The sequence below is a fragment of the Fibrella aquatilis genome (genome assembly GCF_017353255.1).
GTDB classification, from domain to species: domain Bacteria; phylum Bacteroidota; class Bacteroidia; order Cytophagales; family Spirosomataceae; genus Fibrella; species Fibrella aquatilis.
In genome coordinates this window covers 1-56,951 of record NZ_JAFMYU010000031.1, presented here as the reverse complement: position 1 = coordinate 56,951, position 56,951 = coordinate 1, and the positions used below count along the sequence as shown (strand labels likewise).

The 56,951-nt window shown below is 56.0% G+C and carries 52 protein-coding genes (1 of these 52 running past the window's edge); 30 read left to right on the top strand and 22 right to left on the bottom strand.

Features of this window, described 5'->3' with window-relative positions; genetic code table 11:
- Positions 1-2,175: the 5' portion of a TonB-dependent receptor gene (locus tag J2I48_RS25715; protein WP_229376796.1), read on the bottom strand. 141 nt of this gene lie to the left of the window's left edge; the window shows 2,175 of its 2,316 coding nt (coding positions 1-2,175); the start codon lies at positions 2,173-2,175; its stop codon lies off the left edge, out of view.
- Positions 2,176-2,331: 156 nt separating this feature from the next.
- Positions 2,332-2,718 carry a hypothetical protein gene (locus J2I48_RS25710; protein WP_207338396.1) on the bottom strand — a complete coding sequence of 129 codons (387 nt, stop codon included), beginning with the start codon at positions 2,716-2,718 and terminating at the stop codon, positions 2,332-2,334.
- A gap of 228 nt (positions 2,719-2,946) precedes the next feature.
- Between J2I48_RS25710 and J2I48_RS25705 the strand changes: the two genes are divergently transcribed.
- From J2I48_RS25705 to J2I48_RS25690, 4 genes are all read left to right on the top strand, one after another.
- On the top strand, positions 2,947-4,032 hold the full coding sequence (locus tag J2I48_RS25705; protein ID WP_229376794.1) for an MBL fold metallo-hydrolase: 1,086 nt from the start codon (positions 2,947-2,949) through the stop codon (positions 4,030-4,032).
- Between the two features lie 144 nt (positions 4,033-4,176).
- On the top strand, positions 4,177-4,989 hold the full coding sequence (locus J2I48_RS25700) for an MbnP family protein (RefSeq protein ID WP_207338394.1): 813 nt from the start codon (positions 4,177-4,179) through the stop codon (positions 4,987-4,989).
- Positions 4,986-6,110 (top strand): cytochrome-c peroxidase, encoded by a 1,125-nt coding sequence (locus J2I48_RS25695; protein WP_207338393.1) that lies wholly within the window; start codon positions 4,986-4,988, stop codon positions 6,108-6,110. Before J2I48_RS25700 ends, J2I48_RS25695 begins: the two co-directional genes overlap by 4 nt.
- 95 nt (positions 6,111-6,205) lie before the next feature.
- The gene (locus tag J2I48_RS25690) at positions 6,206-7,012 is read left to right on the top strand and encodes a polyprenol monophosphomannose synthase (protein ID WP_207338392.1); all 807 of its coding nucleotides are present in this window, start codon (positions 6,206-6,208) and stop codon (positions 7,010-7,012) included.
- A 27-nt stretch (positions 7,013-7,039) separates the two neighbouring features.
- On the opposite strand, the gene J2I48_RS25685 is transcribed toward J2I48_RS25690, so the two are convergent.
- Entirely contained in the window at positions 7,040-7,336 is a 297-nt protein-coding gene (locus J2I48_RS25685) for a hypothetical protein (protein ID WP_207338391.1), read from the bottom strand.
- Positions 7,337-7,805: 469 nt separating this feature from the next.
- On the opposite strand from J2I48_RS25685, the gene J2I48_RS25680 reads away from it, so the two are divergent.
- The 4 genes from J2I48_RS25680 to J2I48_RS25665 all read left to right on the top strand — a co-directional run bounded on the left by J2I48_RS25680 (position 7,806) and on the right by J2I48_RS25665 (position 15,065).
- Positions 7,806-8,687, top strand: a complete 882-nt coding sequence (locus J2I48_RS25680) for a hypothetical protein (RefSeq protein WP_229376792.1) — start codon at positions 7,806-7,808, stop codon at positions 8,685-8,687.
- 55 nt (positions 8,688-8,742) lie between these two features.
- Positions 8,743-12,138 carry a SusC/RagA family TonB-linked outer membrane protein gene (locus J2I48_RS25675; protein WP_207338390.1) on the top strand — a complete coding sequence of 1,132 codons (3,396 nt, stop codon included), beginning with the start codon at positions 8,743-8,745 and terminating at the stop codon, positions 12,136-12,138.
- Positions 12,139-12,272: 134 nt separating this feature from the next.
- Positions 12,273-13,799 (top strand): RagB/SusD family nutrient uptake outer membrane protein, encoded by a 1,527-nt coding sequence (locus J2I48_RS25670; RefSeq protein WP_207338389.1) that lies wholly within the window; start codon positions 12,273-12,275, stop codon positions 13,797-13,799.
- A gap of 3 nt (positions 13,800-13,802) precedes the next feature.
- Positions 13,803-15,065 (top strand): YdcF family protein, encoded by a 1,263-nt coding sequence (locus J2I48_RS25665; protein WP_207338388.1) that lies wholly within the window; start codon positions 13,803-13,805, stop codon positions 15,063-15,065.
- Positions 15,066-15,163: 98 nt separating this feature from the next.
- On the opposite strand, the gene J2I48_RS25660 is transcribed toward J2I48_RS25665, so the two are convergent.
- Together J2I48_RS25660 and J2I48_RS25655 are read right to left on the bottom strand one after the other, a co-directional pair.
- Entirely contained in the window at positions 15,164-15,913 is a 750-nt protein-coding gene (locus J2I48_RS25660; protein ID WP_207338387.1) for a LytR/AlgR family response regulator transcription factor, read from the bottom strand.
- 9 nt (positions 15,914-15,922) lie between these two features.
- Complete coding sequence (locus J2I48_RS25655) at positions 15,923-18,010, bottom strand: tetratricopeptide repeat protein (protein ID WP_207338386.1); 2,088 nt, start codon at positions 18,008-18,010, stop codon at positions 15,923-15,925.
- Positions 18,011-18,187: 177 nt separating this feature from the next.
- Between J2I48_RS25655 and J2I48_RS25650 the strand changes: the two genes are divergently transcribed.
- From J2I48_RS25650 to J2I48_RS25640, 3 genes are read left to right on the top strand one after another with little or no spacing between them, the layout of a single operon-like run.
- Positions 18,188-18,625: a hypothetical protein gene (locus tag J2I48_RS25650; protein WP_207338385.1), complete on the top strand. Its 438-nt coding sequence runs from the start codon at positions 18,188-18,190 to the stop codon at positions 18,623-18,625.
- A 31-nt stretch (positions 18,626-18,656) separates the two neighbouring features.
- Entirely contained in the window at positions 18,657-19,703 is a 1,047-nt protein-coding gene (locus J2I48_RS25645) for a hypothetical protein (protein WP_207338384.1), read from the top strand.
- A 7-nt stretch (positions 19,704-19,710) separates the two neighbouring features.
- Positions 19,711-20,943, top strand: coding sequence for a T9SS type A sorting domain-containing protein (locus tag J2I48_RS25640; RefSeq protein WP_207338383.1), 1,233 nt, complete (start codon positions 19,711-19,713; stop codon positions 20,941-20,943).
- 61 nt (positions 20,944-21,004) lie between these two features.
- Here J2I48_RS25640 and J2I48_RS25635 read toward each other — a convergent pair whose 3' ends face one another.
- Positions 21,005-22,462, bottom strand: a complete 1,458-nt coding sequence (locus tag J2I48_RS25635) for a Gfo/Idh/MocA family protein (protein WP_207338382.1) — start codon at positions 22,460-22,462, stop codon at positions 21,005-21,007.
- A 122-nt stretch (positions 22,463-22,584) separates the two neighbouring features.
- Here J2I48_RS25635 and J2I48_RS25630 point away from each other — a divergent pair, with 122 nt between their 5' ends.
- From J2I48_RS25630 to J2I48_RS28520, 3 genes are read left to right on the top strand one after another with little or no spacing between them, the layout of a single operon-like run.
- Positions 22,585-25,059 (top strand): DUF2339 domain-containing protein, encoded by a 2,475-nt coding sequence (locus J2I48_RS25630; RefSeq protein WP_207338381.1) that lies wholly within the window; start codon positions 22,585-22,587, stop codon positions 25,057-25,059.
- A gap of 49 nt (positions 25,060-25,108) precedes the next feature.
- Positions 25,109-26,350, top strand: a complete 1,242-nt coding sequence (locus J2I48_RS25625; protein WP_207338380.1) for a hypothetical protein — start codon at positions 25,109-25,111, stop codon at positions 26,348-26,350.
- Positions 26,331-26,459, top strand: a complete 129-nt coding sequence (locus tag J2I48_RS28520; protein ID WP_262899110.1) for a hypothetical protein — start codon at positions 26,331-26,333, stop codon at positions 26,457-26,459. The genes J2I48_RS25625 and J2I48_RS28520 overlap by 20 nt, the downstream gene beginning before the upstream one ends.
- Positions 26,460-26,558: 99 nt before the next feature.
- On the opposite strand, the gene J2I48_RS25620 is transcribed toward J2I48_RS28520, so the two are convergent.
- Entirely contained in the window at positions 26,559-27,329 is a 771-nt protein-coding gene (locus J2I48_RS25620) for a class I SAM-dependent methyltransferase (RefSeq protein WP_207338379.1), read from the bottom strand.
- A gap of 100 nt (positions 27,330-27,429) precedes the next feature.
- Here J2I48_RS25620 and J2I48_RS25615 point away from each other — a divergent pair, with 100 nt between their 5' ends.
- The 3 genes from J2I48_RS25615 (at position 27,430) to J2I48_RS25605 (ending at position 31,331) form a co-directional block, all read left to right on the top strand.
- Positions 27,430-27,867 (top strand): acyl-CoA thioesterase, encoded by a 438-nt coding sequence (locus J2I48_RS25615; protein WP_207338378.1) that lies wholly within the window; start codon positions 27,430-27,432, stop codon positions 27,865-27,867.
- Positions 27,868-28,227: 360 nt separating this feature from the next.
- Positions 28,228-29,355: a zinc-dependent alcohol dehydrogenase family protein gene (locus tag J2I48_RS25610; RefSeq protein WP_207338377.1), complete on the top strand. Its 1,128-nt coding sequence runs from the start codon at positions 28,228-28,230 to the stop codon at positions 29,353-29,355.
- A 284-nt stretch (positions 29,356-29,639) separates the two neighbouring features.
- The gene (locus J2I48_RS25605; protein ID WP_207338376.1) at positions 29,640-31,331 is read left to right on the top strand and encodes an AMP-binding protein; all 1,692 of its coding nucleotides are present in this window, start codon (positions 29,640-29,642) and stop codon (positions 31,329-31,331) included.
- A gap of 91 nt (positions 31,332-31,422) precedes the next feature.
- On the opposite strand, the gene J2I48_RS25600 is transcribed toward J2I48_RS25605, so the two are convergent.
- The 7 genes from J2I48_RS25600 to J2I48_RS25570 form a co-directional block, all read right to left on the bottom strand.
- Positions 31,423-31,848 (bottom strand): LytTR family DNA-binding domain-containing protein, encoded by a 426-nt coding sequence (locus J2I48_RS25600; protein ID WP_207338375.1) that lies wholly within the window; start codon positions 31,846-31,848, stop codon positions 31,423-31,425.
- A gap of 323 nt (positions 31,849-32,171) precedes the next feature.
- On the bottom strand, positions 32,172-32,843 hold the full coding sequence (locus tag J2I48_RS25595) for an SCO family protein (RefSeq protein WP_207338374.1): 672 nt from the start codon (positions 32,841-32,843) through the stop codon (positions 32,172-32,174).
- Positions 32,812-33,411, bottom strand: a complete 600-nt coding sequence (locus J2I48_RS25590; protein ID WP_207338373.1) for a toxin-antitoxin system YwqK family antitoxin — start codon at positions 33,409-33,411, stop codon at positions 32,812-32,814. Before J2I48_RS25590 ends, J2I48_RS25595 begins: the two co-directional genes overlap by 32 nt.
- Positions 33,383-34,174, bottom strand: a complete 792-nt coding sequence (locus J2I48_RS25585; protein WP_207338372.1) for a YHYH protein — start codon at positions 34,172-34,174, stop codon at positions 33,383-33,385. Before J2I48_RS25585 ends, J2I48_RS25590 begins: the two co-directional genes overlap by 29 nt.
- Positions 34,175-34,224: 50 nt before the next feature.
- Positions 34,225-34,752 carry a Spy/CpxP family protein refolding chaperone gene (locus J2I48_RS25580; RefSeq protein ID WP_207338371.1) on the bottom strand — a complete coding sequence of 176 codons (528 nt, stop codon included), beginning with the start codon at positions 34,750-34,752 and terminating at the stop codon, positions 34,225-34,227.
- A 2-nt stretch (positions 34,753-34,754) separates the two neighbouring features.
- Positions 34,755-35,060: a hypothetical protein gene (locus J2I48_RS25575; protein ID WP_229376790.1), complete on the bottom strand. Its 306-nt coding sequence runs from the start codon at positions 35,058-35,060 to the stop codon at positions 34,755-34,757.
- 57 nt (positions 35,061-35,117) lie between these two features.
- Complete coding sequence (locus J2I48_RS25570) at positions 35,118-35,717, bottom strand: RNA polymerase sigma factor (RefSeq protein ID WP_207338370.1); 600 nt, start codon at positions 35,715-35,717, stop codon at positions 35,118-35,120.
- Between the two features lie 57 nt (positions 35,718-35,774).
- Here J2I48_RS25570 and J2I48_RS25565 point away from each other — a divergent pair, with 57 nt between their 5' ends.
- The 3 genes from J2I48_RS25565 to J2I48_RS28515 all read left to right on the top strand — a co-directional run bounded on the left by J2I48_RS25565 (position 35,775) and on the right by J2I48_RS28515 (position 37,307).
- Positions 35,775-36,011: a hypothetical protein gene (locus tag J2I48_RS25565; RefSeq protein WP_207338369.1), complete on the top strand. Its 237-nt coding sequence runs from the start codon at positions 35,775-35,777 to the stop codon at positions 36,009-36,011.
- A gap of 211 nt (positions 36,012-36,222) precedes the next feature.
- Positions 36,223-37,008, top strand: coding sequence for a hypothetical protein (locus J2I48_RS25560; protein WP_207338368.1), 786 nt, complete (start codon positions 36,223-36,225; stop codon positions 37,006-37,008).
- A gap of 164 nt (positions 37,009-37,172) precedes the next feature.
- Complete coding sequence (locus tag J2I48_RS28515; RefSeq protein ID WP_262899109.1) at positions 37,173-37,307, top strand: hypothetical protein; 135 nt, start codon at positions 37,173-37,175, stop codon at positions 37,305-37,307.
- A gap of 200 nt (positions 37,308-37,507) precedes the next feature.
- Here J2I48_RS28515 and J2I48_RS25555 read toward each other — a convergent pair whose 3' ends face one another.
- The 5 genes from J2I48_RS25555 to J2I48_RS25535 all read right to left on the bottom strand — a co-directional run bounded on the left by J2I48_RS25555 (position 37,508) and on the right by J2I48_RS25535 (position 42,839).
- Entirely contained in the window at positions 37,508-39,937 is a 2,430-nt protein-coding gene (locus J2I48_RS25555; protein ID WP_207338367.1) for a TonB-dependent receptor domain-containing protein, read from the bottom strand.
- 98 nt (positions 39,938-40,035) lie between these two features.
- The gene (locus J2I48_RS25550) at positions 40,036-40,731 is read right to left on the bottom strand and encodes a DUF4097 family beta strand repeat-containing protein (protein WP_207338366.1); all 696 of its coding nucleotides are present in this window, start codon (positions 40,729-40,731) and stop codon (positions 40,036-40,038) included.
- Between the two features lie 20 nt (positions 40,732-40,751).
- The gene (locus J2I48_RS25545; RefSeq protein WP_207338365.1) at positions 40,752-41,531 is read right to left on the bottom strand and encodes a DUF4097 family beta strand repeat-containing protein; all 780 of its coding nucleotides are present in this window, start codon (positions 41,529-41,531) and stop codon (positions 40,752-40,754) included.
- A gap of 35 nt (positions 41,532-41,566) precedes the next feature.
- Entirely contained in the window at positions 41,567-42,337 is a 771-nt protein-coding gene (locus tag J2I48_RS25540; protein ID WP_207338364.1) for a HEAT repeat domain-containing protein, read from the bottom strand.
- A complete protein-coding gene (locus J2I48_RS25535; protein WP_207338363.1) occupies positions 42,321-42,839 on the bottom strand; it encodes a GFO_1088 family ECF-type sigma factor in 519 nt (172 codons plus the stop codon). Before J2I48_RS25535 ends, J2I48_RS25540 begins: the two co-directional genes overlap by 17 nt.
- A 179-nt stretch (positions 42,840-43,018) precedes the next feature.
- Between J2I48_RS25535 and cysM the strand changes: the two genes are divergently transcribed.
- The 4 genes from cysM (at position 43,019) to J2I48_RS25515 (ending at position 46,494) form a co-directional block, all read left to right on the top strand.
- Positions 43,019-43,909, top strand: a complete 891-nt coding sequence (gene cysM, locus J2I48_RS25530; RefSeq protein WP_207338362.1) for a cysteine synthase CysM — start codon at positions 43,019-43,021, stop codon at positions 43,907-43,909.
- A 176-nt stretch (positions 43,910-44,085) separates the two neighbouring features.
- Positions 44,086-44,910 (top strand): glycosyltransferase family 2 protein, encoded by an 825-nt coding sequence (locus tag J2I48_RS25525; protein ID WP_207338361.1) that lies wholly within the window; start codon positions 44,086-44,088, stop codon positions 44,908-44,910.
- Positions 44,911-45,017: 107 nt separating this feature from the next.
- Complete coding sequence (locus J2I48_RS25520) at positions 45,018-45,383, top strand: DUF6713 family protein (RefSeq protein ID WP_207338360.1); 366 nt, start codon at positions 45,018-45,020, stop codon at positions 45,381-45,383.
- Positions 45,384-45,447: 64 nt separating this feature from the next.
- The gene (locus J2I48_RS25515; protein WP_207338359.1) at positions 45,448-46,494 is read left to right on the top strand and encodes a quinone-dependent dihydroorotate dehydrogenase; all 1,047 of its coding nucleotides are present in this window, start codon (positions 45,448-45,450) and stop codon (positions 46,492-46,494) included.
- Between the two features lie 48 nt (positions 46,495-46,542).
- Here J2I48_RS25515 and J2I48_RS25510 read toward each other — a convergent pair whose 3' ends face one another.
- Positions 46,543-47,256 carry an SH3 domain-containing protein gene (locus tag J2I48_RS25510; RefSeq protein WP_207338358.1) on the bottom strand — a complete coding sequence of 238 codons (714 nt, stop codon included), beginning with the start codon at positions 47,254-47,256 and terminating at the stop codon, positions 46,543-46,545.
- 276 nt (positions 47,257-47,532) lie between these two features.
- On the opposite strand from J2I48_RS25510, the gene J2I48_RS25505 reads away from it, so the two are divergent.
- Both J2I48_RS25505 and J2I48_RS25500 read left to right on the top strand, forming a co-directional pair.
- Positions 47,533-50,397, top strand: coding sequence for a sensor histidine kinase (locus tag J2I48_RS25505; protein WP_207338357.1), 2,865 nt, complete (start codon positions 47,533-47,535; stop codon positions 50,395-50,397).
- On the top strand, positions 50,394-51,140 hold the full coding sequence (locus J2I48_RS25500; protein ID WP_207338356.1) for a LytR/AlgR family response regulator transcription factor: 747 nt from the start codon (positions 50,394-50,396) through the stop codon (positions 51,138-51,140). The genes J2I48_RS25505 and J2I48_RS25500 overlap by 4 nt, the downstream gene beginning before the upstream one ends.
- 168 nt (positions 51,141-51,308) lie before the next feature.
- Here the strand turns inward: J2I48_RS25500 and J2I48_RS25495 are convergent, their stop codons facing one another.
- Positions 51,309-52,412 carry a vWA domain-containing protein gene (locus tag J2I48_RS25495; protein ID WP_207338355.1) on the bottom strand — a complete coding sequence of 368 codons (1,104 nt, stop codon included), beginning with the start codon at positions 52,410-52,412 and terminating at the stop codon, positions 51,309-51,311.
- Between the two features lie 221 nt (positions 52,413-52,633).
- Here J2I48_RS25495 and J2I48_RS25490 point away from each other — a divergent pair, with 221 nt between their 5' ends.
- From J2I48_RS25490 to rdgB, 4 genes are all read left to right on the top strand, one after another.
- On the top strand, positions 52,634-53,662 hold the full coding sequence (locus tag J2I48_RS25490; protein ID WP_207338354.1) for a DHH family phosphoesterase: 1,029 nt from the start codon (positions 52,634-52,636) through the stop codon (positions 53,660-53,662).
- A gap of 53 nt (positions 53,663-53,715) precedes the next feature.
- Complete coding sequence (locus J2I48_RS25485) at positions 53,716-54,678, top strand: FKBP-type peptidyl-prolyl cis-trans isomerase (RefSeq protein ID WP_207338353.1); 963 nt, start codon at positions 53,716-53,718, stop codon at positions 54,676-54,678.
- An 80-nt stretch (positions 54,679-54,758) separates the two neighbouring features.
- On the top strand, positions 54,759-55,694 hold the full coding sequence (locus J2I48_RS25480) for an FKBP-type peptidyl-prolyl cis-trans isomerase (RefSeq protein ID WP_207338352.1): 936 nt from the start codon (positions 54,759-54,761) through the stop codon (positions 55,692-55,694).
- A gap of 58 nt (positions 55,695-55,752) precedes the next feature.
- Positions 55,753-56,364, top strand: a complete 612-nt coding sequence (rdgB, locus tag J2I48_RS25475; RefSeq protein WP_207338351.1) for an RdgB/HAM1 family non-canonical purine NTP pyrophosphatase — start codon at positions 55,753-55,755, stop codon at positions 56,362-56,364.
- A gap of 200 nt (positions 56,365-56,564) precedes the next feature.
- On the opposite strand, the gene J2I48_RS25470 is transcribed toward rdgB, so the two are convergent.
- Entirely contained in the window at positions 56,565-56,921 is a 357-nt protein-coding gene (locus tag J2I48_RS25470; protein ID WP_207338350.1) for a YraN family protein, read from the bottom strand.
- Positions 56,922-56,951 lie beyond the last annotated feature (30 nt).

Sequence of the window (56,951 nt, the reverse complement as noted above, 5' to 3'; positions counted from 1 at the left end):
ATACAACTCAATACCGTGCCATTGGTACCCCACCCGGACGTTGGCAAAGTCATAGCCGCCGTAGCCAACGGTATTGGTTTGATTCTGGTACCAGTTTGCCACATGTTGCCACTCCACCGACGTGCGGAAGTTCTTGAGCCAGCCCGGATAGTAGCTGATCTCGGTGTTCCAGAGCGAACGCGGGGCCGACGGCATGTCCTTGCCGTTGACGTTCTGGATGGCATCGGTAGCTCGCTGACTGAGGGTAAATTCCACGAACTGATGTACCGCATAGGTGCCCCCAAACCGGAAGAACAGTTGCTTCGAGGGCCGGTAGGTCAGGCCCAGCTCTACCCCCCGGTGCAGCGTTTTTCCCGCCGACTGGTAGTCCGTCGAGTTGTCGGGCTGGCGGATGTTGAGCAACTCGTTGGTGCCGTTCATCTGATAAACTGCCGCGTCGATATAGACTTTGTTGTGCAGCAGCGACGTCCAGCCGCCAATCTCTACGTTGTCGAATTTGGCGGGCTGGAGGTTGTAATAGAACAGGTCGCCGGAAAGGGTTGGGGTGGTGCGCTTCAGAAAAATGGCCGTGAGAGCCGGGGGCGCAAATCCCCTGGCATAGTTGGCATATAATCCTTTGCCGCCCCCCAGGTCATACGTAGCCCCGATCTTGGGCGTCACCTGACTGTACTCTTTGCCACCCGACGTTTTGTCCAGCGCATTGGTGTAGTCAAACGCCATGCGGTCGTAACGTATTCCCGCCGACATGCGCAGGTTGGTGATCGGCTCGAAATCATACTGCACGTAGGCCGCCGTGTTGTGAATATCGGCCTGATAATTAGCCAGTTGTATATCGGGGCGTTCTTTCACCAGAGTGTACTTGACTACCGATTTTTTGTCGGCCCGGAGCGTGGTGGCCAGGTCGGTCTGGTAGGCATAGTAGCTGTTTGGCGACAGGTCGATGGTGGCCCCGACGATGAGTTTGCTGTTCAGGAAACGCAGCCGCTGGGTATGTTGGGCAATGGCGCCGTAGCTTTTGAAATCGCTACTGTTGATCTGCCCCGTGGCCGTAGCCGACCCCGTTGTCCACCGGATGTAATAGGCTGGATTCTGCCCCACGCTGTTGTTGCGCACAAACGCCGTGATGAACGACTGCGACCCGTCGGCCCAGTCGTGTTCCAGCGTCAGGCGGCTGCGGAGGGAGAACGTTTTGCGGTAGGTGAAATCGGTGGTGCTCACATACTGCCGGGCAAAAAAGGCCGTGCTGTCTACGCTGCCGCTGGTTTGGGAATTATAATCATTGTACGACAGAGTGCCGGTAAGGCGCGTCTTGGGCGTAAACGCGTATTCGAGCCGGGCGAAATACGACGACTTATCGTAGTCGGACCGGGCCATCCACGAGTCGCGCTGCCGCGACACGAGGCCACCCACATAAAGGCCGAATTTACCCTGCCGCGCCCCCGCCCCAAATTGAAGTCGCTTGTAGCCCCACTGATCCACCTGAATACCCACGCGGGCGGTGGGTATGGCCGTGGGGCGTTGGGTGATGAAATTGACGGCCCCGCCCACGGCCTCAGGCCCATAGATAGACGACACCGGGCCTTTCACCACTTCGATAGAACTAACCGTAAACTGGTTCATTTCGAGCAGGGCGTTGTGGTTGAACACCCCCATGGGCCGAATGGGCACGCCATCTTCCATGTACAGAAAATAGGCGTTGGTGGTCATGGGCTGCCGAATGGCCATCATGTGCTGCTCGTTGTTGAGGTTCACCATCAGCACGCCCGGCGTTTTGTTGATAACCTCATAAATACTGGTCGGCTTGGTTTCTTCGATCAGCCGGGGTGACAGTTTCGAGATGGCAATGGGCGTCTGGGTACGTAGCGCGGCCTCGCGGTTGCCCGTCACAACTACCGTTTGCAGGTCTTCAATGGCCGGTTCGAGCGCAATACGCAGGGGCTGGCCAAGCGTAACAGGTATGTCTTGCTGCCGGTAGCCCACGGCCGACACCGTGATGATGGTGATGTTGGTCGGGCTGGAAAAGCGGCCGTTGGCATCGGTAGTAACGCCTGCCGTACCGTTCGACCAGGATAGCGTCACGCCGGGGAGGGGTTCTTTGGTTTGGGCATCATAGACCTGACCTGTCAGGGCCGACTGCGCCATAGCTCCTATACAGGCCAACAGCCCGAGGAGCATTGAAAAAAACTTAGTCATGAATAACTGTCGAGCCTGTATGACCCGGATTGGGTAAGCTGAAAAATCAAGACCAGCAGAATACCTGTAAAAACCTGGTTTAGGCGTTACCGGAATTACCAGGCGAATTCAATCGCCAACTGCCAATAAGCGAGATACTTACCTGATACGGGGAGGCTGAAAGATGCCGTGCAGGGGCGCGGCATAGGACCACTGCTGACAGTACGACACTGGGAGGCAGGAGGTTGCGTCTCCAACAGGGTTAGCAAATGCAAACGAGAACAAATCGGTGCAAAACAGGGCGATCACGGGCAGATTCTGCACGCGCTCGGTGGTTTCCTGATCTTCGTGCGCCTGCCGGGCCTTCAGCCGTTTGGCCAGGTAGCACTTACCGTTGCAGCGCAGTGCCGGGCGGCTGCGGTTTTCGCAGAGGGTTTTGGCAATGTAGTCGCGGTTGAGCTGAAACGACATCACGATCACCTCACGGCTGAAGAGTTGCAGCAGCAGCGAAACGATGAGGGTGTATGTCAGCAATTGCCGGACCATGCCTGACGGATTGTTCGACTGCAAAAGTAGAGCATTAGCGCTGTCACAGATTAAACGAATAAAAAAATAGGGGCACGCGGACCGGTCGGGATGACAAAAAGAGCCGCCCAACCCGCGTGCCCCTATTCTGCCCTTATCAAGTGAAATCGACATAATCTCAAGGAATACAGCGGGTGCCCGCTCACATGGGTCCGTACCTTTGCGGTCATGAATCGCCTGAAACGCATTATGCTTATCGTTCTTGCTGTGTTGGTTTTGTTAGCCCTTGGGGTCTGGTTGTTTATGCAATCGGCCGTGTTTGGCTCGGCTCCCGCCGCCGGCCGCCTGCAACGGGTACAGGCTTCCAAAAACTTCCGCGACGGCTCGTTTGTCAACGTCGAACCAACCGACGTTATGCGCCGCGAGGCGTCTTACTGGGCCATGCTGGGCGACAACTTCAACAAACCCGCCGACGTGGAGCCGAAACAGCCACTGCCTGCGGTGAAAACGGATTTGGCACAACTGCCTGATGGTAAGACTAGTATTGTCTGGTTTGGCCATTCGTCGTACCTCATCAAGTCGGGCAAAACTACGGTGCTGGTCGATCCGGTGTTTTCGGGGCATGCCTCGCCAGTGTCGTTTTTTGGGAAAGCGTTTCCCGGCACTAACGTTTACAGCGCCGCCGACATGCCGCCCATCGACCTGCTCATCATCACCCACGATCACTACGACCACCTCGACTATGAAACCGTGTTGGCCCTGCGCGATAAGGTCAAACGCGTGGTAACCTCGCTGGGCGTGGGGGCGCACCTGGAGCGCTGGGGCTACGACCCTACCCGCATTACCGAACTCGACTGGGACGAATCGGTGGACTTGTCGGAGGGATTTTCGGCCACGGCGGTGCCGGCAAGGCACTTTTCAGGGCGGGGCATCAAACGCGGGCAAACCCTCTGGAGTGCCTTTGTGCTGGACCTCAATGGGCAGCGCCTGTTCCTCGGCGGCGATTCGGGCTATGGGCCGCACTTCGCCCAAATTGGTCAGGAGCATGGCCCGTTTGATCTTGCCCTCCTAGAATGCGGACAGTACGGCCGCGACTGGCCCAGTATCCATATGTTTCCCGAAGAGGTGCCACAGGCCGCCCGCGACCTGCGTACCCGTGTGCTGATGCCGGTACACTGGGCCAAATTTGCCCTGGCATTTCACCCCTGGCACGAACCCATTCAACGCCTGACAAAAGCCATGATCCCCGCCGACTCCATCCTGCTCACCACCCCAAAAATTGGTGAACCCGTGGTGCTGAGTAAAACGTTGCCAACGGGTAAGTGGTGGGAGTGAGGGGAAATGAATGAACAATGTATAATGTACAATGGCTTCGCGCTTAGACGTTCTGAGGCGAAGTCATTGTACATTATACATTGTTCATTGTACATTCATTTCCCCCTTTCAGCGTTAACGTAGTGGTATAAAACTCAACTCAGTATGCGTCGTTTTTTTCTGTTCCTGACCTCGCTTGGCCTGTTGGCTGCCTGCAAATCGAACACCATCGATCAGCGGGGGGGCGCGCTGGCTGTGACGTTTGCTAATCAGGTCAATGGCAGTCCGCTAGTGCTCAATACTGCAACTTATACCAACAAAGCAGGGGAGGCGTTTACAGTCTCGAAATTCGATTATTTCATCAGCAACATCCGGCTTATCCGCGCCGATGGGTCAGCCTATGTCGTGCCGCAGGACAACAGTTATTTTCTGCTCCGTGCCGCCGATCCCACCTCGCAGTCGTTTACGCTGACGGGCGTGCCGGCGGGCGATTATGCCCAGATTGAGTATATGGTGGGCATAGACAGCCTTCGCAACACCGCCGACATCAGTCAGCGCAAAGGTGTGCTCGACCCCGGCAGCAGCCATACCAGCGGCATGTACTGGGACTGGAACACGGGCTATATCCACCTGAAACTGGAAGGTACCTCGCCCGCTGCCCCCACCGACGTCGCCGGGGCGAGGACGTTCCGCTACCACATTGGCCTGTATGGCGGCTACCAGACGCGGACGATCAACAACCTCCGCACCGTACGTATTCCGCTGGGGTTGGATGCCGCCTCCAGCCGCCTCTCTGTGGGACCCAACCTGCAAACGTCGCTGCAACTCCTTGTCGACGCGGGCAAACTGTTCGACGGACCCAAACCGTTTAAAATTGCCCAGTATCCCGACGTGATGGTGTCGCCCTTTTCGGCAACCATTGCCAACAACTACGCCACCATGTTCTCGTTTGGGTTTTCGCTGGCTGTGTCGCAATGAAACAGGCTGCTTCTTTTTGGTCGAAACAAACCCCCTGGCGCAGGCCCCTGCTGGGACTATTACTAGGTGCTAGCCTGTGCATATGGGCGGTGGTTTCTTGCAAAAATTCGGGTAATAATGAACTCGTTACGCCCACGCCAACGGCCTTTACTACCACGCCCTACCCGTGGACAAAGCCCGCCAATTTTCCCGAACCAGTCTATGACCTGACCAAAAATCCGCTCACCGTGGAAGGCGTTGCGCTGGGGAAAGCCCTGTTCTACGACGCCAGCCTCTCGAAAGACGGCACTATCACCTGCGCTTTTTGCCACTCGCCCTTCACGGCCTTCGCCCACACCGACCACCCCGTGAGCCACGGCATCCGCGATCAGCGGGGCACCCGAAACGTGCCGGGCATTTTCAACGTGGCCTGGGGTAAATCCTTTTTCTGGGACGGCGGCGTCACCAGCCTCGATCTGCTGCCCATTGCGCCCATTCAGAACCCCGTCGAGATGGATGAGGCCATGCCCAGCGTGCTGGCTAAAGTGCAGAAAAGCAGCCGCTACCGGCCACTGTTTCAGGCTGCCTATGGCTCCGATACGGTGACGACAGAGCGCTTTCTGAAGTCGATCTCGCAGTTTTTGCTTACAATGGTCTCGGCCAATTCGCCCTACGACAAGTATGTTCGGAAGGAAGTGGGGGCCAGCCTCTCAGACGCCGCACAACGGGGGCTGGTGTTGTTCCAGGCCAACTGCGCCGGTTGCCATGCCGAGCCGCTCTTCACCGATGGGCAGTTCCGCAACAACGGCCTGCCGCGCCTGACCAACGCCAAAACCGACGACCGTGGCCGGGCCATCATTACGGCCCAGGATGCCGACGCCTATAAGTTTAAGGTGCCCAGCCTGCGCAACATTGAGCGCACATTTCCCTACATGCACGACGGTCGTTTCCAGACCCTGGAGCAGGTGGTGAACCACTACGCCACCGGTGTGCAGGACAACCCGCAGTTAGACCCGCTGCTGAAGAAAAACGGGCAGGTGGGCATACCGCTCACCCCCGCCCAACAGGCCGACCTGGTGCAGTTTCTGAAGTCGCTGACTGATATCCAGTTCATCACCAACGCCGAGTTTCAACCGCAGTAATTCTGCAGGCAGAAGGGGGCAACTTAACGTAATTTAACGGCACTACTGCACTATTTTTGGCTCATAGCCTGTTCTGGTGTAAACGCCTTACTGTTGTGACTGACCGCCTCGTCATCATCCCCACATTCAACGAAATCGAGAACATAGAAGCCATCATCCGGCGCGTGTTTTCGTTGACCACACCGTTCGACCTGCTCATCGTAGATGATGGCTCGCCAGATGGTACGGCCTTGGTGGTGAAGACGTTACAGGCCGAATTTCCCGATCAGCTGCACCTGCTCGAACGGCGTGGCAAGCTGGGGCTGGGCACGGCCTACATTGCCGGGTTCAACTGGGCGCTGGCGCGGGGCTACGAGTACCTGTTCGAGATGGACGCCGACTTTTCGCACAACCCCGACGACCTTATCCGCCTGTACCGGGCCTGCGCCGAGGGTACGCCCGACGCCCCCCGCGCCGACGTGGCCGTGGGGTCGCGCTACATCAAGGGCGTGAACGTGGTCAACTGGCCCATTGGCCGGGTGCTGATGTCGTATGGGGCGGGGGTGTACGTGCGGTTCATCACGGGTATGCCCATCATGGACCCTACGGCGGGCTTTGTCTGCTACCGCGCCCACGTGCTGCGGGTGCTGCTGCAAAACCCCATCAAGTTTGTGGGCTACGCCTTCCAGATCGAGATGAAGTTCACCTGCTGGAAATACGGTTTCCACCTGACCGAAGTGCCCATCATCTTCACCGACCGCACCCGTGGCGAGTCGAAAATGTCGTCGAAGATTTTCAAGGAAGCCATCCTGGGTGTGCTCCAGATGAAGCTGGGCAGCTTTTTTCGGCACTACATTCCCCTTCCCCAAAACGCTGCCCCGGTCACTGCTCCCGTTGGTGCTGCTGCCGCCGAGGCTGTGTAGGCTAGAATTGACAGTTGGTTTTACCGTTCAGTATGTTGGCGGGGGCAACGAACCCCCGACAGGCGGGTTGTAAGTGCGTTGTCTGGTGTTGACGCGGTGAGTTGTTTTATCGAACAGGACCGCTTTGAGCAGATACAACGAAGGAAACCACATCAACGAACCAGGAATGGCCAGCCAATAACCAGCGGCTAAGCCAAGCGTGATGGCCAACGCTGCCCAGCGCAGCAGATGCTGGTTGCCAATCCAGTACTGAGCCGCCACCAGGGCTATGCAAAGCAGATGTAGTTCAGCCAGTACCGATTGCCCACCTCCGAATGCACTCATAAACAGTAGCGGCTGCCAGAGGTACGAGGCTATCCAGACTACCAGCCAAACAGGCTGTAAGGATCGCCAAAACAAGCGATTAGCGGGTAACAGATGCGCCACCCCGCCTCCTACCAAATCACAGCTCAACACGACAACGACCGTCTGTTGCCATAGGGTAAGACCGCTTACCGAATGGCTAAACGTTAGAGTCAAGGCGCTGGATATCAGTGCGCTACCATGAATCAGTAGTTGATCGCGTCGGCTTGTTTGTTCACCGTAGATGAATTGTAGGGCTAAAGGCACCTGCTGTTTCGACATTGGGTTACGCTGATTAACAGTCGTCAAATAGTGGGCCGCGAAGGTAATGATTTGGCGACACTTAGGTCATACCCACGTAACAGTGCCGCCCGACTTTTGCTCTCAGAAATGAACGCCTAACCTGCGGGTTAGCCTGCCTGATCCGCCGTGGGCGTTCACCACTCGACGTATGAACGGTTTTGTTATTGCGGTGCTCCTTGGCTTGGGGCTGATTGCCCGGCTACCGGGCGTTATCTCGCTTGCCGTTACCCGCACCACTACCCTCGATTCGCTGGGGGCCTGTCAGGGTGTTAGTTATCAGAACGGTACGGCTTATCTCTACGGTGACCGTGAGGTGGGAGTCATTCGGGCTTATACCGTCAGCGCCGATTCGCTGGTATATAAGGGGCCAGAAATCAGGCTGACCGTGGCCGGGAAAGACGTCATCAATCACCCCACGGGCCTGGCCAGGCAGGGTACGCTACCCACCTTCATCGGCAACAGTATTCGCATTGGTGAGCCGGGAAAACCCTCTACCGCCGCCGACTGGCGGGCGGTGATTTACGCCATCGACTGGGCCGGTTTGCTACGCACCCACACGCTGGACGGCAACCTCCTCCGCACCATCGACGATGATGCCGCCGTGCAGGGCACCCGACCCGAATACGTTCAATACCAGAACAACTGGTACGTGGCTACCGCCGACTACGGCAACCACGCCAACGCGGTGCGCCTCTATGACCCCGCCCGGCTGGCCACCGCCCAAAAAACCAGTGAGCCGGGGGTGCTGGTCAAGCAGTTTGCCTGTTCGCCTTGGGTGCAAAACCTGCACTGGATACCCGAAAAAGGCATGTTGGTCCTGATTCAGAACCAGATCGAAGGGCGGCGGTGGCGGTTCACGTTTATGGACCTGGCCAAATCCATCGAGGCGGGCCGTGAGCAGGTGATCAACACCATCGACCTCGACAAGACCGACGAACTGGAAGGCTTTGCCTTGCTCAGTGCCACCAAAGGCGTGGCGGTGACGTCGGCCAGAACGGCGAATGTGCATACCGTTACCCTGGGCTGGTAGTCGGTTTTGCGGCGTGTTTTTTCATGTACAGATACAACCTATACAACGTGCTCCTATGAAAAACTACTCCATTTTCGGCCAGCGATTCTGGCCAATACCGCTTGCTATTTTGCTGTGTATCAGTATGGTATGCTCAGGTGTAAGCTACGCGACCAACGGGCCGTCCACCCGGCTATATACCCAGGCCGTGCCCATAACCGGCACCGTCACTGATGAGCAGGGGCAACCCATTCCGGGCGTGACCATCGTGGAAAAAGCCTCGAAAAAAGGGTCCGTCACCGACGCCAACGGTCGCTACACCATCGACGCTACCGTGGGGGCCACGCTCGTGTTTTCGTCGGTAGGGTTTGTGGCGCAGGAGGTCGTTGTAGGTTCTGCACCGACCTTGAACGTGACGCTGAGAGAAGACGTAAACCAACTGGCCGAAGTGGTGGCGGTGGGCTACCAGACCCTGCGCAAAAGCGACGTGACGGGGGCCGTGGCCAACGTGAAAGCCCGCGAACTGAACCTATCGGCCCCCACCATTGGGCAGGCGCTGGTGGGCAAACTGGCTGGCGTGCAGGTGGCGCAGGTAAGTGGTGCCCCCTACAGCAGCACCAAAATCAGGGTGCGGGGCATCGGCTCGGTCAATGCCAGTTCCGACCCGCTCTACGTGATCGACGGTTACCCGGCGGCCAACGACGTGTACGTGAATCCCAACGATATCGAGAGCATCGACGTGCTGAAGGATGCGGCGTCGGCGGCCATTTACGGCTCGCGGGCGTCGGGTGGGGTGGTGCTCATTACCACCAAGCGCGGCAAGGAGGGCAAGGGCAAGCTCGAATATGAATACCAGTTTGGGGTGAATCAGCTCGCCAATAAGATCAAACTGCTCAACGCGAGTCAGTTTGCCCAACTCGTCATCGACGGGCGCAACAACACCTACCGCGACCTGACCATTAACGCGGGTAAACCCTGGACCGACGCCCTATTCTCCGACGACAACGCCACGCGCATTGCCAAAGTGGGCAACGCCGGGTCGGTGAGCATTCCGACGGACATCTACGATTTCGCCAACCAGAAGCTGATTGCTCCCAAATACAACACCGACTGGCAGGACGAGCTGTACCGGTCGGCACCCATGCAGCGGCACACGCTCCAGTTTTCGGGGGGCAGCAACGGCGTGCGGTACCTACTCAGCGGGGGGTACCAGAATCAGCAGGGCATCATCACGGCCACCAACCAGCAGCGCATCAACCTCCGCGCCAACATCGACGCCGACATGTCGAAGAAGCTGCACGTGGGGGCCAATTTCTTTGTCACCTCCACCAATAGCCGCGAGGTGCAGGAGGGCCGCTTCAACCAGGGACCCATTTTGGGCGCGCTCATCTACCCGCCCTACTTCCGGGCCTACGACGATAAGGGCAACCTGATCAAAAACGAAGCCGCCTCACAGCAGCCTACGTTTGGCTACCAGACCGTAGAAAACCCGGTGGCCCTGGCGCGCGAAACCAATATCCGGCGGCAGGGGCTGCGCGGCACCTACAACGCCACCGCTACTTACGACATCATGCAGGGGCTGTCGGTGAAGGCCAACCTGGGGGCGCAGACGTACAACGAAAAGTACGATTTCTACCTGCCCACCAGCCTCAGCAGCGGCAACAACCCGCCCTATTCGCCCGCCGCTATTGCCGCTGCCCGGTCTGTAGCGCAAACGCTCACGCAACTGGATCTGCTGGGCGAATTTACCCTCAACTACAGCCGTCAGTTTGGCAAAAGCGGCCTGAACGCACTGGCGGGCTACACCACCCAGCGCACCACCAACGACGTCATCAGCGTCTCGGCGCAGGGGTTTCAGAATGATCGGGTGGAAGAGATCACCGCCAAAGGAGCCGACCCCAGTCTGTTCACGCTCAACACAGCCTCTAACGGCCTGGCGGGCATTTATGGCACGGGCAAATCGGCCTGGACGCTACTGTCCTACCTGGCGCGGGTGGCCTATAATTACGACAGCCGCTATTTCCTGACGGCTTCTATTCGTAGCGATGGGTCGTCGCGATTTGGGCCGCTGAATCGCTACGGCACCTTCCCGTCGGTGTCGGCGGGGTGGACGGTGTCGGAAGAGCCGTTTTACCGGAATGCGCTGGGGCAGGCGTCGTCGTTGAAACTGCGGGCAAGCTGGGGCCTCACGGGCAACAACAACATTGGTAATTACAACTACCAGCAGGTGTTCAACAGCCCTGGCGGGGCCGTTTTTGGTAACAACACCATCAGCACGGCCTTCTCGGCGGGCGACATCCGCGATCAGCGGCTGGGTTGGGAATCGACGGCGCAATACAACGTCGGCGTGGATGCCGGGCTGTTCAACAACCGCCTGTTTGTCATTGCCAACTACTACGTCAGCCAGTCGTACAACCTGCTGTTCCGCCAACCCATTTCGGCCATATCGGGCACCTCGTCCATCCTGACCAACCTCCGCGACTCGAAGGTGCAGAACAGCGGGTTTGAGCTGCAACTCGATGGCCGGGTCATTGCCCGGCGCGATCTGAAAGTAAACCTGAGCGGCAATCTGTCGGTCAACCGCAATAAGGTGCTGAACCTGGGCGGGGCCAGCACGATCATCACCAACGGGGCCGAACGGTCGTATTTAACACACATCACCCAGGAGGGGCAGCCCATCGGCATGTTCTACGGTTTTCAGGTGGTGGGGTTAGTGCGGCAGTCGGACGTAGACAATATTGCTGCCGATAATGCCAACTTCAACGCCGCCACGCAGTCGTACCCCAAAGGCTACGTGATCAAAGGCCCGCCGCGCTCCACGGCCTCCAGCAACCCCCTGAAACCCGGCGACCTGATTTTTGCCGACACCAACGGCGACGGCGTCATCACCGACGCCGACAAGGGCATCATTGGCAACCCGTACCCCAAGTTCACCTACGGCTTTTCGGCCTCGGCCAGCTACAAAGGGTTCGACCTGAACGCGGCCTTCAACGGCAGCTACGGCAATCAGGTGCTCGACGGGCAGGATTATTACCTCTACAACATGGAAGGGTCGGGTAACCAGTATGCTGTGGTGGCCGACCGCTACCGTTCCGAAACTGAGCCGGGCAACGGGGCGGTGTACCGGGCGTCGCGCGGGGGTACGCAGAGCAACAGCACCCGCTTGTCTACTTTCTATTTGCAGGACGGCTCGTTTCTGCGCCTGGCCAACGTCACGGTAGGCTATTCGTTCCCTGGTAACGATTTGTTCAATCGGTTGAAAGTGAGTGGGTTGCGGGTATACGCGTCGGCCAATAACGTGTTTACGATCACCAAATACCTGGGCTACAACCCGGAGGTCGATTACAACTATAACATCAATGGCAACACGGGCACCAACATCAACGGCGCCACCAACCTCACCCCCGGCGTAGACTACGGCGTGTATCCCCTGGCGAAGTCATACAACGTGGGGGTGCGGGTTAGCTTTTAAAACTAAAGTTGGCGTAGCCCCCCGCCCTAAAGGGAGCCTGCTTGCGCTAGCGTACCTCCAGCGTCAGCAATAGGCTAGCGCAAGCAGGCTCCCTTTAGGGCGGGGGGCTACGCCAATTTCCAACAGATAACATCATGAAACACCTACTTTCCTTTCTTCTGCTGTCCACCCTCTTCATATTGAGCGGTTGTTCGCAGGATTTTCTGATCGAAACCGACCCCAATGCCGTATCGGTGAACGACTATTACCAGTCTGAAAATGACGTGCTGCTGGCTGTAAATGGGGTGTACCAGTCACTACGCAACAACAACGCCCTGGCCGAAAACAGCGGGTTGTTTTCCGAAGAACGGTCGGACAATACGGGCCGGAATGACAACCAGTCGAACGCGGGCGAGCCGTTTCAGTTCAACGATTTTTCGGTATTGCCCAGCAACACGTACCTGAAGGCGCACTGGCTGGCCCTGTACCAGATCGTGACCCGCGCCAACCAGGTGCTGGCGGGCATAGAGGCTGTCACGTTTGCCAAACCAGAAACAAAAACGCAGTATCAGGCCGAGGTAAAATTCATCCGGGCGCTGGCTTGTTTCCACCTCGTGCGCAAGTGGGGCGACGTGCCGCTGGTGACCAAACCGCTGCTGAGCAATGAGGTGTCGGCCAGCACGTTTCGGGAAAAGAAAGAGGCCGTCTACGCCCAGATCGTGGCCGACCTGACCGACGTAGTGGCCAGCCCCCTGCCCGACATACAACCCTTGGCGCAGAAAGGACGGGTGTCGAAAGTGGCGGGTAATGCCCTGCTGGGGCAGGTTTACCTCACGATGGCCACCACCCTCGATGCCGCCAACCGGACCACCAACCTGAACCAGGCCAAGACGTACCTGACCGCCGCCTACACCAAGCGCACGTTCGGCTTGCTGAAAGAGATTCCCTACGCCGACGTGTTTGACGTGACCAAAAAATCGACCAACGCCGAGATCATTTTCCAGATCGTGTACCGGCAGGGCGACCCGGTGTATTCGTCGAGCATTGCGGTAAATAATCAGGCGCAGGGCGAAACCATTAACTCACTTAAGGTAACCACGGGGGCGGGTGGCAACGTGAAACCCGACTTGGTAAAAGACTACGAGGACGGTGATCTGCGGAAAGATTTTTCGATCAAATACGCCAACGCGGCCAACGTGAAAGATTACTTCATTACCAAGTTCCGCGATGCCAGCGCCGGGGCTACCACCAACGGCTATGGTGGCAACGACTGGATTCTGATCCGCTACGCCGACGTGATGCTCATGTTGGCCGAAACCAACCTGTACCTCGGCGACGAACCGTCGGCCATTGCCCTGCTCGATCAGGTGCGCGACCGGGCCAAACTGCCGCTCTATGCCGTGGCCAAAACCAACGCTACCTACGCCGCCAAATACCCTACGCTGAAGCTGGCGATCCTGCACGAACGGCGCGTGGAACTGGCCTTTGAAAACCACCGCTGGTTCGACCTCCTCCGCTTTTTCACCCCCGCCGACCTCGTTGCTTATTTCCAGGCCAAACCCCAGGCCGACTACGGCACGGCAAAAGTGACGAACTTTGGTACGAAAGATTATTACTTTCCCATCCCCGCCGACGAGGTGAAATTGAACCCCACCAAGATGTACCAGAATCCGGGGTATTGAGCCATGAAAAACGCGCTGTTGCTAGGCCTTTGGCTGGTTTGTTACACAGGTTACGCCCAAACGCCGACGGGTTATCAGCGTACCTACCGACCTCTCAGTTCGGGCGATATAGTGGCCGACAAGCAATTTTATCTGCTTACGGTTATTGGTCAATCTGCTGATATACAGCGATTTGTTGCGAAAGATACGGAGCTGCTGGCTATCTGGCGCGAACGGGTCGGGCTGATCAACGCCCACGTGGCCGACACCTGCCGGTCGCCGGTATCGCTGGTGACGGGCTTCCGCTGGGCACCGGCCGATTCGGTTCGGTTGCAGGTGGCCATGGGTCGGCTCTATGACCAGCACCGGCCCGCGTTTGACAAACTCGTGGATGGTCATCTGCGGCCATCGGGTGCGTATCAGCGGTTTGTGGGCCTGCCCAATCGGGAACTGCTGGCGCGGGCGTGGGGGCAGTATGTGGTGGGCATTAACTACATCATCGACCAGTATGGGCTGGGTAAAAAACTTCGCTATCCCCGTATCGATTCGGCCAATTACCCCGTCAACGGACGCACCTACCGGACAGTATTGAAAGATATGTTTGCCGTGCTGGCCGAACGCGCCGACAGCCTCACGCTTGCCTACCAGCCGTCGCTGGCCGTGGCGCGGCAACTCATGGACGCCAACGACCGCGACGAACCCGCCCGCCATGAACCCATGGCCCAGCGCGACAACCGGGCGGCGGCAAATAGCGTGGGCAAAACGGTTTGGAAAAACTACCGCTACGCCGCTATTATGGTGCCGGGCAGCGGCCCCGAACTGACCACTACGCCGCTGAGTCCGCTCAACAAAATGCGGCTCGATCTGGTGGCGGCACGGTACCGGGCGGGCTGGGCACCGTTTATTGTGGTCAGCGGTGGGTATTGCTATCCGTTCCGTGGGCCGTATGCCGAAGCCGTGGAGATGAAACGCTACCTGATGCAGCAGGGGCAACTGCCCGAAGCCGCCATCATCATCGACCCCCACGCCCGCCACACTACCACCAACTTCCGCAATGCCAACCGCCTGCTCATCCGCTACGGCGTGCCCATGGACAAAAAGTGCGTAATGGTGTCGACCAAAAGCCAGACCGATTACGTGGACAACGCGGCTTTCGATATGCGTAATCAGCGCGAACTGGGCTATTTACCCTACCGCGACAAGCACCGCATCTCACCCCACGACGTGGAATTTTACCCGACCCTGGAAAGCCTGCACCTGGACCCCTACGACCCGCTGGACCCCTAGCATGACTCCCGTTATTTTCCCATCCAGAAGCAGAAGCGGCTTTTACTGCCATAACGTTATCCGTAGCAGGCAGATATGAGCTAGGTCGAACCTTATCATTAACGACTCAGCATCCGTTTCAGGAAATCGTCTTTCCGGCGGGTCGATACGTCCAGTTCCGTATTGTCAATCATGGTGACAGAGCCGCCCGCGCCTTTCTGGTAGCTTTTCAGGTAGGCCAGGTTGATGAGGTGCGATTGGTGAATTCGGAAAAAATGGGCGTCGCTCAGCAATTTGTCGAACTCTTTAAGGGTTTTGGCCGCCACCAGTTTCTGGTTGTTTTTCAGAAAGATCGTGGTGTAGTTACCATCGCTCTGGCAGCGGATAATGTCGTTTACGGCCAGAAAGACAAACCCGCTGGATACGGGTACACAAATACGCCGGTGGGTTTCCTGTTGCTGCTGTAGGTTATGGAGCAGGGCATCGAGCTGGCCCGACAAATCGGGCGGGGGTTTGCTGGTCAGTTTAGCCACGGCCTGTTGCAGGTCGTCGGGGTCAATGGGCTTCAGCAGGTAATCCAGGGCACTAAATTTAAAAGCCTGCACGGCGTATCGATCAAAGGCCGTGGTGAAAATAACAGAAAACCGAACAGGTTCGATTTGCCGGAGCAGGTCGAATCCGGTCTGTTCGTGCAACTGCACATCTAGAAAAATCAGGCTGGGCCGCACCGTGTTAATGAGTTGAATACCTTCTTCTACAGACTGCGCCCTGCCCACCACCTGCACCGTTGCGGCACAATATTCGGCCAGCAACTGGCTCAACCGCTCAAGGCAATGCGGTTCATCGTCGATGAGAATGGCCCGGGTCATGGCGTGGGGCTAAAAACTGAGTTCAAGGGGCAGTTTCACGGCCACCCGCGTTCCTGCGGGCAGGTCAGACAGCACTACGGCGGCGTTGGCCTGTTTGCGCTGGTTCAGCATGGCAATGCGGGCGTTGGTGATGGTCATGCCCAGCGATTTTGTGTCTGGTTGACCCGCCGCGTTTTCCGCCGTCCGGTGGCGACCAACGCCGTTGTCTTCCACGATGCACGTCAGCATGTCGCCCTCTTTGCAGATATGTACCAGGATATGACCCTGCTCCGGTTTATGCGCCAGCCCATGCCAGATGCTGTTTTCAACGAAGGGCTGAAGCAGTAGCGGCGGCACCAGCGTGTCGGCGGGGTCGATGTCGTCATCAACCAGAATCTGATAGGTAAACCCGTCGCGCAGTCGCATGGCTTCCAGTTGCATATAGAGGTTAAGCGCCAGAAGATCGTCGGCCAGGGGTATCTCTCTTTTCTCCGAGTTTTCAAGAATCAGCCGCATCAGTTTGGCGAATTTAGCCAGGTAATAGTCGGCGGTTTTGGTGTCGTTTCTACCGATAAAATCGCTGATCGAATTGAGCGAATTAAAGATGAAATGTGGGTTCATCTGCGCCCGGAGTGCCTTCATCTCCGTGCTGGCAATCTCGGCTTTTAGTTCGGCTTCGTTGCGCTGTTGCTCCGCCTCACGCCGGCGTTTGAACGACAAAAACCCACCGGCCCCGGCCAATAACACTAACGCACCACCACCCAAAGCGGCATTGCGCTGCGTCTGCTGCTGTTTGATCTCGGCAGTGTGTTGGGCGTTGAGAACGGCTTGCTTTTTCTCGAAGGTATGGCGGACTTCCTGCCGGGTGATTTCTGCCCGTTTTTCGTCATTCATCACGCTGTCGCGAAGCGTAACGCTGCGTTGGTAAGCCATTAAAGCGCGGGCATACTGTTTGTTCATCTTATAGGTCTGGCTGATCCGCTCCCAGGCATCAGCCTGTAAGTCGAGCGCACCGATTTCTCGCGCCAGTTGTAACTCGCGCCGTTGGTAAGCAACCACCTGTTCGTACCGTTGGGCGGGCGAAATACCCTGCTGTCGCAACAAGTTGTCAGGGGCCTTAGCATACCAGTCGCCCAGGTAATCCAGTACAATTGATTCATTAGTCCTATCACCTAATTGCCTGAATAACGGTAACCCCTGCTGCAAATAAGGCAGTGCCTGGGCATATCGACCCTGGTCGTGATGCACGATACCGATATTGACGAGGTTGGAGGCAATACCCCGTTTGTTACCAATAGATTGGTTGATAGCCAGTGCCCGCGCATAATACGTAAGCGCTTTGTCCGGTTTTTCCTGAAAATCATACACAGTGGCTATGTTACCCAGCACGTTGGCAAGATGAGATCGGTTGTCTCCCTGTTCCAGCAGCTTCAGGGCCTTTGTGTGGTAGTCCAGTGCCTTGGCATAGTTTGCCATCCGCTTGTAGAGTAGCCCGATATTACCCAACGCCGTTGCCGTGCCCTCCCGGTCGCCGATCTGTTCTCTGATCGTCAGTACGGCCAAATAGCTTTCCAGTGCTTTCGGGTACTGGGTCGTATACATATAGTTAACTGCCAGGCTATTAAGCGCGCTACTCAAACGGTTCTGGTCGTTTACCTGCCGAAATATGTCCGCAGCCTGTTGGTGATAGTTTATTGCTTCGAGGTAGTTGGACTTATTGAAATAGAGTATCCCTATGTTGTGCAGGGATGCGGCAATATTCTGTCGGGATCCCATCTGTCGGTAGATGGTTAACGCCTCCTTATCCAGGATCAGGGCCAAACTGTCTTCGCCCTTTGACGAGTAATTAAGTCCTTTCTGAAGGTATGCCGTTGCCAGTTTAGTTTTATCGTTCAGTTTTTTGGCCAGCAGAATGGCCCGGTCTGCCATCGTTACTCCTTTACCAGGATCAATACCGCTATAGTCGAATGCGATGTCGATAAGCAGCGCAAGTTTGACCGTGTCATCCTGCGGGTGCTTCCCCAAAGCAATCAGCAGCGAATCTAATTCCCATTGTTGGGCATAGGCCGTTCCACAACAAAGCAAAATGGCCACCAAAAAGCTATATATATGTTTCATGGTGCATAGGATAAGAAGCTAATTCTATCAAAACTATAGGAAAACGGACTGACAATCAACGGATTATGCGTCAATCTCTTTAGCGGTTATCACCCGGTTTCTGGCAGATAATAAGTGATGTCCAGCGGTTAATCAATTGGGATTGACGGTGCCTAGCGCATCCGCTACGTTTAGGGCATGAAAACGCAACTGCTGCCTCTGCTACTGGCTGTGATGCTAACCGCAACGGCCTGCCAAAAGGCCGAACCCGCGCCCCTCGCCGACCGGATAAAGAAGGTCTGGACGGTGCAGAGTGCCACCGAAAACGGTACGCTGGTCTTCTTGAAAGGGGCTACCAGCAACGTCAGGAATTATGGCAGCTACCGACTCGACCTGAGCAAGCCGCCCACCGTAACGCTGACCGAAGTTGACGGCAACACCTTCACCGGACAATATACCCTGCAAAACGATAATCGGCTGATTTTAAGCGGCCTGACGCCGCAACCTACAGGATCGGGCGGGCGGTTGGAATATGTGCTCGGTGCCGTCTCCGACAATTCGATGGATCTATCACAGGCATCTGCGAACCTAAAAACGGGCAATACCCTGAACACTTACAAGCTGGCTACGCCGTAGCTGATGACCACACCATTAACCAACTTTTACTATGAAAACGATCTACTTTTTCCTGCTGACCGCGCTGGTGGGTACGTTTGCCACCCAACAAGCCGAAGCCAAAATTTGGCGGGTCAATAACAGGGGATTCTCGGCCACGTTCACTACCCTGCAAGCCGCCAACAACTCAAACCTAGTGGTGCCCGGCGACACGATTCATCTGGAAGGTTCGCCAGATTTATACGCGGGTGCTGTACTGAATAAACGACTGATTGTTATTGGACCGGGTTATTTTTTAGATGAAAATCCGGCTACGTCCACTACTGTGTTAGCGGCCATTATCGCTGGCTTTGATCTGAATAAAGGGTCGGAAGGATCACAATTAATTGGTTTGCACGTAGGGAAAAATTCGGCGGGCATCAGCATAAACACGAGCAACATTTTGATCAAACGATGCCGGATTGATTATGAGATTGGCGTGACGTATGGTATCTCGGACATCCGTATTGTCCAGAATTTTTTTGCTGGCTCAAACACCAGCAGTTTATTGCAAGCCAACAGTGCCAGCTTTCCAGCCAATGTGATTTTCAATAATAATATCTGCCAAAAAACACTCATCCTTCAGGATGGCTACACGATGCTGGAGTGCCGCAACAACGTATTCGACTGTCCTGCTATCGCTGGTAAGCCTTCTATCAAAATGAACGTGGGGTCGTTTCAGAACAACATTCTGAAGAACCCCAATGCCAACGTCAGCATCAACGGCGGCTCTAACCTCAACGTGTCCTACAACATTGGGGGTTCGCCCAACCAATTCGGCACAGCTAATAATAACATTGTCGTCACTGATTTTACTACGCTGTTTGTTGACCCCGCCACCAATACTACCGACGGCGATTATCAGCTTAAACCCAACTCGCCCGGCAGCAACAACGGCTCGGACGGGGCCGACCGGGGGGCGTTTGGGGGTTTATCCGTAACCAGCCGATATACGCTGTCGGGGGTGGCACCCATTCCGGTCATTTACGAAATAAGCTCGTCGGGGGTGGCTGGGCCAAACGGGATGAACGTCAGCATCAAAGCAAGAACCATCAAATAGCCCGTCTATGAAAACGGTTCTCGCAACAGCCTGTATGCTGTGTTTATCCCTGTTTGCTGCCGCGCAGACGGTGGTGCAGCTTGAGTACTTTTTAGACACCGACGCCGGTTTCGGGAAAAACACGCTCGTGGCCGTGACACCTTCGCCCGACGGTCCTTTTTCGTTTACGCTCGACGTGTCGGCGGCCTCAGCCGGGTATCACATCCTGTATATGCGCACCAGAGACAGCAACGGGTCGTGGAGCCACACAACCATGCGGAATGTGGAGGTGGTCAAAAACAACGGTGCAGCCAGCCTAACTTCGGCAGACTATTTCTTTGACACGGACCCCGGCGTTGGTAAGGCAACATCGACCACGCTGACCACGCGGGCCGACGGGTCGCTGGCGTTTGTTATTCCGAAAGACAAAACAACGCCCGGCAGTCACACGCTCTACCTGCGGGCGCAGGACAACAACCGCAACTGGTCGCTGACGCAACTGAAGGTCACGACGATCATCAACTGCACCCCACCCGATCAACCGACGACACTGGCCAGTCAGACTATTTGCAGTGGTAACACCCTGACATACAGTGTATCAGCTGTGCCGCTGGCAACGGGTTACCGCTGGACTGTACCTACTGACTGGACCGTTGTGAGCGGGCAGGGAACAGCCATCATTGCGTTGCGCCCCCCGTCGGTAACGACGGTGTCGGCCTTCAGCACGCTGGCTGTTGCCGCCTACAATGCCTGCGATACGGGGCAGGCAAGGCTGTTTTCGGCCACCATAAATCCGCTGCCCGTTCGTCCCGTCATCACTGTCAGTGGCGACGCCACTAGCCTGCTGTCGAACGTGGCTACCGGCAATCAATGGCTGCTAAATGGCGTACTGTTGCCGGGAGCAACGGGACAGGCGCAGCCGCTGGTAGCCGCAGGAACATACACTGTGCAGGTGGTTCAGAGCGGGTGTACCAGCCCCCCGTCTGCCGGATATCAGTACGTCATCACGGCCACGGAAGAGTCGCCTGGTTCAGAAGTGACGGTGTTTCCCAATCCGGCAACAACATTCATTACTGTGGTCAGTCCTGGCAACTACCCAACCCAGATTCATGTGTATTCCATAACGGGGCAACTGATGATGGTTAGCGAGCTGGCTTCTGGGAGGCAACAGATTGACGTACAGCGCTTTCCAGCTGGCATCTACTTGCTTCAGATTAGCCAAGACACAAAAGTGACGCGCAAACTGGTGCTGAAACAGTAAGGTGCCTAATTGGTTGTAGCACAGGCTGCTCGCCCCGGATTGAAGCCTGCGCTACAACCAATTAGGCGCGTTTCTTTTTGCTTTTCGTACCACCTGCCACGGCGGCACTCTGCCCTTTTTTGGTCATCGTGACGGGGTCCCACTCCACTACTTTCTGGTCGAAATAGCTTTCGTTGCAGGCTAGTACGGGCGCGGCGGCGCGGAAGCCGAACACGGGGTCTTCGATGGTGCCCTGACTGCCCAGCCGCACGTTTTTGAAGAAGTCGGTGAAGTGGGCCGTGTGGGCGTCTTCGTTCTTGGGGGCGTCGAAACGGACTTCTTTGACGGGTTCGGCGGTGCGGGTTTCCTGCGGATACTGCGCATCGTACTGCTCCTTAAACTGCTGCTTTACGGGTTCGGTAAAGGTGAAATAGCTGTCGTAGCCGCCGTAGCCGGGGGCGGCGGGGAGCTTCTTTTTGGTCAGGATGAGGTTGTCTTCCGAAAACTCGATCTGCCCTTCGTTGCCAATGATGCGCGTCACGTTGCTGATCTTGCCCGCGTTGGCGAAGTTCACCCGCAGCACCATCTGAAACGCCTCATGTTCAGGTGTTTTGGGGTAGTCCATCACGCTCGTCATTACGTCGGGCACGTCGCGGCCATCTTTCCAATAGGCCAGATTCCCCGATGAGAAAATGCGCGTTGGCCCCAGCGAATTGGTCACGAAATGCACGCCCGTGATGAGGTGCACGAACAGATCGCCCGCCACGCCGGTGCCGTAGTCTTTATAGTTGCGCCACCGGAAAAACCGCTTGGCGTCAAACGGCCGTTTGGGCGCATCGCCCAGGAACCTGTCCCAGTCCAGCGTGGTGAGCGAGGCATCAGGGGGCACCGAGTAGTTCCAGGCTCCGATGGCGTTGAACCGGTCGTTGTTCGACTCGATGTAGTTGATCTGCCCGATGTCGCCCGCCTGCACCATGCGCTTGGCCTCCTGAAACGAGGCGCTGCTGATGCGCTGACTGCCTACCTGCATGGTCTTGCCCGATTTCTTCCAGGCCTCAATCACGGGTTTGCCTTCGTTGATGTGCTGCACCATCGGCTTTTCGCAGTAGACGTGCTTACCGGCTTTCAGGGCTTCGATGGTGATGTGGTCGTGCCAGTGGTCGGGCACCACCACCAGCACCGCATCAACGTCGGGGCGGGTCAGGATTTCGCGGAAATCGCGGGTGGCGAACAGTTCCTTGTCTTTGCCGAATGCCGTTTTGGCGTGTTCCAGCCGACCGTCGTAGAGGTCTGCCACGGCCACCAGCTCTACGTCGGGGCTGCGGAGGGCGGCCATGGTGTCGTAGTTGCCCTGAATGCCCATGCCGATGGTGGCAATCCGGATTTTGTCGTTGGGGCTGTTGCCCACCAGATTGGGTATGTAGGCGGGTGCCCCCACCAGGCTGGGCGTGTTGCCCAAAACGGTGTGAATGCCCCCCGTTGTGGCCAGGGCCGTGGCGGTGGAGAGGGTCTTGATAAATGCCCTGCGAGAAGGTGTCATGGCGGTTTGTGGTTTCGGGAAAAAGCGGAACGTATGGGTGAATTACCCGCTGCTAAACATTGGGTTGCGCATGTGCATGAAATAGTCATCTTTGCTTTGTTGCTACCCCTCCTCTCACCACCATGGAAAGTCTCTACATCCTCATTCTGATTGGGCTGTTCCTGTTTATTCATCAGAAATTTGCCGCGCTGAAAATTCTTATCGAGCAGCAGCACCACGACCTATGGCAGTTGCGGAATGACTTGATTATTACTAGAAAGACACCTGACAAAGCCCCGCCCGCCGTGCAGACACCACCTTCGGCAGTGCCCTACGTCAGCGAATACACGCCGCCCAAGCCAGTGCCCCTGCCCGCCGCCGTGCCACCGCCCGTGAGGCCCGCACCGCCCATACCTGTATCTGAACCGGAGCCGGTGATGGCCATTTCCACGCCAGAAACGCCCCTTTTGCCTAAGGCCGACTTGCCTACCAACGTACCGCCCGGGCCGCCGCCGGTGGCCCCGCCGCCCGTAGCCGTGGAAGAAGGACCGGGCTGGTTTGCGCGGTTTCTGGCCGAAAACCCCGACATGGAGAAGTTCATCGGCGAGAACCTCATCAACAAAATCGGCATTGCCATTCTGGTGGCGGGCATCGGTTATTTCGTGCGCTACGCCATTGCCCAGGAATGGATCGGCGAAATAGGCCGGGTGCTCATTGGTGTGTTGGCGGGTGGTGGTCTGCTGGCCGTGGCGCACCGCCTCCGCAACCGGTTTGCCGCCTTTAGTTCGGTGCTGGTGGCGGGTGGTTTGTCGGTACTCTATTTCACCATCGCCATTGCCTTCTCCGACTACAAGATCTTGAGTCAGACGGCGGCCTTTGCCCTTATGGTGGTCATCACGGGCTTTGCCGTGGCCTTGTCTATAGCCTACAACCGCGTAGAACTGGCCGTGATGTCGCTTATCGGGGGTTTTGCTACGCCGTTTATGGTCAGCAGCGGGCAGGGCAATTACGTGGTACTGCTCACGTATATCCTCATCCTCGACGGGGGCATGCTGGTGCTGTCGGCATTCAAAAAATGGCCCCTGGTGCACTGGGTGGCCTATGGCTTCACGATTTTGCTCTTTGGTGCGTGGCTTGCCGCCGAGGTGCTGGGCAGTGCCACCAACCCGCCCTATGTGGGGGCATTGGTGTTCGCCAGCCTGTTCTACGCCGTGTTCGTCATTCGCAACCTCTTCGACCGTCTCCGTTCCGAATCGACGTTTACGGCAGTAGATATCGCCCTGTTTCTGAGTAATACGGCCCTGTTCTACGCGGCGGGCATGGCCATTCTGGCCCACATCGACAAGGGGGCGTATCAGGGGTTGTTTACGCTGGTGCTGGGGGTAATCAATTTCGGGTATGCCGCCCTGCTGTTCCGCCGCTCGGCCGATACTACGCTGCTGTATTTGCTCATCGGGCTGGTCATTACGTTCGTCAGCCTGACCATTCCGGTGCAGCTGGAGGGCAACTATATCACCATGTTCTGGGCGCTGGAGGCCGTGCTGCTGCTCTGGCTCAGTCAGCGGTCGGGCCTGCGGGTGCCCGCCACGGGGTCGGTTGTAGTGCTGGTGCTCATGGCCATTAGCTTGCTGATGGATTGGGGCAAGCTATACGGCGATTCGGCCACGGTACTACCCATTTTGCTTAACAAAGCATTTGTCACGGGCCTGCTGGCGGTGGCGGGGCTGGCGGGTACGTATGCGCTACTACGAAAGCAGGACAAACCCATTTCGTTTTGGGTGGGCGAACTGGCCGTGGCACCCTACCGCATGTTTATTGGCTACGCCACGGTGGCTACGGCCTACCTCGTTGGCCTGCTCGAACTGCGTTACCAGCTGGTGGCGGCTTATGGACTAGGGCCAAACACCATGCTGATTTTGGCGACGTACAATCTGCTGGTAGCCCTACTGGTGCTGGCCGCGGTGCAGCGGTATGCCTCCCTGCCGCGCCTGTGGGCTGCCGCCGTGCTGGGGGTGCTGACGTTGTGCTACTATATGCTTGGCGTTGCCCCCGTTGTGCCCAACCTGGTGTATGACTATTATGTCGGCACCGAGCCAACCCGCGTGGGCTTTGTCTTCCAGTACGTCAATTTGCTGGCGGTGGCGGGCATCCTGTATTGCCTCTTCCGAACCAAGCCGCAGCTAACGCCCACCGCCCCCATGCTCGAAACCGTCTGGCCCTGGTTTCTGGTATTCACTGTCGTTTTTAGCCTCAGTTGGGTGCTGTGTGCCAACGTGTTAGCGGTTCATTTTGCCGGAACTCCAGTGGCACATACCCCCGCGCAACAGGGGGTATTTATGGCCAACTACAACGCGCTGATCCGTCAGATCATTAAGGTAGGTTTGCCCATTTTGTGGGGTGTTTGTGCTTTTGCGTTCATGTACGTAGGCCTGGTTCGGCACAATCGCAACTACCGCGTTCTCTCTCTCGGCCTGTTTGCCTTAACCCTGCTAAAGCTGTTTTTCTACGACATCCGGGGCATCTCGGAAGGGGGCCGTATCCTGGCGTTTATCTCGCTAGGGGCCATTCTGCTCATCATCTCATTTATGTACCAACGAATCAAGAAACTAGTATTATGACCCCACCCCACCGCTGCGGCGGTCCGCCGCAGCGGTGGGGTACTCCCCTATGAAAACGATCTTCTTTCTCCTCCTGCTTTCCACCCCCGTTTTTGCGCAGTCGTTTACTTATAAAGTGGACGTGAAACCGGGGGTTTCATCTGGCTATCAGCGTATTATGTTATCGCCGGATGTGCTTGGGCGGCTCAACGATCAGTTGGGCGACATGAGGTTGTATGACCGTCGGCAGCGTGAGGTGCCTTACCTGCTGGTGCAACAAACGGGCGGCGAGGGTATGTCGTTTGCGCCGTTTACGGTGGTGAACAAAACAAGTCGGGGTGGGGTGGGGACGTTGCTGCTGAAACGACCTGATGGGCGGCCCATTCGGAGCATGAGCGTGGTGCTGAAAAATGCCGCCGTGCAGAAATCGGCCGCGCTGAGCGGTAGTCCCGATGGTGTCGCCTGGTATGCGCTTACCAACAACCTGACGCTAGGCGGCCACAGCAGCGACACCAGCATAGAGCATACCGAAACGATCTCGTTTCCGCTCACCGACTACCCCTACCTCCGGCTTCAACTGGCCGACTCCACCTCGGCACCACTCAACATCATTCGGGTGGGTAGCTACGCGCAAAGGCCTTCTGTATCAGCGCAGTACACGCCAGTTGACGGCCTGCGGTTCATCCAGCGCGACAGTAGTGATCACCACACGTACCTGTTCATCGACCGGCCCACACCCGCCCGCATTGATAGGCTCCGTATTCGGGTAAGCAGCCCCGCGCTCTTCCGGCGACGGGCCGAATTTGGGCAGGTGTTCACGCAGACCATTACCCGCAAACGGGGGCAGAAACGGGTGGAGCATTCCTTTGAGTCAGCCGTGGGTTTCACGCTCAGCTCAACCGGCGATACTACGCTGCAACTGCCGGGCGTATTGACCGAAAAACTCTGTATCCGCATCGCCAACGCCAATGATCCACCCCTGCAAATCGGCACCATCCGGGCCGATTTGCTTAGTACCTATATTGTAGCTAACCTCTTGGCCGACAGTATATATACGCTTCAGTTTGGCAGTAAAACTGCCGCCCCGCCGACGTATGATCTGGCCTATTTCAAGGATAAACTTCCTGCCAATTTGCCTGTAGCTGCGGTTGGTCCAGTCACAGACAGCAGTACACCTAACCCCGCCAAGAAGCCGAAACTATCTGCCTACGCACTCTGGGCGGGCATTACGGTTGTGCTCCTGTTGCTGGTCTACATGAGCTACCAGATGCTGGGGAATATTGGGCGGCGCAATGAGGGGCAGGCAGGGTAATCCGGGTTCAGCCTGCCAAAACCCCAGCCTCACCTACATGGCCCTCACCGCCCTCACCGCCCGCGCCGCCGACTATGCGGTTAAGGCGATGCGAAGAAGAGAAATATAATATAGTGGTGAGTGCTGAACGGTAAGTGGTGAGTTCACTGCCGCTAGAGCAAATACGTGGGCGGCAGCAAACTCACCACTTACCGTTCAGCACTCACCACTATAGTTTCACCCCCGTATAAAAAAAGTCCAGACTCCCCGCCGGGTCTTGGCTGACGAAGTAGTCCGTAACGTCGATTTGGGCGGCGAGGCTGTCCTGGTTGAGGAGGCGGTTACGGTTCATGCGGTTCATGAGGTCGTAGGGCAGTTGCAGCAGGCGGCGGGGCAGGCGGTGTTGCAGATCCAGAAAGTCCCAGCGGGTGAATTTGGCCACCGACGCTTTGTTCTGGGCGTAGTAGGTCATCACCTTTTCGTTGCCGTGCACGCCCTGCGTCTCCACCGTCGGGAAATACTTACCCATCAGGTTTTTGAGTTCGTCGGCCACGTATTCGCGCACGTGCCAGGGGTTGCGACTGAGCGAAAACGTCTTGTTGACGGTGGTCAGCAGCAGCTTACCGCCCGGTTTCAGCACCCGGTAGCACTCCTTCACAAACAGGTCATCGTCTTCGATGTGCTCGATTACCTGAAACGTCACGATATAGTCGAACGTATTGTCGGGCAGGGTGCTCAGGGGCGGAATATTAGCCTGGATGAATTTGGCGGTGGGGTAGGCTTTGCCGAGGGCGCTGATGAGGTCGGCGTTTTTGTCGATACCCGTGTAATGGTCGGCGGCTTCGGTGAGTAGGTGCAGCCCCCGACCCCAGCCGCAGCCAATTTCGAGCACATTGCCCCCCACCCGTTTGGCCGCTTCGGTATACGGAAACAGCAGCCGCTGATGAACGGGATTGTCCGACGCAATGTCGGCGGAGGTGATCTCGGTGGTCTTATACATACCACAAAATTACGACGATTTGGGTTTTGTATGGATTAACCGACGGGTAAACGACCGGTTGAACTACGTTTCATGCTCGTTTCCCTGTCACGCCATTTCCATGCGCACCCCGCCCAGAGACCGAAGCAACTACCGCTACTTCCTGCCCATCACCACCCGCTGGATGGACAACGACGTGTATGGCCATGTAAATAATGTGGTCTATTACAGCTGGTTCGACACTGTGGTCAACCAGTTTCTGGTCGAAAACGGCGCGCTCGATCCGCAAACGAGTGATGTAATCGGCTTGGTCATCGACACCCAATGCACGTACCTGGCGTCGGTCAGCTTTCCCGACAAGGTGGTGGCGGCGCTGGCGGTCCGCAAACTGGGTACGTCGAGTGTGCACTATGAGGTGGGTATTTTCAAAAACGACGAGATTACAGCCTCCGCGCAGGGTCAGTTTGTCCACGTCTACGTAAACCGCCAAACCCGCCGACCCGTCCCTATCCCGGATTCGTTCAGAATGCTGCTGGGACGTATTTTGATAGAGGAGTGATTTATTTATGCCTCTTGCTCGACTGATGGTAAAGGCTTGAAGGGATTTGCTTCGGCTGCTTTTGCTTTGGCTGATGGTGAAGGATTGATAGGATTTAAGGGATTTCTTGCCGTGGCGTACAGGTGGATTTGAACACTGATTTATGGCCCGCTAAAGCGGTCTTTACAGACGCGGTACGCGGCTAAAAGATCCTACTAATCCTCTTTATGCCGCAGCAAGAAATCCCTTAAATCCTATCAATCCTTCACCATCAGCCAAAGCAAAAGCAGCCGAAGCAAATCCCTTCAAGCCTTTACCATCAGCCGAGCAAGAGGTAATGTATGTATTTGTTAATCAGCCTATTACTACGTTCACTTATCCATGAAAACAAAAGCAGCGGTGCTCCGCCAGATGGGCCTCTCGCGACCCTACACTCAAAGCCAACCTCTGCACATCGAAACGCTCGACCTGCAACCACCGGGCCGCGACGAGATCCTGGTGAAAGTCCACGCAGCGGGCCTGTGCCACTCTGACCTGTCGGTGATTGAGGGCAACCGACCCCGGCCCTTACCCATGGCGCTGGGGCACGAGGCGGCGGGCGAAATCGTGGAATGCGGCCCCGGCGTGCAGGGCCTGGCCGTGGGCGACCACGTCGTTTTTTCGTTTGTACCCACCTGCGGGTATTGCCCTCCCTGCATCGCGGGTCGCCCGGCGCTGTGCGAACCGGGGGCTGCTGCCAATACGCTGGGTACGTTGCTGGGTGGCCATAAGCGGCTGACAGACAAGAATGTACAGTCTGTTTTTCATCATCTGGGCGTGTCGGGTTTTGCCGAATATGTGGTGGCGTCGCGGCATTCGGTGGTGAAAATAGACCAGAGTCTGCCCTTTACAGTGGCGGCCCTGTTTGGCTGCGCCGTGGTCACGGGCGTGGGGGCGGTGGTCAACACGGCGCAGGTGCGGCTGGGGCAGTCGGTGCTGGTGACGGGGCTGGGTGGGGTCGGTTTCGCGGCGTTGCTGGGGGCGCTGGCTAGTGGAGCAGGTCAGGTAATTGTGGCCGACATCAGCCCCGATAAACGGCAACGCGCGCTGGCTCTGGGTGCCCACGCCGTCATCGATCCCGCCGACCCGACAGCTGTGGAGCAGGTAAAGGAACTCACACGGGGTGGCGTAGACGTGGGGCTGGAGTTTGCAGGTGTGGTGGAAGCGCTGGAGTTCACCTTCAACGCCACGGCGCGGGGTGGCAAAACCGTGACGGGCGGCTTGCCCCACCCCGACAAACGCATGGCCCTGTCGCCGCTGAAACTCGTGGCCGAAGAGCGCACCTTGCAGGGGTCCTACCTGGGCAGCTGCATCCCCGCCCGCGACATTCCGGCTTACATTGCCCTCTACCAGTCTGGTCGCCTGCCCGTCGATGCCCTCCTGACCCACACCCTCCCCCTCGACCAAATCAACACCGGCTTCGACCGCCTGGCCACCGCCGAGGCCATCCGGCAGGTTATTACGTTGTAGTCAAGTTGGCGGGTTAGTGTACAATACAACCATTCGAAATCACTTTCGCGGGTGGCCAATGGTGAGCACTTTACTGGTGCTACCCTACTTCTAAGCCATATTTAACCTGTGTGGGCAAACCTTTCTGGCTTAAATCGTATTTTTGCTGGATAACGTACACTGATTTACGATGTACGATTGACGAGCGGTCCGCCGCCGCGGTTACGATTCATTGCTGATGCTAGGGTTTTCTCTGTCCGCACCGGCGGACCGCTCGTCAATCGTACGTCGTAAATTCCTTCTACATGGAATCACCGACCCAAACCCGTCCCTGGACCAAGTTCTACCCTAAGGGAGTACCTACCGAAATAAATCCGGATGCCTTTCCGTCGCTGGCAGCACTGATCGAAGACGGCTGCCGTCGGTTTGCTAACCGTCCGGCTTATGCCTGTCTGGGTAAAACCATCACCTTCGCCGAAGTTGACGAGCAGTCGAAGCGGTTTGCGTCGTTTCTACAGAACGACCTCGGTATGCAACCCGGCGACCGGATTGTGCTTCAGATGCCCAACTTGCTGCAATACCCCATTGCCATGTTTGGGGCCTTGCGGGCGGGTATGGTGGTGGTAAACACCAACCCGCTTTATACGCCGCGCGAGATGCAGCATCAGTTTAAGGATTCGGGGGCCACGGCCATCGTGATCCTGGCCAACTTCGCGCACAACCTCGAAAAGATCATCGCCCAAACCGACATTAAGCACGTAATCGTGACCGAACTCGGCGACCGGCTGGGGTTCCCCAAAAAGCAGATCGTAAATGCGGTGGTGAAGTATGTGAAGAAGCTGATTCCTGCTTACAGCCTGTTTGGCACGGTTTCGTTCAACGACGCCCTGAGCCGGGGAGGCCGCCAGCCGATGAAGCCCGTGACGATCAAAAACACCGACCTGGCCTTTGTGCAATATACGGGTGGCACTACGGGGGTCTCGAAGGGAGCCGCGCTCACGCACCGCAATATTCTGGCCAACGTAGAAGGGCAGGACGTCTGGATGGCCCCGTCGGGGGTGCCGGCTGGTGAGGGTATCATTGTGGCTGCGCTGCCGCTGTATCACGTCTATGCCCTGACAACCAACGCCATGGCGGCACTGAAGAGCGGGGCGATGAACCTGCTTATCACCAACCCCCGCGACCTCGACGCGTTTATCAATGATCTGAAGAAATTTAAGATTACGGCCTTCACGGGCCTCAACACGCTCTATAATGGCTTGCTGAACCACCCGCGCATCAACGAAGTGGACTGGAGCCACCTGAAAGTGACCTCGGCGGGGGGTATGGCGCTGCAAACGAGCGTAGCCGACCGCTGGCAAAAAATGACCGGCAACATCCCCGCCGAAGGCTACGGCCTCTCGGAAACATCGCCCGTACTGTGTTCAAACCCCGTTGATGGCACCTCCCGCGTGGGAACCATCGGCGTTCCCTGGCCCAGCACCGACATGAAATGTGTGCTCGACGACGGTACCGAAGCGCCGCTGGGACAACCCGGCGAAATCTGGGCGCGTGGTCCGCAGGTGTTTGGCGGTTACTACAACCGCCCCGACGAAACCGCCAAAGTGATGGAAGGCGACTGGTTCAAAACCGGCGATATCGGTGTGGAAGATGCCGATGGCTTTTTCAAGATCGTGGACCGCAAGAAAGACATGATCCTGGTGTCGGGCTTCAACGTGTATCCCAACGAGATCGAAGAGGTAGTGTCGCAATGCCCTGGTGTGTTGGAAGTAGCCTGCGTTGGCATCCCCAACGAAAAATCGGGTGAGACGGTAAAGGTGTTTGTGGTGAAAAAAGACCCCGCCCTTACCGAAGATCAGGTACGTGATTTCTGCAAAGAAAACCTGACGGCCTATAAAGTGCCCAAGCTGGTCGAGTTCCGCGCCGAACTCCCCAAATCAAACGTCGGCAAAATCCTTCGCAAACCCCTACGGGATGAAGCAATGACGAAGAAATAAATTAACGGTAAGTGCTGAGTGCTAAACGGTGAGTTTGCTGCCGCGTTCTCTTGCGGCAGCAAACTCACCGTTTAGCACTCAGCACTTACCGTTAATTTGCCAGTTCCTGCACCTTCTGCTGGAAGCCTTCAACCTGGCGGAAGAAGACGCTGGCTTTGCGCCGCGACACGTCGATACGGTCGCCATTGGCTAGTTGAACCGACAGTTGGTGGCGGCTGGGGTGCAGGTCTTCCAGGTAAAGCATGTTGACGATGTTTTTCTTGTGGGGCCGCGCAAACACCGCCGCCGACAGGCGACTTTGCATGGTCTTCAGCGTGAGCGACACCACCAGGCGCGTCCCGTCGGCAAAGTGGAAAATGGTGTAGTTTCCTTCTCCTTCCAGCCGCACAATTTTGTGCATGGGCATGGCCTTCCGGTAGCCCCAGAAAGGCAGCGTCAGGTCCGACATATCGAAGAAGCGGGTGAGGTCTTCCGGTGCTAGTCCAGCACAGGGAAGCGCAAAGGCATTTGTAGCCATGATAAATGGAGAAGTATGGATGTGGATGGATAGATTACTGCCCGCAAGTTGCCGCATAATCAGATGGCAGTCAATACCATGATTGCGGTATATTGTCAATTATAAAAATTTAATAACACACTGACATACAAGTGATTACTATATCATATGAGTACTTTTGGCAGCGTGTGACACGCGCTATTGACTGCTCATTTTACTATGTTGACAAGCACCGATGGCGAGACGCTTGAGCGGGATGGTTGGCAACTGATAACAGAGTAGCTACCAGACGGGTGAGAGCCAATCTAGCGTAGACCCGTCAGTTGTGCCTGGTAAGCCTTCCGCTAATTGCTCTCTAGCAACGCCCGGATGTCTACGATGAGGTGGTCGATTTCCTGGGGTTGGGTGCCGTTGTAGATGCCGCGAATACGGCGGGTGGGGTCGACCAGCACCAGGTGTTCGGTGTGCAGAAACTCGGTCGAATCGCGGGTGAAGCCGATGGCCTCTTCGGCAAAATAAGACTGCCGCGCCAACGTATATATAGCCCCCCGGTTGCCCGTGAGCAAGTGCCACTGCGCGTCATTCACCCCCTTTGCGTGGGCGTACTGACGCAGGCGGGGCACCGAATCGAGCCAGGGCGTAACGCTAAATGACAGCAATACCACCCGTGGTTCATGCCGAAACGTATCCTGCACCATGCGCAACAGGCTGGTCATTTTGGGGCATACGGTGGGGCAGCTTGTAAAGAAGAAATTGGCCACGTGCACCTTGCCCGCCAGGGTCTGCCGCGTTACCACGGCATTGGTCTGGTCGCGGAAACTGAATTCATTAATTCGGTGGGTAATAACCTGATCTACAGTAGATTCTGTGGGCCACAGGGGCGTAAAATCAGGAGTATTGTAGTAGGGTACGAGCGTGGCTTTTTGCTCTGTTTTCTGTTGCTGTTGGCAGGCCAGCAGACCCGCCAGCAGCAGTACCGCCAGGCTAGTAAAGCGCCGCGATAGAATCCCTGACATTGACGCAGTGTTTAACCCCCGTGAATCCATAGTTTCGACCCTGTCGGGCTTCGTAGTTGGCTTTTAAGCGACCGTTGGCAAACCACGCCCGTTGCGCACCCTGCTCATGACCGGCCTCGTAGTGACCCTCCCGCGCCAGCTGCCCATTGGCATACCATTCCAGCAGCGGCCCGTCATACACATCCTGTCGGAAGCTATACCGATAAGCCCGCCGGCCTGACTCATACCAGCCGAGTTGCTCGCCCTCCTGCCACCCGTTTTGGTACTGCCTGCTTTCGCGGAGGCGACCGTTGGCATACCAGTGGCGGTGGATGCCTTCGGCGCGGCCCGCCACGTAGCCTCCCACAAAGGCGGAGTCGCCAGTGGGGTGGAGGGTGTACTGCCAGCCACTAAAGAGGGTATCGGTCAGCCAGAGCCGCCCGTCGAACCGGTGCCAGCCGGGTTGTGTGGAGGACACCCATCGCGCCGAAACGGACAAGGACGGCCCCGACTGCTGGCAACCCAGCCCAACTACCAGCAGCCCCCCGCTCAGGAGCCACTTACTGCGTAACCGTGCCCACTTTGCCATAAAATCCGGTGCCGCTGATGTATGGGTCTTCGGCCGTAATGTGGTAATGGTAGATGCCGCCGGGGTAGTCGGTGGTAGCGGTCGTGTGGCCGTGGTACTTGTCTAAGTCGCTGTTGGTGATGGTCTTACCGTTTTCCTGGGGGCCATAAACCGGAAAGCCGTCGAGCAGAAAACCGAGTAGCGCTTCTTTGCCTTTGGTCTTGGTCAGGTAGGTTGGTTCAACGTGGTAATGGTACTGCCCCTGCTGCTGCGGGTGGCCACCGTACTGATCGAAACCGTTGGCCTCGTTGGCCAGCGGCGCGCCCATGGCCGCGTACTGATTGAAAAACGGCACCCCGTTGATGGCCACGCCCGTAGCTCCGCCCGGTGTGGCCGTATGGGCCGGGTCGACCACCGGATTTAGCGGAATCTTGAACGTCAAGCTCCGTTCGCTGATGGTGTTCGGATTAACCCCAAACTTGGGGTTGGTGCCATTATATGCTTCGTAAAGCCCTGATTCCCAGGCAGTGCCTTTGTAGTAGGGACTTTTGTGGTCGGGTAGTCCTTTGGCCTTAATCACCACATTACTGCCCTCCAGATAGACTTCGGTGGCTCCGTAGATGCGTTTATACACGTCGGGCACACCCGTGCCCACGGTGACAGTGGTGCTGCCGCCACCGGTTGGGGTAACGGGATCGGTGGTTTTCTGGCAGGCCACAAAAGAAAGCAGGGCAACTGCCATGGTCAGGGCGGTCAGGGTAATAAGCAACAGGGTCTTTTTCATTATCGTATGCTGGTTGATCTGTCACCTTAGACGTTGCCTGGACATGACTCCTACGGGCGGGGTGCAAAATTTTCGTCCGGCTGTTGGCCGGGGCGCTCATGGCCAGGCGGATTACCGCGCGACGTGTGGTTGAACAACTGGGCGAGGTCGGCCACGAGGCGGGTAAAATCGGCCTGCTGATCGGGACGGCAGAGGGCTTTGATCTGCCGGAAATGGGCGAAGTTGACCCCGGCAATAAGGCGCTGATTTTGGGCTATCTGCTGGCTGAATGCCGCCGCCCGGGCGGTGTCGGGTGGAGTCTGGGCCAGAAGGCCATAGTAAGCGCCGTAGAGCCGGGCGGCCTCGCGGTTTAGGGGTCGCAGTGCCTGTTGGTGCTGGTCGATGAGCAGGCGGTATTGCTGGCGCTGCGACTCGCTGAAATGCAGGCGCTGGTTAATCAGCTCGGCGGGGCCATTCGGGCGGCCCACGCCACTACCAGGAGGTGGACCAGCTGGTTGCAGTAGCCAACGTCCAACCGTTAAGAAGTTGATAATCAGCAGAAAAACAACGGCTACGGTGAGTAATTTAGTGCGCTCCATAGCTAATAGGGCTGGTTGCTGGGGAAGAGTTGCAGGGAGGTGACCACGGCGTCGAGGCTGGCGGGGTCAGCCTGATCAGCGCCCGACGGCTGGCCCATAGCACGCCAGTTGAGCAGCACCAGCGCCGAAAACGCCGCTGCTACCAGCCAGACCATCGGCCGTGACACTACCACCGGCGTGGCCGTAGCCACCAGGCGATGCCGAATTTTTGCGTACAGAAATGGACCCGGTTCGGCCCGTTGCATACCGGTCAGGCTGCCCAGTATGTGGTTGATCCGTTGCTCTTTTTCTGGTTCCATGAGGTCCATGAGGTTGGTTGGTCTGGTTGTTAGACGTTAGCTATGAGGCATTCCTACGGCTGAATGTTAAGATCCAATGTCCGAGATCCAACGTCCGGCTACTTTCTTCAGGTTCTCGGTGGCTCGCGTGAGCAGCGATTCCACAGCCCCGACGCTCACGCCCAGCACGTTGGCGGTGTCGATGTTGCTGAGTCCTTCTACCCGCGCCAGAATGTAGGCCGTTTTTTGCTTGTCCGACAGTTTGTCGATAGCCCGGAACAGGAGGGCGGCGTTTTCCTGCTGGTCGAGGGCGATGCCGGGGTGAAAAAAATCGGGAGGGTCGTGCAGCAGCGCCCCGCTGTTGGGGTCGAAGAGGCTGGTGAGAAAGGCAAACCGTTTTTGGCGTTTCCGATGCCTGAGCCAGTCCAACGATTTGCGCACCGTGATCTGATACAGCCAGGTAGTCACGCCCGCCTCGCCCCGAAACGCCCCCGCCGACCGAAACACCTCGACGTACACATCCTGCGTGATCTCTTCGGCATCTTCACGACTGCGCACGTAGCTCAGCGCGGTGTTGAACACGCGGCTTTTGGTATGCTCATACAACGCCCGAAACGCGGCCTCTTCACCCCGCCCAATGGCAGTGAGCAGCAACAGCAGGTTGGCGGGGTCATCGGCGCGGGACATAGTGGTAGGCAGCAGCCTAGAATCTGCTTTGCATAAAGTGCTAACCTTTTTTAAGTAATGATTTTAGTTGACAACATGGCGGGAATTTCTGTCATTTTATATCTTTTCTACGCCTTCGTAGCGGTAGTGGTGGCTATCTGTATTGCTTGCTTCGTCGCTTTCCGACGGTCTGATTACTACAAGCATCAATTCCAAGATGAGCATCCATTGGTAAAGATGTTCGTCATCCTGTTTGGTGGTGCATTGGCAATCGGTGTTCCCTGTTTGCTGGTATATGGCTGTTCATCTCTTTGATTATGATTATAAATGGGCTTTTCGGTTTTGTGGATGACATCAGTCCGGCGACAATGCAGTACACAATTATTGTTTATAGAATACTAATTATATAGTTTAAATTGGATAATAAATAAAACAAATAATACACAGAAGATTGCATGTTCATATACGATATAGTATACTTGACACAGTTTCAAACATAACCATTTACTAAACTTAAGTCATCTATATGAAATCAGCATTACTTGGTATTGCGTTGTTTTTCAAACGGCCAAACATAATTAACAGGCTTATTCTAGGTGGTGGTGCTGCTATGTTAGCTTGGTTATGGTTCATTCCTGATTTAACCTACAACCTTACGCTAAAAAATCCGCCTAAGATGACCATCGATCAGGTTGTTAAAACGCCTACCGATCAGCTACCCAGATACATTGTGCTAACCGACGCTATGATGTCGCGTAGTGAGCAATCAAGCGATGCCCTGTTTGCTCAGAGCGCTATACAGGCGTTAAGCCCGCAGGCAAAAGAAGCCTTACGTGGTAAATTGAAGGTGTTGAGTTATGGCTACGTGATGGAGCAGTCGGTGAAGAAAAACGACACGACCATGTCGGCTATATATTACCCAGTTTATCCGAAAACAGACAGTAAGGAAAATACAATACATTCGGCTAGTGGGCTTACGGCCAACATTGTTATTAAGGATAGCAAGGCTACTGAAGCGCAACTGAAAGATGATGTATATTTTAAAGATTCAACATTCACTTTTTCGGGCGAATTCGATGGGCAACTGGTGACTGGTGAACTGAAGCGATTACTTGATGAAAGTGGGTATCAAGTTAGTAACAAGGCGGTTGTGCTACAGAAGGGTAATACGCCTATTGCTTTGGGGGCATCTATTTTTCTAACCGTTGCAGCTTTGTTCGTCGCGTTTTTCGTTTTGTTGAGCTTTGTGCCAACGAATATGCTGTACAGGTGGCTTGGGTTCGAACCAGAAATTGTCCGGGTTGAAGTATGATACTTGTCTGGCGTGGTTACGGTTTTTGGGTGCCCCTGCTGTTCGTTGTCGGCTTTGTTGGTATGGGGCTACTTGAATTGAGCGATGACATAGGTATTGGCCTGATTGCTGCCGGGTATGTATGCTTAGCCTACGTGGGTTACAAGCTAAATAAACAACCGCCTGTGCGTTACCGAAACGTAAAAACAGGCGAGGAATGGGAGGAGAAAGAAAAGCACGATTTTTTCTGGATACCCATGCAGTATTGGTCGGCGTTAATAGCGGGTATGCTGCTCTACGCCAAATTATTAGGACACTGACTAAATAGCTCAACGGCCTTCTGGAACGGCTCCGAACGGCTTAACTAGGAACCGTTTTAGAAGGACGTTGAGTTGAACCTGTTACTCATTTCACGTTGCCAGGGCTGATCAGATGTATTACATGACCGAAGCAGAAATTATGAAATACCACATTTGAAAAGAATAGAGGCAGTTAACCTTGTCGGTCAGAAACTAACCCGCTACCGTCCGCCTTTGGTGTCGTCGTTTTTGATTTTGCGGCTTTCCTTGCTGTCGCTGCTTTTGCCGAACCGGTAGGTGAAGGTGAGCTGAACGTTACGCTGCCTCATTACCGACCAAGTTTGGGTGCTGAACGTGGGGGCAAACTGCTGGCTGCTTTGGTAAAAATTGGCCATAAACGGGTTGTTCAGGGCCAGGGTAAGGTCGGCTTTTTTGGCCATCAGCTCTTTTTTCGTGGCAAACGAATACCAGGTGTAGCTGCCGTAGTTGCCCTGCAAGCCAATCCAGGCCGAGGTGTAGGTAGCATAGGCCTGAAGCGTCCAGTCGTGGGGGAGTTTGTAAGAGGCGTTGCCATTCAGCGACCAGGTCAGGCCCGCATTGCGCTGGTTCAGGGCCGTGCTCACCAGGTTTACGTAGGTAAGGTCGAGGCCACTGCTGATGCTGAACGCCTTGCTGGGTTGCAGGTTCAGGCTGGTATTCAGGCCATAACTCGCGTTGCGGCCAATGTTTTCGGGGCGGGTGAGGGCCACGCCGTTGGGGTCAACGGTTTGCAGAAATTCAATGCTGTTGTTGGTTTGCCGCCAGTAGGCCGCTGCGTTAAGCGACATGCCTTTGTCGTTGTAGGTGCTGTAGGCTAGTTCGGTGGCGTGGGTGAGTTCGGGAGCCAGGTAGGGGTTGCCCGTTTGCAGGTTTTGGGCGTCGCTGGCGTTTAGGTAGGGGTTCAGGTACCAGATCTGCGGCCGCGAAATGCGCTGGGTATAGCTCAGTTTGTAGGTGTGTTTGCCCCTCGTTTTGGCTACTGTCAGGCTGGGTATAAGGTTACCATACTGGTTGGTGAACGTGGCCCGGTCGGTTACGAAATCGCCCGTGATGCCCGTGTGTTCGTAGCGCAGGCCGCCCGTCAGGCTCCATTTTCGTTTCGACTCCATCCGCAGCGACGCATAGGCCCCCGCTACCTGTTGTGCATACGTAAACACGCTCGACCGGGCGGGGTCGAACTGGTAATCAATGGTGTTGCCAGTGGGTGACTGATCGACGGTGAATTCACTGCCAATGTTGCGCAGGATGGCTTTTGCGCCTAGTTCCAGCTTGTAGGTCAGGGTGTCGCGGTGGCCTTTGTGGGTAAACGGGTAGGCGTAATCGGTCTGGATGGTGTACTCATTGTTGCGGCTCAGGTTGGTACTGCGCTCCAGGTAGCTGGGCTGTTCGCCGCCGCTGTTGGTCTGGATGGCGGTGTAATAATAATTGTCGGGCATGTGGCTGTACTGGGTCAGGACCGAAAACTCCTGTCCGGGTTTCTTGCCGGTTCTGGTCCAACCCAGATTGAATTCGCCGTTGCCGTAGGGGTTTTTGAACTGCACGTTGCGGGTGTAGTCCTGCACCACGGCTTTGCCTACGGTAAGCTGATTGAGCAAGGTGACATTCTGCGGATACACCCCACCCCAGACGTTGGCCGACAAAGTAATGCGGTTGCTCGAATCGGGGTCGTAGTCGAGGGCCAGGTCGCCGTAGCCGCCCCGGCCCGTGTTGTCGCTCTGGTTGCGCTGGAAGAGCACGCTCAGTGGTTGTCCGGTGGCGGGATCAAGGGCGGTGCGGGTGGTTTCGTTGGTGTAGATCATGCGGTGCTCATTCCCGTTGCCCGACACCGACAAACTCAGTTTCTGCCCTTTCACCGCCAGATTACCCCCCACCGACGAATTTAGATTTCCCGCCGACACGTTGACCGAACCGTTGACGCCCTTCACATTTTTCTTGGTGATAATGTTAATCACCCCCGCCGACCCTTCGGCGTCGTATTTGGCGCCGGGGCTGGTGATCACTTCCACGGCTTTGATGGTGTTGGCGGGCATCTGCTTCAGGGCATCGGCCAGGTTGCGGGCCATAATGCTCGACGGCTTGCCATTTACCAGCACTTTGATGTTGCTGCTGCCGCGCATTGTCAGGTTGCCCGTCAGGTCTACCGTCAGCATGGGTACTTTGCGCATCAAGTCTACGGCGGTACCACCCGCATTGCTGATGTCCTGTTCGGCGTTGTACACCAGCCTGTCGCCCTTGTCTTCCACCATCGGTTTCACGGCCGTCACGGTCACTTCGGCCAGCGTACTCGTACCGGGCGTGAGGGTCAGCGTACCCAGATCGAGGGTGGGTTTGTCGGCCGAGAGCACCAGCGCGGCCACGGTTTTGGTCTTGTAGCCCACAAACGAGACGGTTAGTTTGTAGGTGCCAAACGCCAGTTTTTCCAGGTTAAACTGCCCCTGATCGGTGGTGGCCGCACCTGTGATTAGCTGGCCATCGGCGCCGAAAAGAGCCACTGTAGCGTAGGGAATGGTTTTTTTGCTTGTCGAATCGGCCAAGGTACCGACAATGCGCCCCGTTTGGCTAAAGGCCGGGAGAGCAAGAAATAGAAGCAGCGTTGCGTAAAGTACATGCATAACCAGTGTGCGTATCGGGCGATTGCTGCACAAAGGTGGCGGCACGTTGCATACACCGGTTATTAAAAGAGGTTAAGGGATGTTAAGGCTTGTTAAACTCACTTCCCTTTCCGCAAATAGATATTGTTGCTGATGGATTCGAGGCGCACGGTGGGGCCACCGCCGTTGGCGGCACCTTCCAGTAGGTAGCCCACGATGGGGTGCTGCTGCTTTTTGCCTTTAAACGCAATGTCGAGGTCGGAGTACACTTCGCCAGTGATGGTTTTCATAGCCAGATTCACGCCTTTACTGGTGGGCCAGTTCATATCCACATACCCACTGATGGTCTTGGCCGACACCGCTTCCTGCGCTCCTTTGATGTCGATATTGCCGTTGATGGTCTCCACTTTGAGGCGGGCTTTTCGGGGCAGAAACACCTGATAATCAATGTCGCTGCATACCGAATAGTGGTCGCCGTTATACCTGTTATGCGACGTGCCTCGCTGGTCGGGGCAATCTTCGGCCTTGCCCTCGCGGAGCATTTTTTGGTCGAAATCGGTGCTGATCTTCAGTTCCTGTTCCGACGTGCTGGTATCAACCAGTAGGGCGTCGTTCAATTTGCCGCCGTTGATGGTCACTGCAATACGCACCGACACGTCAGGCTTGTCCCAATAGCGTACCTGAATGCTGTCGCCGAAGCGCAGGTTGAGGTTTACGAGTTGCCCGTCTGAATAGGGCAGGGTTTTCTGAATGATCTTCTGGCCAAAAACCGGGGCCACAAACAGAAGCAGTAGCGGGAGTAGAATTGTTTTCATGGCAGTAGCGAAGAGGCTGATTATTTCTGTTTGCGGATGTAAATGTTGCTGCTGATGGTCTTGAGTTGAAGCTCCACACCGCCCCCGTTGGTGGTCCCGTCGACGTTGCTGCTGCCACCTACTTTGGCCATGCCATCTTTGCGCTGCTTCACACCCAGGTCGAAATCGGTGTAGACCTCGCCGGTAATGGTGCGCAGTTTCATGTTCGACCGGGCCGTGGCGGGCAGGGTGATGTCAATCTCGCCGCTGATGGTGGAAATGGCCGTGGGTTTTTCCTGGCTCAATCCCGAATACACCACGTTGATTTCACCGCTGATGGTGTTGGCCACCACCGGACCAGTCACCTTGTTGAGGTCGATATCGGCGTTGTTGGTGCGTACTTCCAGGTCGCCGTCCATGTTGTTGATAGCCACTTTGGCCCCCTGCCAGTTGAGTTGCTGGTAGAGTACGGCCACGTTGCGGGGCAGCCGGATGGTGTAGCTGATGGCTTTACGAGTGGCTTTTTCAATGGTCAGTCCGCCGTTGGCCTGTGTCACGCTCAGACCAATGCCCGTGTTGTCGACGGCCGAATTATAGAGCGGCTTCAAGCCTTTGGCGCGTTCGGGCGGTGCCTCGTAACCCGACGACGCCAGGATGACCACGCCGTCGCCATTATGGCCTTCTACTTTCACCTCGCCACCGTCCATTTCGATGGTCACTTTGTGGTCTTTGCTGTTGGGTAAGTTGACTTTGTACTCCTGGGCAAACGCGCTGGGTAGGCCGATGGCCAGGCAAACGCAAAGAATGAGTTGCTTTTTCATTGGTATTGAGAAGGAGATATTGGTATGAGAGTTGGTTAAGATGGCCGCGCCAGGTTACTGATGCCCTCCTGGGCTTTTTGGCGCACTACGTCGAGCACCTGCGGGCGGCGGGCCAGACGCTGCATTTCCTGCACGGCGCGCTTTTCTTTGATGCTCACCAGCATTTCGATCAGCGTAATCTGTACGTTGGGGTCGGTCTGGATCGAAAGCGATTGAATCAGGGCTTCGCGTACGCCGGGTTCCTGCTCAAAATGGGTAAGTGCCTGACAGGCAGCTTGTCGCACGTTGACGTTGGCGTCGAAATTCAGCGTGTTGATGAGCAGTTGGGTTACGTCACGGTCGGCCTGGGGCAGGTCATAGCTCTGGTTTACGGCCTGAATTCGTTCGCTCGCCGACGTTTCGGGCAGTTGCGAGTAGGCCAGGATCTTCTTCATCTCAGTAGCCACGTCGCCAGCCGCACCCGTAACGGTGGGGTCGATGCTGGTTCGATGCCGGTCGTAGAGCAGGCCCCCGGCAAAGCCCAGGATCACGAGCGCTACACTCGCCGCCAGTCGCACCGCCCACGACGACAGGCTGATTATCCGACCTGGTTCGGGCAGGGCCAGTTTCGCCGCCAGCCGACTGGTGAATTCCGCCGAGGGTTCCTGCTGCCGGGCGGCTACAAAATGGCGGAAGTGGGCGGCGTGGGTTTGCAGGTGGGGCGGGATGGGATCCTGCTCGAAAAACTGCCGCAGCTGTTTTTCTTCGGCCAGGGTGGTTTCGCCCTCGTAATACCGTTCCAGCAGTTCGTCAATAGTCAGTTTCATGGTTGTTTACGTTTAAATAGTCGGCGCGTAATCGTTGTCGAGTGCGGGAAAGAATAACCCGTATATTATTGATAGTCAGTCCAGTAAGTTGCTCCATTTCTTCATACGAACACTCATCGACTTCGCGCAGGTGGATCAACAGTTTCTGTTGTTCGGGCAGGGCGTCGATGAGCCGTTGCATCAGGCTGGCACTGTCGGCGATCTCCAGTTGCCGGTGGGGCGAGGCCTCGGTGGCCGACACGTTGACATATTCGACGCTGTCGGTCACGGGCTGTCGGCGGAGGGCTTTGAGGCGGTCAAGGCACAGGTTTTTGGTCATCTGCACCGCCAGCGCTTCTACGCTATGGTAGGCGTCGAGTTGCTGCCGGTTGGACCACAGCCGCAACAGCACATCCTGCAAGGCATCTTCGGCCTCTTCGCGGTTGCGTAGAAACAGCTGAGCCAGCCTGAAGAGCCGTCCCTGCACGGGCAAAATGCGTTGTTTGAAAGCGTGTAGATCCATTTCACAAGCAAAGACGACAGCGGCGGAGAAACATTACAGGGGAAGGGGAATTAATGTAAAATGAAGAATGGATATTGGCTATTGGATGTTGGACATTGGACACAGACCACAAAAACAGCAAAAGCGATCTGTAACCTTTTGTCCAACATCCAAGATCTGACATCCAATATCCCCTAAACATGGCCACTCTCCTCGAACTCGTTGGCAACACGCCGCTGGTTGAACTCAACCGCCTCAATACTGATACCCGGTACAAATTATATGGTAAACTGGAGGGCAATAACCCCGGTGGGAGCGTGAAAGACCGCGCCGCCTACAGCATGATCCGGGGTTATATTGACCGGGGCGACTGGCAGCCGGGCATGAAGCTGATTGAGGCCACGAGCGGCAACACAGGCATTGCTTTGGCCATGATTGCCAGCCTCTTCGGCATCGAGATCGAACTGGCACTGCCCGCCAATTCAACTAAAGAACGGGTGCAGACCATGGAAGCCTTTGGGGCCAAAGTGACCCTGACCGAGACCATCGAAGCCGGGCGCGACTACGCAGAAGCGAAGGCCGCCACGGGCGAGTACCTGCTGGTGAACCAGTTTGCCAACGAGGACAATTACCTGGCCCACTACCGCACCACCGGTCCCGAAATCTGGCGCGACACCGCCGGGCAGGTTACGCATTTTGTCTCATCTATGGGCACCACGGGCACGATCATGGGTACGTCGCGCTACCTGAAAGAGCAGAATTCCGACGTGCAAATCATTGGTTGTCAGCCTACCGACGGGTCGTCTATTCCCGGTATTCGCAAATGGCCGGTGGAGTACCTGCCCAAGATTTTCGACCCCAGCCGGGTAGACCGCGTCATGGAGGTGTCGCAGGAAGAGGCCACGCACATGACCCGCGAACTGGCCCGAGTAGAGGGCGTTTTTGCCGGCATGAGCAGCGGCGGGGGTGTTCACGCCGCCCTCCGCCTCATCAACGAACTTGCCGAACAGGGTGTAGAAAGTGCCACCATCGTCTGCATCATCTGCGACCGCGGCGACCGATATCTGTCGTCGGGGTTGTTTGAGAAGTAGCATAGAGGGTAATGATACAATATAAAGGGCGCAAAGGCTATACTGCGTCTACTTCTTAACTTCTTGTCTCTTGGCTAACAAAGGGTAGGTATTTTTGAGTAGTTTCCGTTCGGTAATACGCGTGCTTATGCTCAAGTATACGCATCAGAAAATCATATACACTACCGGACACGACCATGCCACAACTGTCGGTTATCATACCCACCTGTCACCGTAATGATTTTTTGGTTGCCTGCCTGGATCGGTTGCAGCCGGGTGTACAGCAGTTAGACAGTGCCGCCTATGAAGTTATTGTAGCTGATGACGGGCAAACCTCAACGGCTCAGCAACTTATTGCGGAGCGGTACCCGTGGGTGCGGTGGGTGAAAGGGCCGCAGAAGGGGCCGGCCGCTAACCGCAACGCGGGTGCTAGAGCGGCCTTGGGGCCGTGGCTGGTGTTTACCGACGATGATTGCCTGCCCGATGCCGGTTGGTTGTCGGCCTACGCCAACGCGATGGCTGCCAACGAAACCATCACCGTTTTTGAAGGAAAAACCACGGCCGATCGCCAACGACGGCGCTATGATGAGGGTGCACCCATCAACGAAACCGGGGGTTTTTTATGGTCATGTAATTTCGCGATCAGCGCCCTGGCGTTTAGTAAACTGGGTGGATTCGATGAGCGCTTCCCCTATGCCGCCATGGAAGACGTTGATTTTGCTATGCGGGTTAAGGCCCAGCATATCAGCATGTTATTTCTGCCCGAAGCGTTGGTTGTGCACCCTGTTCGCCAGATGGGGCCCAATAAATACGTCGATTTTTATAAGAGTTACGTTTGTTTCACCCACAAATATGAGCAGGTCGGGTTAGGCTTCCGGGCGGAGCGTTTCAGGCAATTGTTCGTGTCCTTCTTCAGACAGAGCAGTCAACTGATCCATTTCCAATTCCGGGGATGGCGGTCTTTTCTATCCGAACACGCCTTCATTATCAAAACCATTTTTATGCCATCAAAACCGGTCTAGTCAGTCACTACTTATCAGTCAAGCTACTTCAGTATAGCAGCAATCTGCTCCCTCGCCGCCAGGATAAGGACGATGGGCAAAAACGAGTCTGATCAAAGCAAGATAAAATGGCATTGCCCGACCACTTCTTTTTTTACCTGGCTTTGGCGTTCATCATCACGCACGAAATGGATGCTGTGCGTTGTAACGAACACCGAATTTTTCCGCTCACATCTATGCTCACCGACAGAGTAGGGTATGTGGTGTTTACGGCTGTTCACATCCCCCTCTTTGTCTGGCTTTTCTGGGTATTGTCGCAACCAGCAAAGGCAACGGGTCTAATGCTTAGTCTAGACACATTCTTTCTGGTGCATATCGGTTTGCATCTGCTCCTTTATCGGCATCCACGCAATGAGTTTACGTCCTTGTTTTCGTGGATGGTCATCATCGGTGCGGGCTTATTCGGGCTGCTCGACCTGATCCGTATTGTGTAAGCATAACAACTGCAAGGCTGCTTTGACGCTACGGTAGCAGGCTCCGTTTTGTACCTTTGTACCCATGTACAAGCGGATTCTGCTGCCTATTCTCTTCCGGTTCGACGCCGAAAAAGTCCATTATTTCGCCACCAGCGCCCTGCAAATTGCCCATAAGATTCCGGGTATGGCGGCCCTGCTCCGGTGGCTGTTTACCTACCGGCACCCCAGCCTTGAACGCACCGTTTTCGGCCTTCGTTTTCCCAACCCAGTGGGCCTGGCGGCGGGGTTCGACAAAAACGGCGAATGGGTTTCGGAACTCAGCAACCTGGGCTTTGGCTTCATCGAAATCGGTACCGTTACGCCCCGCCCGCAGCCCGGCAACGACAAACCCCGCTTATTCCGCCTTAAGGCCGACGGCGGGCTGATTAACCGGATGGGTTTTAATAACAAGGGGGCGGGTCCGGCGGCGGGGCGGCTGCGGTTTTTTAAGACTAACCATCGTGGCCCGGCCGTGCTCATTGGCGGCAACATCGGCAAGAACAAAGACACTCCTAACGAAGCCGCCACGGATGACTACCTGCGCTGCTTCCGTGACCTCTACGATGCCGTTGATTACTTCGTGGTCAACGTGTCGTCGCCCAATACGCCCGGTCTGCGCGACTTGCAGGAACGCGCCCCACTCACCGCCCTCTTGGGCCGGTTGCAGGGTGAAAACAGCCTCAAGAGACAGCCAAAGCCGATTTTACTAAAAATTGCCCCCGACCTCACCGACTCTCAACTCGACGATATTATTGCTATTGTGGCCGAAACGGGTATTGCCGGGGTCATTGCCACCAACACCACTATCAGCCGCGACGGCCTGCAAACACCTCCCGAAACAGTAGCTCAGATGGGTGCGGGCGGTGTGAGTGGCAAGCCCGTCGCGTCGCGCTCTACGGAGGTAATCCGCTACCTGCACACCCGCTCAAGCGGGGCGTTCCCCATCATCGGCGTGGGGGGTATCCAGACCGCCGCCGATGCGCGGGAGAAGCTCGACGCCGGTGCCAGCCTCGTGCAGATCTATACCGGCTTCATCTACGAAGGCCCCGGCCTGGCAAGTGCTATTTGCAGAGGACTGGTTAATGATTGAAGGCCACGGGCAGTGTGTGGTGTCCGTGCCGTTTTCTACGCTAGTCAGTTAGTCGGCAACCCTGAATGTCATGATGAGCCGATTGCCGGTTTGCTGCATTGTAAGCTGAGTCATGCCACCGTCGCTGTTGATGGTCAGAAATTTTTTCTGCGCTACATAATGCCCCGTTGTCTGGCTGGTGCCAAACCACACAGGCCGGAATAGCACAAATGCTTCCTGCATACTGAACTTACCGGCGGGAATAGTTAGAATTTGCGTAGCTCCGCCCTCAAAGACCTGTAGCTCAAACTGTGCCCCATCGGCGTAATCCTGTTGGTAATGCGTATTGGAGCCATTGATGGGGGGTAGTTTTTTGTGCTTACCGGCCAACGGCGAAAGCGTTTGGTAGAACCATTCCGTCGGCTCAATGCCTTCTTCTGGTTCTTCTATAGCCGGTGGGTGAGTTGATAAATAGCCACTGAACAGGTAGCCCTCCTGCCCATCACGTGTTCGCACGTTCATCCATCCACCCTCAATGGCAAACGTGCCAATCGACTCCGCCGCAAACCGGGTGGTTGGGTCGGGGAGGGTCAACACCAGTAGTGGTGCGGCATTGTATGGGATCAGGGCCACTTTTAAGCCATCTTTGGCCGGTGTCTTCCGCAGTGTCAGGCCGTTGGGTGCGTGGCTATATACCTTGTCACCTACTTTCAGGGGCTGTGCGCTGGTCGGTATATGTCCAGGTATTCCCCCGATCAAAAGGAGCAGTATCAGGTGTTTCATAGAGGAAAGATAAACAACTCCAGAAATACGTGGAAGCGATAAAGCCGTAGCCCATAACGGCTAACGCTTACTTGGTAAACCCAAACGGGTCATTCCTAAAATGCCCTGTTGGCGGGGGTAGGTGGTGGGTAGGTTTGCTGTTCTATCGGACAACCAAGCCACCGTATCAATGATTGCCAATCGGTTACGTTGCTTACTTTTGGTTAGGGCACTCTGCCTGTTCGTCAAGCTGTATTTCACCGGCCCCGGCATGGGACCCTTCCTGTCTCTGCTTCTATGCCCTTGCTCGTCCTGCTTTTGCTGCTGAACGTTCCCGGCCTGGCGCAGGATGTGAGCTATCAGGCGTTTGGCAAGGCGCAGGGGATGCCTTCCAACACAGTCTACGACCTCTTGCAAGATCAGCGCGGATTTATCTGGCTGGCTACCGATAAGGGGCTTTTTCGGTACGATGGGGTCCATTTCAGGCCCTACAACAACAGTCAGCAAAATGACAAAGCCCTGAGTAACCTCATGGAAGACGCCGGTGGCCGGGTATGGTGTCAGAACTTCACAGGCCAGTTTTTTTACTGGCAAGCCGACAGCCTACACCTTTGTGAGCAACTGAAGCCAACCGGTATGTACTGCCCGGCGGCCATTGTGGGCGGCACAACGCTGATGAGCCTGGGTAGTAATGCCATTCGGCGGTTCAATATCACCCACTTTCGCACTACCGACACCCCGCAGCCAACCGGGCACCTTAGGCCTTCGTCGCAGGTAAACGGCGGTTATTACTACGTCATGGATGCGCAGGCAAACCGCATCGTGGGTGTTAGCGCCACCGGGGCGAAGGTGTCTATTGCGGCCACACCCGACAAGCAAACGTTTTACCACGCGGTGGTGAACGAAACGCTGTTTCTGATTCCCAAAAACGACGCGACGCTCATAACGGCCCGCCCCGCCAACGGCCGCACCTACACGATCAGACTGGCCCGAAAATCGCTGATTCAACATGTGAAAGCCATTGACGATCAATACTTATGCCTCTTCACGTCGGCGGGTTTTTACCTCATCGACGTCCGGCAAAAGCCCCGGCTAGTGGCACCTCGGCTGGTGGATAAAAATTGCACCTCACTCATCCGCGACCGAGAGGGTAATTTCTGGCTTTCGACAACCAATGATGGCCTGCTGCTGATTCCGTCCCTTTCCGTCGACGTGGTGTCTGCCGGTAAACCCTTCTCCCGTCTTCAGGCCCAACCCGACGAACGTACCCTTGTCTACGGCACGTCAGACGGAGAGGTAGGGATGATAGCTACAAACAGCCTGACGAGCCGCATACTCTACAAAGGGGCAACCAATGCCGAGGTGCTGTCGCTGTTTTACGACAAGCCCAGAAGCCAACTGCTATTCTGCTCCGATCAGTTTTACCGGCTCAATAACGGACAGGTGCAGAAGGTAGACATCATGTCGGTGAAGGACATGAAAGCCATTGATGGTCAGTCGATTGCCCTGGCTGCTACGGGCACGTCGGGGCGCTATCGGCTCGATGCGCATGACCCCGTTGTTCAGATTGGCAACTACGGCGAACGGGTGCGGGCTGTGGCCGTGCTGCCCGGTTCGCCAACGATTTATACCGCCACACCCACCGGTTTGTGGCGGCACGTACCCGGGCAGCCGGGTACGTTGGTGAACGCTCAATCACTCCCGCTGACAGACCTGACCGTTACCCAGACACCCACGCCGATGTTGTTTGCCGCCAGCCCTACGCAGGGCCTTTTTGCGTTTCAAAACGACCGGCAAATCCTGCACCTGACAAAGGATAATGGTCTGGCTGACAATAGCTTATACCGGGTAAAAGCCTATAAAAACCAGGTCTGGTGGCTAACCGAAAAGGCCGTGCAGTGCTATGACCTTACCACTAAACAGATACGCACCTACGATAAAACCGACGGCCTGCCCGATGCTGATTTGAAAGACCTAGCCTTCGCCCGCGACACAGCCTACATAGCCACGCGGGCGGGTCTGGTGCGGTTTCCGGTTCAGTTGCCTGCTACCAACCCGCACCGGCCGCAGGTGTTGCTCACGGGCCTTTTTCAGGACCATGCGGCTGTGCCAATGACCAGCCCCCACACCTTCCGCTATGACCAGAACACCATCGACATCCGGTATTCGGTGCTGTCATTTCGTAGTCAGGGGGCCGTGCAGGTGTATTACCGCATCAACCGGCAGGCGTGGCTCCGCGCCGACCAGACGCAACGCCTACTGAGCCTGCCCTCGCTAGCCCCCGACGACTACACGGTGCAGATTAAAGCAATCAATGAAGACGGCCTTGTCAGCGCGGTGTCGGTGGTGGTACGCTTCACCATTGAGCGCCCTTTCTGGCTGCAATATTGGTTTCTGATACCCCTGGGGCTGTTTTCGCTACTGGGTACCTACCTCCTGTACCGAAATCGGCTGAGGCGACAGCAGCGCGAAACGACGCTGCTCACCGAGAAAAATAGGCTGGAACAGGAGCTTCAGCAGTCGCGGCTAACGGCCATCAAGTCGCAGATGAACCCGCACTTTCTCTTCAACGCCCTCAACACCATCCAGTCGTACATCTACCTCAACGAGAAAAAGCAGGCCTCCAGCTACCTGGTCAAATTCAGTGAGTTAACGCGCCTGATTCTCGACATGAGCAGCGACGATACCGTGGCCCTTGCCCAGGAACTGAAGGCCATTGGGCTGTATCTGGAACTAGAGCAGATGCGCTTTGAAGATACCCTGACGTACCAACTGGTGGTCGATACATCGCTGGACCCCGATCAGGTCCACATACCGTCGATGCTAATTCAGCCCTACGTGGAAAACGCCATCAAGCACGGGCTGATGCATAAGAAAACAGATCGCCACCTGCTGGTCAACTTTGAGCGCGGGCCGGGCTATTTGCAGGTCGTGATTGACGATAATGGCATTGGGCGAATACGGTCGACCGAGATCAATCAACACCGGGCAGGTGGTGGGGGTCGGCGGCATGAATCGTTTGCGTCGGCGGCCAATCAAAAACGCCTGGCTTTGCTCAATAACGGGCACAATGCCCAGATTGGTCTCGAAATTATCGACAAAACAGATGCTACAGGCTATTCCTCTGGCACACAAGTAGTTATTCGAATTCCTCTCCTATGAAGAACGTACTCATCATTGACGACGAACCCAAGGCCCGGCAGTTATTGCGGGCCATGCTCACCGACTGCGCCCCCGACCTGACCGTAGTGGCCGACTGCGACGACCTGCCCAGCGGTGTGAAGGCCATCCGCAAGCTCAAACCCGACCTGGTTTTCCTCGACATTGAAATGCCCGGCTACAGCGGCCTGGAGCTGATGGATTTTTTCGAGGAAAGCGAGGTCGATTTCTTCGTCATCTTCACCACCGCCTACAGTCAGTATGCGCTTCAGGCGTTTCGGTTCTCGGCTATCGATTATTTATTAAAGCCGCTAAATATCAATGCTTTGACTGATGCCGTGGAGCGGTTCAGGCAGAAAAAAGACCGCGAAGCTCAGCACCTATCGGCTTTGCGGTTCAATACCGAGAGCCGACAGACCAAACGCATTGCCCTGCCTCAGGCCAACGGGATTCGGTTCATAGACAGTAACGATGTGCTGTATGCTAAAGGCGAAGGGGCCTACACCGATATATTTCTCAGCAGCGGCGAGAAACTGCTCATCAGCCGCAACCTGAAATACCTGGAATCGCTGGTAGAAGGGATCGACAACCTGCTCCGGTGCCACAAATCGTACCTCATCAATACGCAGTACATCTCGGCTTATATTCGGCAGGATGGTGGCTACCTAAAGCTCACCAACGGCCACGACGTCAGCGTATCGCCCGACAAAGTCGCCTCAGTGCTAGCTGCCTGCGGGGGGCGGTAGGGAAGAGAAGAATGAACAATGGATAATCGGTCCGCCGATGCGGTACAATGAACAATGGCTTCGCGCTCTGGGTGTTTTGAGCCGCACCGATTCGGCGAGCGGCGGAACGGCGAAGCCATTGTTCATTGTACCGCATCGGCGGACCGATTATCCATTGTTCATTCTTCATTACTTAATATTCTTCCTTCTGTTCCGCTGGAAATCTTCAAACATCATGTTGCCAAGGCCTTGTAAGCCACTGTAATAGGCCCGGCCGTTGTTGACTTTAGTAAACTCCTGCACAAACTGCTTCAGGTACGAGTCCGTGGCAATCATGAACGTCGTGATCGGAATGTCGAGGCGGCGGGCTTGGGCGGCGAGGGTGAGTGTTTTGCTAACGACCTTGCGATCCAGGCCAAACGAGTTTTTATAGTACCGAATGCCCTCCTTCAAACAGGTCGGCTTGCCGTCGGTGATCATGAAAATCTGCTTGTTCTTATTCTTCCGGCGGCGCAGTAAGTCCATCGCCAGTTCCAGGCCCGCCACGGTATTGGTGTGGTAGGGGCCAACTTCCAGGTAGGGAAGGTCTTTGGCCTGAATCTGCCAGGCATCGTTGCCAAACACCACAATGTCGAGCGTGTCTTTGGGGTACTTCTGCTTGATTAGCTCCACTAGGGCCAGAGCCACTTTCTTGGCGGGCGTGATCCGGTCTTCGCCATACAGAATCATCGAGTGGCTGATGTCGATCATCAGCACCGTTGAGGTCTGCGTTTTCTGCTCTTTTTCGGTCACCTCCAGGTCGCGCTCCATCAAGGTGAATTCCTCCACGCCGCTGTTGATCTGCGCATTCTTGATCGACTCGGTCATCGAGATCTGCTCCAGCGTGTCGCCAAACTGATACGTCCGCAGGTCGCTGCTCAACTCATCGCCCGACCCGGTGAAGGGCGTGGCGTGATTACCGCCTGATTTCGAGCGTTTTAGCTTACCAAAGATCTCTTCCAGCGCCGACTTGCGGATGGTTTGCTCAGTTTTGGGCGTAATTGAAATCTTGCCTTCCCCATTTTCTTCCGTCAGGTAGCCGCGCTCCTTCAGTTCGTCGAAGAAATTGCCCATGCCGTACTTGTCGTCGGTGAGGCCGTGCTGCCGGTCGAGCTGATTCATCCAGGCCATCGCCTGTTCAACATCGCCGGAGGTAATGAGTAGCAGTTGCTGAAAAATGTTGAGCAACTGATCGAATTTGCTGCCCCCGTTTTGTTCAGGTGGCACGAATTCGGCGAAGTTGAAGCCTTTCATGGAATAGGTTTAACGTTCAATGTCTAAAGTCTAATGTTGCTCCGCCTCCCAACATCGTGCGGAGCAACATTAGACTTTAGACATTGAACGTTAAACCTATTCCTATTTGTTCGCCTCGGTATGTTTGCTATTTTCTTTGTAATTTCGCCGTTCGTTTTTGACCGTTTAGCGGGGGTAGCACCCTGTTTTCTCCAGTAACGGCGCGTTGCGCCGTTGGGTATATGCAAGATATTGAGGCCATCGGCGAACTGCTGCGGCACCCCCACCGAATCATTATTACCACCCATCAGAACCCCGATGCCGACGCCATGGGGTCGTCGCTGGGGCTGGCGGGGTACCTCCGGCAAAAAGGCCACTCGGTGCAGGTAATCACGCCCACGGCCTATCCGCAAAACCTGTACTGGATGCCCGGCAACGACGGTGTGATTGCCTTTGAGGAAAAAAACCGGACGCAGGTAGAGCAGCTTATCAACGAGGCCGATACCATTTTTTGTCTTGATTTTTCAGACCTCGACCGCATCCGCGACATGGCGCCCATAGTGCGGCAGGCAGCGGCCCGGAAGGTGATGATCGACCACCACCTGGAACCTGAAGCCTTCGCCGACCTAGCCTACTGGGACCCCACCGCCGCCTCGACCACGCAACTGATTTACCAACTCATTACGGCCCTGCATGAAGGCGACCTCGTCAACACCGACGTGGCGGCCTGCCTCTACGCGGGCCTGATGACCGATACCGGCTCGTTTCGGCACTCGAACACCACCCCGGCGGTACACCGCATGGCGGCCGAACTGCTGGAACGGGGCATCGACGTGAGCAGCATCCACCGCGCCATTTTCGACGGGGTGTCCATTGACAAATTGCGTTTGCTGGGCTACGTGCTCAACGAAAAGCTGCGCGTGTTGCCCGAATACCAGTTTGCCTACATCACGCTCAGCGCCGACGAACTTCGGCAGTACCGCTCCAAAACGGGCGATACCGAAGGCCTTGTCAACTATGCACTCTCAGTAGAGGGTGTGCGGGCGGCGGCGATCCTGATTGACCGGGGCGACGAAATCCGGCTGTCATTCCGGTCGGTGGGGTCGTTTTCGGTGCGCGATCTGGTCAGTACCCACTTCAACGGCGGGGGGCACAAGAACGCGGCCGGTGGCCGGTCGAAGCTGCCGCTGGCCGAAGTTGAAGCCAAATTGTTAAGTCTATTGCCTGATTATCAGGAGGAATTAATTGATAGTTCAATGTTTAAAGTCTAATGTTCAACGTTTATGTTGGACCCATTTTTTTCATAATCGAATACTCGCAAAAAATGTACATTAAAACGCTTGGCGTCGTTGCTCTCACCGTAGCCGGACTGGCTGCCTGCAACCAAAATCGCGTTCAGGTTTCCGCTAGTGGCCTGCGCTACCAGATGCACCAACAAAACGAAGGTGCCCGCAAACCCAAAGTGGGTGAAATGGTGACTGTTCAACTGATCCTGAAAGCCAAAGTCAACGGAAAGGATTCTACCCTGCGCGACACCCACAAGGAGCCAACCGCCCCGCAGTTTATGTTGCAGGTGCCTACTTTCAAAGGCTCGTTTGAAGAAGGCCTGGCTATGATGGGCAAAGGCGACAGCGCCACCTTCTTCGTGAAGTCCGATTCGCTCTTCACGCGGGCAGGGCAGCCGGCCCCTCCGGGCTTTGCCAAGGGCGGCGACATTGAGTTTATTGTGAAGTTGCTGAACGTGCAAAACGAGCAGGAATTCCAGAAAGCCCAGATCGAGTTCCGCGACAAGCAGAAGGCTATCGACGAGAAAGTGATCAAAGACTACATGGCCAAAAACAACATGGTCGGTGCCCAACGCACGACCAATGGAGTGTACTATGTCATCAAACAGGCCGGCGTTGGCCCCACGCCCAAGAAAGGTGACGAGGTGCAGGTGCATTACACGGGCAAGTTGCTCGATGGCAAAGTGTTCGACAGTTCGCTCAACAACCCACGGGGTGGCGGGCAGCCGCTGAAGTTCCAGATCGGAACCGGGTCGATCATTCCTGGCTGGGACGAGTCGATCATTTTATTTCCTAAAGGTACCAAAGCTACGATCCTGATTCCGTCTAGCCTGGCCTACGGGCAGCAGGGTGGCCCGCCAACCATTCCCCCCAATGCCGTGCTTTTATTCGACGTTGACGTGGTTGGCTTTGGCCCTGCCCCCAAGCAGGCACCCATGATGCCAGGCGCACCGGGTCAGGCCGTGCCGGGCAGTGAAGCACCAGGTGGCGCAGGCCGTTAAGATTAGTTAAACACGAAGCCGGGCGGCATTTTTTGTCGCCCGGCTTCGTTGTATACCAGATGAACCGACAACACCTTGTCATGCGTACCCTATTGATTCGGGCTTTTTTGCCCCTTCTCACCTTGCTCAGCGGCTTTTGGCTGACGGGTTGCCAGCAGGATGGCGAGGCCCTCACCGACCGCAAACGGCGGGAAAACGAGCAGGAAATTCAACAGTACCTCACCGCCAACAAGTTGCAGGCTACCCAATTGGGTACCACGGGGTTATACTACGTTAAGAACATATCGGCCCCTAATAACCAAACGGCGGGTGTGGGTGATGAGATCCAGTTTTTTGCCAAATCGAGCCGCCTCGACGGTACCGTGCTGGATAGCACCGATGGCAAGAATCCTATCTTCTATACGTACGGTACATCGCCGCAGCGATTTAACACGCTGATTAACAACTCGTACCTGTACAAGAACATTACCAACGGCATGTTTCTGGGCCTGACGGTGGCCCGCACGGGCGAAAACCTGACGTTGCTGGTACCGTCGTACCTCGACGATGGCCGGGTAGGGTCGCTGGTGCTGCCTCAGTATTCGCCTATTCGGTACGACCTGCGCGTGAAGTCAATCCGTACGGAAGATCAGCAGATCGAAGATTACATTGCCGCCAATAAAATTAACGTGACCAAGAAGCTGGACAACGGCATTCGGATTGCCACTACCTTGGCCAGGCCTGACTCCGCCCTGATCACACCCGGTCAGTCGGTGACGGTGGCCTACACTGGTCGCCTGACCGACGGCACCGTATTCGACAATAGCAGAGCCAAGGCCGACACGACGTTCGCTTTCGAGGTGGGTCGGGCGCAGGTTGTGCAAGGTTGGGAACTGGGCATTCAGCAGGTACGTCGCGGCGAAAAGTTCTTCCTCATCTTCCCGTCGGCACTGGGCTATGGCACAACCGGTAGCGGAACAGTAGTTACGCCATTTAAGCCTCTGGCTTTTGAAATGGCCGTTCTCCGCGTGAAATAATCAGAAATCTTACTTTTGTGAAGCCGTTCGTCCATATCACGAACGGCTTTTTTGTGTTATGGAACTTTGCTTTGCCTCTAACAACCCTCACAAGCTGACCGAAGTAGCCGACGTACTTGGCCCGTCGTTCACGATCCGCACCCTCGCCGACATTGGCTGCACCGACGAACTGCCCGAAACCACCGGCACCATTCCCGGCAACTCGGCCCAGAAAGCGCACTACGTCTTCGACCATTTTAACGTAGCCTGCTTCGCCGACGATTCGGGCCTGGAAGTAGACGCCCTCAACGGCGAACCCGGCGTCGATTCGGCCTTTTACGCCGGTGGCGACAAGCCCGGCGAGACCCGCAGCCACGAGCGCAACATTGCCAAACTATTAAAGAATCTGGACGGGCAAACCAACCGCCGCGCTCAGTTCCGCACGGTGATTACCTTAGTTGCTCCCGACGCCACCGGCTCCCCCACCGAACACCAATTCGAGGGCATCGTGCCCGGCACCATCCTGACCGAGCCACGCGGTACCGAAGGCTTCGGTTATGACCCCGTCTTTCTGCCCGACGGCTACACCCAAACCTTCGCTGAAATGCCCCTCTCCGAAAAAAGCAAAATCAGCCACCGCGCCAGGGCTTTAGCGGGGTTGGTGGGGTTTTTAAGTCGGAAGGAGTCGTAAGTCTGCAAGTCGTAAGTCTGGAAAGGCGTAGTAGGGTGGCTTCGCGCTCTAGGCCCCTCGACTGCGCTCAGGGTGACAACCACCTTGAGTCAACTCAAGAACTTGTTGTAATGCCCTGTCACCCCGAGCGCAGTCGAGGGGCCTAGAGCGCGAAGCCACCCTACTACGCCTTTCCAGACTTACGACTTCTTCCGACTATTTTAACAGAACGCATCCTCGATGTGCTTGATCTTGACTTCGCCTTTGGGGGTGATCGTCACGGCTACTACGTCGAAGCGGATGTCGTGTTGCCAGTCGCGGGCGTAGATGTAGTGGTCGGCAGCGCGCATGATGAGGTTGGCTTTGGTGTATGTCACAAACGTTTCGGGTTCGCCATAGCTGAGGTTGGTGCGCGTTTTCACCTCGATGAAGATAATCATCTTGCCCTTCTGCGCAATCAGGTCAATTTCAGCGTGTTGGTGGCGGTAGTTGGCTTCCAGAATCTGGTAGCCCTGCGTCTGTAAATACTGCATGGCGGCCGCTTCGCCCTGTTTGCCGGTGTCGTTGTGTTGGGCCATAAAAGTTGGTTTAAGGTTCAATGTCTAAGG

What these genes read in the sequence shown, in the direction of transcription:
- J2I48_RS25710 (WP_207338396.1), bottom strand. Translation starts at nt 2,718, where the DNA reads ATGGTCCGGCAATTGCTGACATACACCCTCATCGTTTCGCTGCTGCTG.
- J2I48_RS25705 (WP_229376794.1), top strand. Translation starts at nt 2,947, where the DNA reads ATGCTTATCGTTCTTGCTGTGTTGGTTTTGTTAGCCCTTGGGGTCTGG.
- J2I48_RS25700 (WP_207338394.1), top strand. Translation starts at nt 4,177, where the DNA reads ATGCGTCGTTTTTTTCTGTTCCTGACCTCGCTTGGCCTGTTGGCTGCC.
- J2I48_RS25695 (WP_207338393.1), top strand. Translation starts at nt 4,986, where the DNA reads ATGAAACAGGCTGCTTCTTTTTGGTCGAAACAAACCCCCTGGCGCAGG.
- J2I48_RS25685 (WP_207338391.1), bottom strand. Translation starts at nt 7,336, where the DNA reads ATGAGTGCATTCGGAGGTGGGCAATCGGTACTGGCTGAACTACATCTG.
- J2I48_RS25680 (WP_229376792.1), top strand. Translation starts at nt 7,806, where the DNA reads ATGAACGGTTTTGTTATTGCGGTGCTCCTTGGCTTGGGGCTGATTGCC.
- J2I48_RS25675 (WP_207338390.1), top strand. Translation starts at nt 8,743, where the DNA reads ATGAAAAACTACTCCATTTTCGGCCAGCGATTCTGGCCAATACCGCTT.
- J2I48_RS25670 (WP_207338389.1), top strand. Translation starts at nt 12,273, where the DNA reads ATGAAACACCTACTTTCCTTTCTTCTGCTGTCCACCCTCTTCATATTG.
- J2I48_RS25665 (WP_207338388.1), top strand. Translation starts at nt 13,803, where the DNA reads ATGAAAAACGCGCTGTTGCTAGGCCTTTGGCTGGTTTGTTACACAGGT.
- J2I48_RS25660 (WP_207338387.1), bottom strand. Translation starts at nt 15,913, where the DNA reads ATGACCCGGGCCATTCTCATCGACGATGAACCGCATTGCCTTGAGCGG.
- J2I48_RS25655 (WP_207338386.1), bottom strand. Translation starts at nt 18,010, where the DNA reads ATGAAACATATATATAGCTTTTTGGTGGCCATTTTGCTTTGTTGTGGA.
- J2I48_RS25650 (WP_207338385.1), top strand. Translation starts at nt 18,188, where the DNA reads ATGAAAACGCAACTGCTGCCTCTGCTACTGGCTGTGATGCTAACCGCA.
- J2I48_RS25645 (WP_207338384.1), top strand. Translation starts at nt 18,657, where the DNA reads ATGAAAACGATCTACTTTTTCCTGCTGACCGCGCTGGTGGGTACGTTT.
- J2I48_RS25640 (WP_207338383.1), top strand. Translation starts at nt 19,711, where the DNA reads ATGAAAACGGTTCTCGCAACAGCCTGTATGCTGTGTTTATCCCTGTTT.
- J2I48_RS25635 (WP_207338382.1), bottom strand. Translation starts at nt 22,462, where the DNA reads ATGACACCTTCTCGCAGGGCATTTATCAAGACCCTCTCCACCGCCACG.
- J2I48_RS25630 (WP_207338381.1), top strand. Translation starts at nt 22,585, where the DNA reads ATGGAAAGTCTCTACATCCTCATTCTGATTGGGCTGTTCCTGTTTATT.
- J2I48_RS25625 (WP_207338380.1), top strand. Translation starts at nt 25,109, where the DNA reads ATGAAAACGATCTTCTTTCTCCTCCTGCTTTCCACCCCCGTTTTTGCG.
- J2I48_RS28520 (WP_262899110.1), top strand. Translation starts at nt 26,331, where the DNA reads ATGAGGGGCAGGCAGGGTAATCCGGGTTCAGCCTGCCAAAACCCCAGC.
- J2I48_RS25620 (WP_207338379.1), bottom strand. Translation starts at nt 27,329, where the DNA reads ATGTATAAGACCACCGAGATCACCTCCGCCGACATTGCGTCGGACAAT.
- J2I48_RS25615 (WP_207338378.1), top strand. Translation starts at nt 27,430, where the DNA reads ATGCGCACCCCGCCCAGAGACCGAAGCAACTACCGCTACTTCCTGCCC.
- J2I48_RS25610 (WP_207338377.1), top strand. Translation starts at nt 28,228, where the DNA reads ATGAAAACAAAAGCAGCGGTGCTCCGCCAGATGGGCCTCTCGCGACCC.
- J2I48_RS25605 (WP_207338376.1), top strand. Translation starts at nt 29,640, where the DNA reads ATGGAATCACCGACCCAAACCCGTCCCTGGACCAAGTTCTACCCTAAG.
- J2I48_RS25600 (WP_207338375.1), bottom strand. Translation starts at nt 31,848, where the DNA reads ATGGCTACAAATGCCTTTGCGCTTCCCTGTGCTGGACTAGCACCGGAA.
- J2I48_RS25595 (WP_207338374.1), bottom strand. Translation starts at nt 32,843, where the DNA reads ATGTCAGGGATTCTATCGCGGCGCTTTACTAGCCTGGCGGTACTGCTG.
- J2I48_RS25590 (WP_207338373.1), bottom strand. Translation starts at nt 33,411, where the DNA reads ATGGCAAAGTGGGCACGGTTACGCAGTAAGTGGCTCCTGAGCGGGGGG.
- J2I48_RS25585 (WP_207338372.1), bottom strand. Translation starts at nt 34,174, where the DNA reads ATGAAAAAGACCCTGTTGCTTATTACCCTGACCGCCCTGACCATGGCA.
- J2I48_RS25580 (WP_207338371.1), bottom strand. Translation starts at nt 34,752, where the DNA reads ATGGAGCGCACTAAATTACTCACCGTAGCCGTTGTTTTTCTGCTGATT.
- J2I48_RS25575 (WP_229376790.1), bottom strand. Translation starts at nt 35,060, where the DNA reads ATGGACCTCATGGAACCAGAAAAAGAGCAACGGATCAACCACATACTG.
- J2I48_RS25570 (WP_207338370.1), bottom strand. Translation starts at nt 35,717, where the DNA reads ATGTCCCGCGCCGATGACCCCGCCAACCTGCTGTTGCTGCTCACTGCC.
- J2I48_RS25565 (WP_207338369.1), top strand. Translation starts at nt 35,775, where the DNA reads ATGATTTTAGTTGACAACATGGCGGGAATTTCTGTCATTTTATATCTT.
- J2I48_RS25560 (WP_207338368.1), top strand. Translation starts at nt 36,223, where the DNA reads ATGAAATCAGCATTACTTGGTATTGCGTTGTTTTTCAAACGGCCAAAC.
- J2I48_RS25555 (WP_207338367.1), bottom strand. Translation starts at nt 39,937, where the DNA reads ATGCATGTACTTTACGCAACGCTGCTTCTATTTCTTGCTCTCCCGGCC.
- J2I48_RS25550 (WP_207338366.1), bottom strand. Translation starts at nt 40,731, where the DNA reads ATGAAAACAATTCTACTCCCGCTACTGCTTCTGTTTGTGGCCCCGGTT.
- J2I48_RS25545 (WP_207338365.1), bottom strand. Translation starts at nt 41,531, where the DNA reads ATGAAAAAGCAACTCATTCTTTGCGTTTGCCTGGCCATCGGCCTACCC.
- J2I48_RS25540 (WP_207338364.1), bottom strand. Translation starts at nt 42,337, where the DNA reads ATGAAACTGACTATTGACGAACTGCTGGAACGGTATTACGAGGGCGAA.
- J2I48_RS25535 (WP_207338363.1), bottom strand. Translation starts at nt 42,839, where the DNA reads ATGGATCTACACGCTTTCAAACAACGCATTTTGCCCGTGCAGGGACGG.
- cysM (WP_207338362.1), top strand. Translation starts at nt 43,019, where the DNA reads ATGGCCACTCTCCTCGAACTCGTTGGCAACACGCCGCTGGTTGAACTC.
- J2I48_RS25525 (WP_207338361.1), top strand. Translation starts at nt 44,086, where the DNA reads ATGCCACAACTGTCGGTTATCATACCCACCTGTCACCGTAATGATTTT.
- J2I48_RS25520 (WP_207338360.1), top strand. Translation starts at nt 45,018, where the DNA reads ATGGCATTGCCCGACCACTTCTTTTTTTACCTGGCTTTGGCGTTCATC.
- J2I48_RS25515 (WP_207338359.1), top strand. Translation starts at nt 45,448, where the DNA reads ATGTACAAGCGGATTCTGCTGCCTATTCTCTTCCGGTTCGACGCCGAA.
- J2I48_RS25510 (WP_207338358.1), bottom strand. Translation starts at nt 47,256, where the DNA reads ATGAAACACCTGATACTGCTCCTTTTGATCGGGGGAATACCTGGACAT.
- J2I48_RS25505 (WP_207338357.1), top strand. Translation starts at nt 47,533, where the DNA reads ATGCCCTTGCTCGTCCTGCTTTTGCTGCTGAACGTTCCCGGCCTGGCG.
- J2I48_RS25500 (WP_207338356.1), top strand. Translation starts at nt 50,394, where the DNA reads ATGAAGAACGTACTCATCATTGACGACGAACCCAAGGCCCGGCAGTTA.
- J2I48_RS25495 (WP_207338355.1), bottom strand. Translation starts at nt 52,412, where the DNA reads ATGAAAGGCTTCAACTTCGCCGAATTCGTGCCACCTGAACAAAACGGG.
- J2I48_RS25490 (WP_207338354.1), top strand. Translation starts at nt 52,634, where the DNA reads ATGCAAGATATTGAGGCCATCGGCGAACTGCTGCGGCACCCCCACCGA.
- J2I48_RS25485 (WP_207338353.1), top strand. Translation starts at nt 53,716, where the DNA reads ATGTACATTAAAACGCTTGGCGTCGTTGCTCTCACCGTAGCCGGACTG.
- J2I48_RS25480 (WP_207338352.1), top strand. Translation starts at nt 54,759, where the DNA reads ATGCGTACCCTATTGATTCGGGCTTTTTTGCCCCTTCTCACCTTGCTC.
- rdgB (WP_207338351.1), top strand. Translation starts at nt 55,753, where the DNA reads ATGGAACTTTGCTTTGCCTCTAACAACCCTCACAAGCTGACCGAAGTA.
- J2I48_RS25470 (WP_207338350.1), bottom strand. Translation starts at nt 56,921, where the DNA reads ATGGCCCAACACAACGACACCGGCAAACAGGGCGAAGCGGCCGCCATG.